The following is a 42,747-nucleotide window of genomic DNA, read 5'->3' on the forward strand; positions in this document are numbered from 1 at the left end:
AATAAATTTGAGACAGCTTCTTGGTATTTTTTATTTTTTGAGTTGTTCCAACCGTGTCAAACCTTCCAGATAATAATAATCTGCATAGGTCAGCGGAACATCGATTTCCGAATGATGGGGTAAGCTACCCACACTATGCTGCAATAAGAAACCGCCATTGCTTGCATATTTAGCAAAATAGGTGGCTCCTGATAGTGTTTGCAGGCTTTCCTGAGCAAATGTCAAATAGGATTTGCTTTCGGTGCCAGTGGTCAATGTTGAGAGTTCAATCAGTGCAGACGCAACAATGGCTGCAGCTGAGGCATCGCGCGGCACAAAATTTAATTTCAAGGAAGAAAAATCAGCATCCGATTTATAACCCGGCTTTCCGGCATTAAAATCCCAATACGGAATTTTATCTTTTGGAAGATTCGGATGGGTCATGTAAAACTTTGCCGCCGCTTTTGCCGTTTTAAGAAATTCTGGTTTTTTGGTCTCCCGGTACATCATGGTAAATCCATAAATAGCCCATGCTTGACCGCGTGCCCAGGTTGAATTGTCGGCATAGCCTTGGTTTGTTTGTTGGTGGATAGCATGGCCATTACCATCGTAATCGACAACATGGTAAGTACTGTGGTCTTTACGAAAATGGTTTTTCATGGTTTGGGTGGCATGACTGATGGCCACATCCTTATATTTGGTATCTCCAGTCAAGTCGGACACATAACACAGCATTTCCAGGTTCATCATGTTGTCGATAATGACTGGATATTTCCATAGGGTCTTGCCGTCCCAAGACTTCTTCTCGTTCCATGATTTGATGACGCCCACCTGCGGATTATAACGTTTAAGCGCAGTATTGGCCGAGTGGATGAGGATATCCTTGTAAGCGGCAACCTTTTTGGGATCTTTAAGGTATTTAATGGCATTGCCATAGGAACAATACATCACAAAACCAATATCATGATGTTGATCAAGGTCTTTGGCTTTTTCAAGCGCCTCTGTCCATTTGATCGCCGCAGCTTCGGTCTCTTTATTATGGGTATGGTTGTAGATATACCATAGTGACCCTGGAAAGAAACCGCCGGTCCAATCCCATTCGTCTGTCCCTACCAGTTTTCCTGCAGGACTCAATGTGCGTGGAAATTTGTGCTGCTTTTCTGCTGCTTGTTCTAAAAATTGATATTGCTTTTCTGCTGCTTTAAAACTTGTGTCAATAAAGCTTGGTTTTTGATCCGTAAAGCTCAATGCGATCAGACTAGAAGCGATAACAAAAAGCGCTTTTAGACCAGGTTTTCTTTTTTTCATAACGGCTTATATTCTTAGTAAGTTACATAATAATCTGATTCTTTTTATTTTATAGCCTCTTGGCGAATCGTAAAGGTATATTTTCCAGCGGATTTGATGCTTTTAGCGGTGAGTTTGATGCGATAGAGTTCCTTACCCCATACCTGACTCAAACGTGGGTCATCTTGAGGAATGACATCGTAGCTCGCCGTGAACTGTCCAGCATCAAAGTGTAGGGTTGCGTGCCCATTATTGAGGAGGATTTCCCCTTTGCCAATTTTTGGTTCCTGAGCAACCAGAAAATGGATGATATTGGCCTGCTTAGGACCTGTGATTTTAAACTCATCCTGAATGTCCAGCCCATTTTGTACGAGGGTGTAACTTCTATTCCAGTGTTCAACATTCGCCGACTTCTCATATGCTTTTCCAATATCAAGTTGGAATCTATTTTGTGCAGGCAGAAATGCCACATTTTCAGCTTTATATTCCTTTCCAAAAGATTGGTCTGCTCCATTGATCATCGGAACATTATGGTAAGCACTCTGCATTGTCCAGATACTGTATCTGTCATCGCTAAATGTTTTCTTTGTATAGGTGCCAACACCGGCATCAATAAACAGTGGTTGTTGGTCCTGGTATAAGATAAAACTCCCGACATCGTTATGGTTGTGACTTTCATTATTGAAACCACCTTTGGCGGCAAAGAAAAACGGGCCCTTTTTTAGATATATAAATTGTGTTTCCGGATACCACTTGGCATTATTTTGAGGGAGTGAAGCGGTAACACGCTCTAATTGTGGATAGCATCTCAGGTCCTCGAAGGCGCGAAAAATATCCCTTGAAGGTTTGAAATTTGCAGTTTTGTCGCCGGTATTTTCCATATATCGGGCAAATTGCATCATCTCGCTACTATTGACATCCTGTCCATAACGGTAGATCAATAGTGGATCGCCGCCACCTTTTGCCGAAGCATCGGCAAAATTAACTACCCATTTATCTCCGCCAATATAGGATTGTGCGATGTACTCACCCATATCGCGAATTACAGGTTTATCAAAAATATTGATCTTGCCCTTGGTGGCCAGCGAAAGTATTTTTAAATAATCGTACAGTTTGCCCGCAGCATGTCCCCAATAGGAGGGTCCCTCTTCGCAGGCACCGTCTGTTTTGACATAATTGATAAAGCGATCCACAGAAGACATTGTCTTATAAATTCCCGCCAGTTGTATATCGGGATTGTCCTCAACCAAAAGTAAGGCCGTAAGAACATTAAAGTTACACCATGGATTCCAGTTATTGACCAACTGTCCTTCCTTGAGTTCAAATGCCTGCCACCACATGTCGTTACGATCCAGATAGGGCTGTATAATGCGTTGTTGGATCTGTTGTTTTAGACGGGTACTGATTTCGGGGTTTATTGTATTGAACGTATCGCGGAAGAAATAATGAACCCAGGAGAGGAGAGAGCCTACATCACCGGCCATCAGATCGACTACTTGTGTGCGCTCTTGCGGCAATGATCGCTTACTGGACTGAAAGGCCCCAAGGTGTGCCGAGAGAGACCATGTTGCCATTTCCGTCAATTGCCAACTGCCGTTTAGGATTTGGTCAACAAAGCGCCCCTGTCCTTCTGCAAGCTCCGCCAACAGTAGGTTGGTCAGCGCAGTACAATTTTCGTTCATTGGCTTTTCCATTATGCTGCGGTTGCCTGAACGCTCATATTCAAGGTAGTCGGTTGCTTTGACGACCTGCCACTGGTAGTTCAGGGCCTCGTTTCCCTTTTTTATAATACGCTCTTTAAAGGGAGCCATCAGCTTATCCCAGGCTAAACGGTCGGAATAAGCCGGGTAGGGAACCCAAGATTTGTCATTGCCTAGGCTGGCTTTCAGGTTCTCTTGTTTAAAAGCTCCTGTTAGCAGGTTCAGATCTTTCCCTAGCAGTCTTTGGAAAGAAAAACTGCTAAGGAAAAATAGTAGGATTAAGTAAATTCTCATAATTACCAATCTTGATTTTGTAGTAGTATTGCCGGATACATCCAACGATTCGTCGAAACGGATGTGTTCTTGATCTTGATCATAGGCTTTTAGATTTAATTGGTCTGAAAAATGAATTTTCTGTGAAGTGAATTTACAGTATTGATAGAGAACAATAAGGACGTTTTCTCGCAATCGTTTTCGTAACAGCCTGCCTAAAAATCGAAAGATTTTTGGTTAATATCTGTTTAGAAAGGTATGCCTGCTGGGAGTATTTGGATCAATAATTCAAAGGTCAGTGTAGCGTCTGTAAGCGATTGTCGTTTAATAAGGAAATTATGTAAACCTATTTCTTTTCGTATGATGAATATCAAAAAAACCGCGTTATTGTTATGTCTGTCACTTGGAGCATATGCAGGCTATGCACAGACAAAATGGAATGTAAAAGCCGGAGTCGCCTTTTCAAATGTGGATGCTAAAAATAAAGCGGGCGATAAGGCCAGCACGGCCGCGGTCGGAGGCCTGTATTTGGGACTCGGTCCCACATTACGCCTCAGCGATAATTTCTCTTTAGAACCGGCATTTGTGTTTGCTAAACGGGGCTTTAAACGAAAAGATGGAAGTTTTATAGGCTGGGGTAAAGATTTTAAAGCGAATACGTCTTATATCGAAATGCCTATCGATGTTGTCTTTAATGCTACGATCGGTACAGGTAAGTTGGAGGTCGGTATAGGCCCTTATATCGGTTATGGATTGGGCGGGAAATGGAAAACTTCAGAATCTGTTTACCTGGACGATATTGCAATTGATAACAAGGGAGATATCAAGTTCAAAAATGATTCGAGTGAAGGTGAGTATGGGGATTATACACTTGGGAGACCTTTTGATTATGGCGCTCGTGCAAAAGTAAACTATCTTTTTAGGGAACATTATCTTGTCGGTATAGAATTTCAGAAAGGAATTGCCAATTTAGAATCCAAATGGGGGGATTATAAATCCGGGAATGCTATACGTAATCGCTCCTTGGGTATTTCAGTTGGCTATCGGTTTTAGTAAATTAAAAACAGTGAATAAATAAGCGTGTTGTTGGAAGCATGAGCTCGTCTCATCAATCCAATCGTTTGTCTTCAGCGCCTAGTGTCTGGAGACAAACGATTGGAAATAAATCTTTCCGTTGTACTTGCTACTATTGGGTATTAGAATTCAATCCGGTAGTTAATAGTCGGAATAATACCAGTCCATTTTTGAGGTTCAATGATACGTTTGCTGAAATTGTAGTGCATACCCACAGTGTTTTCTCTATTAAGGAGATTCTGAATATCCAAAATAAACAGATGGCTTACTTTTTTGCGGTTAACCCGATAGCTCGATGAGAAATCAACACGTACGTAGGGATCGGCAGTCAGGGTATTGATGCGATCTTGGTCAATAACTTCTTCGTCTAAACGAAGCGATTCTTCTTCCAGAACAGGAGAGTACTTTCTTCCACCGGCATAAATTAATTTGCCATTGAGACCAAACAGATTATTTTTACTCTTTCCCACAGTCCATTCTTTCCCCATCAGTATATTTCCTACGTAACGTGTATTGAACGTGGTATTGTATTCTTTGCCATTGCGTGCTTTGAACTTTGAATCAAAGAAGGAGGTCGTTGCCATGAAGTAATACCCCTTACTTAACGACTTCTCAAGCGTTAGCTCAATGCCGTAATTTTTGCCGGTTCCTTTATTGATAAGCTGACGGTAGTTTGATGTACCAATGGCTGCAATATCCGATACATTGAGTAAGGAGAAGTTGATGTCGGAATCTGTAGATACTGGGACATCATAAAGATGCTGATAATAGATTTCTGTCTTAAACCGGAGTGTTCTGCTTAGGTTCTTTTCATAGCCAATAACAGCTTGGGCAGATTTTGTTGGCGAAAGAGGCTTGTTTGGCTCAAGGCTTGTTTGATCGCTACTTTTGGCAAAATAGTAGACCAAGGGCTCCAGTCGGTTATATAGACCAGTCCCAAAGGAGATCGTTTGATCTGTGGTAACACGCCAGTTTAGGCCAAGCCTTGGCTCGATAGACCAACTCTTGCTCAAGGCGAAGTAATTTGCATGTATTCCTGTATTTAGCGTTAGTTTGTCGTTCAAAACTGTTTTTAACTGTGCAAAAGCATCATAAGTACTTGTATTCCCAGTCTCATTAATCCGCTCTTTCAATGCCGCTAGCTCGGTGTCGTAGGACAGCGCATAGAGGTCATAGTGTAATAAACTTGCATTTAAGCCCGCTCTAATCGTGTTTTTACTGTTGGCGCGATAGTTTAGCGTACCCGCATAGCGAAGAGCCGTATTCGTAAATTTGTCCTTGTGATAGAGGCTGGAAATATAGTCCCGTGTTAATGTATCGGTGCTATTGGAATTGCGGCTAAGGGACATGGAAACAATATTGGTGAAATATAATCTTTCGTTTGCAATGTATTGATGTTTTAGTCCAGCACTCCCTGCGTTGAACTTTAAATTTAGATCTTGGGCGTCTGTTCGTTCTTCCCATTTTTCGTAATTACGCTCGGCAGTTTGTTGAAGTTTCCCCAAGCCGCCTATACCGAAAAAGGAAAAGGTTCCGGCTTTTTTTGTGGGAAATACAAAATTAAAAGAAAGGTCCTGATATTTTGGGACGCCAGTGTCTGAAACTTTTACGCCTACTTTTTCCAATAGACTCAATGAAGAATAGCGGTAACTAATCAAATAGGAAGCGTCACTTCCTTTTTTGAAAGGCCCTTCTAACGTTGCTCCTACGCCCAGGACTCCGACGTTGAATGTGTATTCGCGTTTGTCGGTATTGCCTTTACGGAACCTAAGATCAAAAACACCTGCCGTTGCATTGCTGTATTCCGCGGCAAGCCCACCGGTATAGAAATCAGATTTTCCCAATACCATGGTATTGAGCATACTGATTCCGCCACCTGCAGTGCCTTCGGCTCCAAAATGATTGGGATTTACAATTTCGATACCTTCAAGCCGCCACTGCAAGCTTTGGGGGGAATTTCCGCGAACAATAATTTCATTGTCATCGCCGCCGGCAGCAACACCTGGAAAACTCTGTGCCATACGGGCGGGATCAAAAAAGGCGCCAGCATAGCGGTTGGTCTCTTCCGGCGAAAAAGAGCGCCCACTCGTCATTGCCATCTGGTTGAGCGGTTGTTTTCCGGCATTGGCATAGACGACAGCTTCGGTTAATGCATTTATTTGCGGCTCCATTTCCACATTGACCATATTCTCCCGTCCACTGGTGATAAGTAATTCCGTAAATTCTTCTGGTTTATATCCGGCCATGCGAACTTGAAGCTGTTGACGCCCAACTGGAACTTGCTGCAGCCGAAATATGCCCTGTGCGTCTGTACTTACAGACTTTGTTCCATCACTGGATGAAATGACAATTGTGGCACCTGTAAGTGGTAATCTGGTATTTTTATCTATCACGGTTCCTTTGACAGTTTCGGTCACAACCTGATTTTTTTGCTTTGGCGCTGCTGGTTGCTGGGCGAATGTAAACCCTGCTTGAAGCGATAATCCAATAAGTAAGATTGGCGATAGTTTCATAAAAGATTAGTTTTTATCTTTATGACAGCCGACTTTCAATTTACCCTTAGCTTTTACCTAATTTTTTGTTTTTCACGCCGCGAATATGTATGATTCAACTTAAATTCACATGTCATTACATGAAATTTTATAGGTTTTACTGATAAGTAGTTATTAACATAAAGGTTGTTGATTACAAGTTAATTAACATTGTTGTTAACATTTTAGCTGAACTGTTTTTGTCCTAAATGCCTAATTGTAAAAAAATAGGACGTCCGCTACGTTTTTAACAAAAGATCTGCTCTATACTAGAAAGTTAACATGTTTATTAACAATTCCTGGGATGGTTTTTTACAAAGACTAAGCGGAGTGTATTCAAATGGCGCAGTTCATTTGAGTAGCGCAGTTCATTCAAATAATAGAGCGTATTCAAATAAAAGCTTCCCGAAAAATTAACATTTTGATAATCTGACGAACCTATCTTTGTTAGGTGAAAACTACCGAAGCCAATGTAGATAGCCACTATGTGTTGCGTTTTAAAGAAGGTGACCCCATTGCCTTTGCCCATTTATTTGAGCGGTATTGGGAGGATCTATACACCGTCGCTTTTCGTCATCTTCGGGAAGAGGATCAGGCTAAGGATCTTGTGCAGGAAGTATTTATCCATATCTGGGAAAAACGATCGCTCGTGAGTACTGAATACTCCGATATAAAATTCTATTTCCACAAAGCCCTCAAAAACAAAATACTGAATTACTACGCCTCGGAGCGTGTACGAAAACAGGTCTTGGAGAAATCAATGGAACGTATGGACGCTTTTTCCAATTTGGATAGCCAGGCCTTTGCCAGGTATAAGGCGCTGGAGGCTATTGTGGATGATTCGATAGACAAATTACCTAGATTGATGAAAGCAGTCTACTTAATGCGTTCTGACAATTATTCAATAACACAAATTGCCAAGGAACTCAATCTGGCTGAACAGACCGTTAAGAACTACCTGTCAGAGGCCAAAAAGATTATGCGGTACGAATTGACAAGAAGGTTTGCGGACCACGATTCTGTATTTTTATTGCTCGCAGGAAGCTATCTCCTTTATGATTATTTAATATAAAGAACATATTTAATTAAAGTACTTTGCCCGTTTTGATCTGTATTAGTATAAAAATTAATGCAGGTGAATTTAGAACGCTTTAAACTTATCATAACAGATTATCTCGGAGGAAAATTGACTGAGGAGGAAAAAGGTCATGTTGACGACTGGTACGAGTCTATTTCAAACGATGATATTAATCCCTTTAGCGATGCAAATCATCAGGAAAAAATCAAACAAGAATTATTTATTCGTGTAGGAATAGCTGAAGCACCTGCGAGGGCAAAGAAGGTGGCCAACATACCGGTCAGAAAATTCTCTTGGCTTTCAGCAGCAGCGGCTATTTTGGTCCTAGGAGGCATCAGTCTGCTATTTTTACAGCACAACCCGATGTCGCTTTCTCGGAAGCGGACAGAAGCGGTCGCATTACTGACGGAAACGGTTACGAATGCGGGCGAATTGAAAGAAATTCAGTTACCTGATGGCACATCTATTTTTTTAAACGGAAATACACGTATCCGCTACGATCGTAAGAATTTTGCATCAAATAGAAAATTCTTTTTAGATCGAGGGGAAGCATTCTTTCGGGTCAGACGGGATACTTTACATCCATTTAAGATAGAAACAGGCAGCGTCTCTGTTGCAGTTCTAGGAACATCATTCAACGTCAACAATTCGATGTCTACTAAACATGTGACGGTCGAAGTTAAAACTGGGCGGGTGAGTGTTCTAAATGCAAAAAATGGAGCAAACCATATCCTTACAGCAGGTAAGGCCGTCCGGTATAGTGTAGTTAAAAATGATTTTAAAACTTTCGATAGCGATCCAGCTTACATCAGCCTTTGGACACAAGGTGGTATGCAATTGAATAACATCAGCTTCAAGGAACTGAAAGAAATAATCTATAACCGCTTCGGTGTTGTGTTGCTTACCGAAAATCTGAATACAGATCCATTCAATTATTCGCTTATGATACCACATGTACAGTCATTAGACCAGGTGCTGAATATCGTTTGCAATATTCATCAAATCAAATTTAGGAGGGAGAAAAATGAAATAATCTTATACAAATAAGCTGTAGGGGGTAGAACAGCATAATTTATCTGCCCAAGAAAAGTGCTCATCTGGCAAACCGCTAAATCGACCAGTGAGCACCTGAATATTCATGTTTAAAACATTCATACAAATATATGTATAAAATAATTAAGCTTACCGGCCTTGCGACAAAGCTTGCCATCTGCGCTATGGTCTCTTGTGCTGTAACCAATAGCCATGCTGAGGGATTGGAAAAGATCAATCGCACTTACTGGGATAATATCAATATTCATTTGTCTAGTGGTAACGCCGCGCAGGCGGTACTGCAGTTGTCAAAACAAACAGGTCAAGCGATCGGCTACGATCGGAGTATGCTCCAATTAGATCGGATTTTAATTGCCGAAAAAAAATTCCAGAATGCGAGCTTCGAGGAAGTCCTTGCCTATATCCTGAACGGGACCAACATTAAGTCAAAAAGAGTGTCAGGGGGTATTGTCCTTGTAAAAAATACGGGTAAACAAGAGTCTTATGGTTTGAAATTGCAGCTTGTCGATCGTACAAAACAGCCTATTGGGGGAGCTTCTGTACATATTCCACTGACTGGACAGAGCGCCTTGTCAAATGCCAAAGGTGAAGTGACTATTCGATTAGCTGCCGGAGTATATGATGTACTGATAAGCCATGTTGGCTATGAAAAAAAAGAGTTGAACGATCTCAAGCTCGATGCCAACACAGCAGGTATACGTCAGGTGGTCTTAAACGAAGATGACAACGAATTGGATGAAGTGGTCGTGACTGCATTGGGCATCAAACGACAGGATCGTTCCCTTGGTTATGCTGTCGGTAAAATTAAGGGCGAGGATATCAATCGGGTCAATAATGATAACTTTCTGGTTGGTATGGCAGGTAGAGTACCCGGGGTTTCGATTAGTTCTACAGGACCCACCGGTTCCAGCGTGAATATGGTGATTCGGGGGGCATCATCGCTAAGTACAGACAACCAGCCGCTATTTGTCGTAGATGGAGTGCCCTTGATGAATAGTTTAAATAATGTTGGTCAGATCGGTGACGACAACAAAGTGGATTATGGTAATGCAATTGCCAATATCAATCCCGAAGATATTGAAAATATTTCCATCTTGAAGGGGCCAAGTGCAGCTGCGCTTTACGGCTCACGTGCAGGTAATGGTGTAGTGCTGATCACAACCAAAAGTGGTAAGAATGCGGAGAAGATGACCATTGCTGTGACTAGTAACACAGTATTTGATATCCCGTATAAATTTATTGAATTGCATAACAAATTTGCAAGCGGTACCTTGCCATGGCGACCAGGCGACTTGCCTGGCAATTTAGTTATTGAGGAGGAGTCTAGTGTTATGGTAGGCCCTGCACTGGATAAGGGGTATAAAGCTGTTCAATGGAATAGTCCACTTGACGAGAACGGTAAGCCCATTCCTACGGAACTAAAAGCGTACCCAAATAACATTAAAAACTTTGTCCAGACTGGGGTCACAAGTACCAATGGGATTTCCCTGAGCAACAGAAGCGAAAAATTGGACTATCGTTTCTCGTATTCCAATATGGCCAATAAGGGTATTATCCCCAATTCGGATCTGTTCAGAAACACCTTGAATATCAATTCGACCATGCGCCTTCGCAATAGTTTGACATTGGGGCTCTCGCTAGATGCCAGCAGAAATAACTCCAACAATAGACCTGCAGGAAATCGGGGAACCAATCCGATGCAAGCGGCCTATGAAGTTGCACCTCACATCAATATTCTGGACTTGCAGGATTATTGGTTGCCAGGGCAGGAGCAGATCCAACAGCGTTCACAGTCTATTGGCAACCACAATAACCCGTATTTCCTTGCTTATGGAGTGAATAATGCTTTTACAAGAGACCGCGTCTTTGGAAACCTACGGTTAGATTGGACCATCAAAAAAGATTGGACGGCCATGATACGGTACGCAACGGATATTTATTGGGAAAATAGGGAAACAAAAATCCCTTACAGTTATACGAACGAACCCAGAGGTGCTTATGGGATTGTTAATCTGATGAATATGGAACAGAATATCGACTTTCTGACGGCATATACAAAGAAGATGAGTGACTTTCAGATCACAGGATCATTGGGTGGGAATTTACGGTATAATCGTGGTAAATCCGTGCAAAATACCTCAAAGAATGGCGCTGGACTAATCACGCCGGGACTCTATACATTGGCCAATATCAGTCCATTAAATTTGGATTTCTACAGTACAATTTCTGAAAGAGCCATAAACAGTGTTTACGGACTGATCAATCTAAGCTACCGGGATATGGTTTATTTAGATGTGACTGGGCGCAATGACTGGTCCAGCACCTTACCTGTGAACAATCGATCCTATTTCTATCCTTCGGCATCCCTAAGTGTGTTGGCTAACCAGGTGTTTTCTCTGCCTAAAACGATCAATTTGGCAAAACTGAGAGCGGGTATTGCACGCGTGGGAAATGATACTTATCCCTATAATCTCTCCAATGTACTGAGTAATCCCGGTAGCTGGGGTGATGTATTGCGGCTAACACGTTCGGGATCACTCTTGGTTCCTAATCTGAAGCCCGAAATTGCCACATCTTACGAATTTGGTCTGGATCTGGGCATGTGGAATAATCGACTGAAGTTTGAAGGAACCTATTATAAGCTGGAGAACAAAAACCAAATTATTTCAACAACACTTCCCGGATCAAGTGGTTTCAATTCGAAAAATATCAACGCCGGACTGTTAAGCAGCCGCGGTATTGAACTTGCTGTTTCCGGGCGACCTATTGCCAAGGAAAATTGGTCCTGGGACGTTGGTGTCAACTGGCATCGCAATCGTACCCGTATCGATGAGCTTTCTGATGGTGTAGAGTTCTATACCTTTTGGACCGACGGTCGGGGTGGGGCACGTACCTATGTCGGGGAAGAGATCGGGGATCTGTACGATTCCAAGTTAGTGACCGTGGAGGATCAATCGTCGCCGTATTATGGTTTTCCTATTCTCAATAAAAATGGTTCTTGGCAGGCTGTACGGATCAATAATAGTCGCAACAAAATCGGAAATTTTAATCCCGATTTCACGATGGGCCTACAGTCAAGTCTTCGCTATAAAAAATGGACAATGAATATTGCCGCAGATATGCGTTTTGGAGGGAAATTTATGTCGCAGACCTATCGCTATTTCGAATCGAACCTAACCACGCAGCGTTTTCTTGATCAGATGATCAACCCCAATGGGATGACAGGCGAAACGCTACGCAATTATTTGGTCGATAACAATCTTGTTCGCGTGCAAGGCAATAGGTATCCCATTGTTGGAGGACCAGGCGAAGAGTATGGTGGTTATCCGATCAGTGTGGGTGGTCTTGTTGGCAATTTTGGGGTGTTTAATCCAGGTGTTATCGCACAATATGATGATAAAGGTAATATCACAGGTTATACAGAGAATCTTGGTGGTGAAGGAACAAAATATATCGCTTATTCAGACAATTACCCTTGGGATTTTATGAATGCGGCGACATTTGATGCTTCTTTTATCAAGCTTCGGGAATTATCCTTTAGCTATGATTTATCAGGAAAATGGCTGAAACGTCTCGGAATAGAGAATGGCAGTGTGGGAGTCTATACCCGTAACCTGATCTTATGGACCAAAGCAAAAGTAGGTATAGATCCGGAAATGGCCTTCCAGCCAGAAACTGGTGTTGGATTTAAACAGGGGATTGAGCGCTACAACGTTACCCCTTGGTCAATGCCTATTGGATTTAAAGTAAATGTGACATTTTAATATACGACATAAATGAAAAATCAGTTGAAGAGATTCACCATGGCTGTAGTAGGCCTTGGGATGGTATGGAATATTTCAGCTTGTAAAGATCTGACCGAACTTAATATCAATCCGAACGGTGTAAGTGAGGAAGATGCCAACCCCAATCTGTTATTGCCGACGATATTGACAGGAACAGCGAAAAAATACAACGAATTGAGTTTCTCAGATCTTGGCGGAGTTATGCAGCACACCCAATTTGATGCATGGTTCAATTCACATAATGACTACGAATGGACAGGAGGGATTCTGAGCTGGGATGCTTATTATGGCTTTTTACGTGACAATGAGCTTATGCGTAAACGCGCGGAGAAATTAGGCTTGGATTTTCATAAAGGAGTTTCGCTGGTGATGCGCGCTTACTTATTCGGATTGGTGACTGATCTCTGGGGAGACGCTCCTTATACCGATGCCTTAAAAGCGGAACTGGGAGATGCTGTATATAATTTTCCGAAATACGATAGTCAGGAAATAATCTATAAGGGAATTATCGACGAGTTGAAACAAGCCAATGAACTTCTATCCCGCCCCGATGGTTCTTATGAGGTGCTGGCGAATGCGGATGTTTACTTTGGCGGAAAGGCTTCCAAATGGCGTCGTTTTGCCAATTCTTTGGCATTACGGTATTATATGCGCATTTCAGCAAAGTCTGCTGACTTTGCCAAACAGGGGATTGAAAGTATTGTTGCCAATCCCGATAAATTTCCAATTATTACGAGTACTACTGATGATGTATTGATGGATTTTGTTGGAAATAATGCAAATGACTCCTGGCCGTCAAATACAGTGTATGATGCCAGTGGAAGTAATTTTAGACGAATGAAAATGTGTGCAACACTGGTCGACCGGCTACAGGAACTTGGCGACCCTCGTTTGGCGGTTTGGGCAAGAAAGGTAGACATACCCATTGAGATCCGCAGCAACGAGCCCGCAGGTACAGATAAGATCGTTAATGGTGTTCGGATTGTATCGCCAGATGTCGTCAAAGGTGTTCCCGTGGATACCGATAAAGAGTATGTTGGACTGCCGCCAAGTGTATCTAAAAACCCTTCAGCCTACAACCTCAATCCAACACCGGGGCAAACCTCGATCAATCCGCATGTTTCTTACCTGAATGATAGCTATCGTTCGGCGAAGGGAAGTTTGTTAAAAGCACGCTTGCTTTCTGCTGCCGAAGTTAGTTTTATTTTGGCTGAAGCAGCCTGGAAAGGATGGGGGCTGCCTGAGTCAGCCAAGACCTATTATGAGCGTGCTATACAGGAATCGTTGGCAAGCTGGGGAAAGGGCGCAGACTATTCCAACTATATCCGTCAGAAAGGTGTGGCGTTTGAAAATACGCAAGTGCAGATCATTGAACAAAAATGGATCGCCAGTTGGTCAACTGCCGCACAGTCCTGGTTTGATTATCGTCGCACAGGGTACCCCGCTTTAAAGGCCGGCCCCGCAGCCATTCGTACACAGCTTCCTGTTCGTGTACCTTATATGCAAACCGAAATGAGTGTGAATCAAAAAAATGCCGAGGAGGCCTTGAAACGTATTGAAAAGACAGCGTATTCACAGGCAGACAATGAAAATAGTGCCTGGTCAAAACCTTGGTTATTGCAAGGAACAAACAAGCCCTGGTAATTAGTAATTAAAAGTTATTAAATAGAGTTCTCAAATCGCTTATAAAATCAATATCACAATGAAAATCAAACATATTCTTCTTGCTGTAGTACTGTGCTGCACTTTATTGGAAGGGAAAAGCCAGACGGATAATAAAGACAAACAACCTGATCGTATTACGTTGACCTGGTCCGATGAGCCCAGCAGTACGCAGTCTGTTTCTTGGCGGATCAATGCGGATAGGACCAAAATAATTGGTCAGATTGCTGAAGAACAGAGCAATCCAGAACTTGAAAAAAACGCGATCACAATAAATGGAACAGCGCTACCGCTCGAGCGAGGACAGCAAGAGGATGCTTATGGACAGGTAACCTTCCGTGACCTGAAACCCGGTACAGTTTATGCCTATCGCGTTGGAGATGGCAGCAATTGGAGTGCCTGGAACCAATTTAGGACTGCGGAGCGTTCAGGCGCGTTTTCGTTTATCTATTTGGGTGATGCACAGAACGACTTACGTTCACGCTGGGCACGTGCCATTCGGCGTGCTTTCCAGCAGGAAGCGAATGCACGCTTTATTGTTCACGCGGGCGATCTGATCAATCGTTCGAATGCAGACGAGGAGTGGGCAGAATGGCATGAGGCCGCAGGATTTATTCATCAGATGATCCCTGCTGTTCCAACACCGGGTAATCACGAGTACCGTCGCGACTCGCTTGGGAAGCTTGTACTTGACCCGCATTGGAAAGCACAATTCAACTTGCCAAGGAATGGCCCTGAGGGTATGCAAGATGCTGTTTACTACCTCGATTATCAGGATCTACGTATGATTTCCCTAAATTCTCAATTGATTATGCTCGACTCTACTGCAGCAGCGATACAGGAAAAGTGGTTGGAGAAAGTGTTGTCTTCATCACCAAAAAAATGGAATATTGTTGTCATGCACCATCCCGTATACTCTACGGCAAAAAATCGTGACAATACCATCTTGAGAGAACGTTTCAAACCTATTTTCGAGAAATATGGTGTCGATTTGGTCCTTCAGGGCCACGATCATACCTACGCTCGTGGCGGGCTGGGTAAAAAGCGACCTGTCTATCTCCTGTCTGTAGCGGGGCCTAAGATGTATGAATCTGATTCTGAACGCTGGATGGAAGTTGCAACGTCACAGACGCAATTGTATCAGGTGATCAAGCTGACCGAAAATAAACTGTATTTTTCGAGCTACAAGCTGAATGGGCAGTTGTTTGATTCATTCGAGTTGTCGAAAAAGTAGAACGTCATAGACGGAAGGTAATCCATTCAAACCGGATTACTTTCCGTCAATATAATTGCGGGATTCACTCCATGACGCGATTGAGATGTAACTGCAGCGAGATCGCCGGTTTTTAAGGTATAACAAAAAGAGATTGCAAAAAAATAACTATACAGCAATGAAAAAGATTTTATTTTCTACTATTCTGTTGGGTATAATAGTAAGTTCTACAACCCACTTATATGCTCAGTCGATCGATTTAATAAAAAAGTTAGAGCAAAAAAGTTTACACATTGTTGCACACCGGGGAGCTCATCTGGAGCAACCTGAAAACTCAATTGCTGCTATCGAAGAGGCCATTCGGCAGGGAGCTTCCGTGGTAGAGGTCGATGTGCGGGCCACCAAAGATGGTGTACTTGTACTGATGCACGATAAAACAGTCAATCGGACGACAACCGGGCAAGGAGAGGTCGCCAAACAAACCTATGCCGAGCTTCAACAGCTTCACTTACGCAAAAAGGCTAATGGTGAAGGCTCGGATCATGTTATACCAACGCTATCGGAAGCTTTGCGCGTTGCAAAGGGAAAAATCCTTGTTGATCTCGATTTTAAAGAAGATCGCAAAGAGTTTATTAAGAAAACCTATGCGCTTGTTGAACAGGAGGGGATGGAAGACCAGGTACTATTTTTTCTCTATGATTATAAAGACATGCTCAAGATTTACAAACTCAATCCAGCGATCACACTTTTTCCGAGGGCACGCAGCATGAAAGATCTAGAGGTCATACTAAAGATGAAATTAACCTCAATTGTCCATCTTGATGAATCATTTACTGATACCGGAAAACTTAATGCATTGCGCCAACAGGGCATTTATTTTTGGATGAATAGTTTGGGGGAATATGACGACAAAGCAGAACAGGAGGGAAAGAAAGCTTATCGATCTTTTTTGGAGAAATATCCTTTTGTACGTCTTATTCAAACAGATCATCCTAATTTGTGGCGCGAAGTGCTTTCCGGATCTTAGTCTATTTTTATCTGTTTAGTTAAAAATGCTTGATTTTATTGTAGCGATATTGTTAGAACGATCGTTCTCAAGATATAACTAATGGAAACCGTAATGAATAAATTATTTACAGGGAGTTTTGCAATCCTCTTTTTACTGACGAGCTGTAGTAAGGAAAATGAAATGACTGTACCTATGGATGTTCAAAAACAGCTGGAAAGTTTTGAATGGAGCCCCATCGTGTCTGCGAAAGGGACGACAAACGAGCAATTGAAGCACAAACCGAAAGATTGTGAAAAGGATAATGTGTATACATTTACATTTGCTGAATCAGCGAATAAGTTCACTGTCAATCGTGGTAAAGAACTATGTGGGGATGATAAGTTGACATTTGAAAGTTTGATTTTTGCTGAAGGACAGCATCGCGCATTTGCCTATGATAAAGAGAAGAAAAGTATCAAGTTTGCCGACAGTAGCCCATACCAAAGTTATGAGGTACAGCTTGATGGTGATCAGCTCATATTAATTTCGCGCAATAATAATCCTCTAGCATACGCAGCTCCAATTGAATACTATTTTCAAGGTAAGCGAACGGCTGCAACAAAATAAGATAAGTAGTATATTTCCTTTAACATTCAAAATAAAGACGGCTTGCTGTCTTTATTTTTTTGTTCAATTCTGTTTTGATGAAATTGCAATTGAATCTTTCACATTAGTTTTTTCTTTGTCTAACTGTTTTGTTGTTGCCCAACGTGCAAGAATGAATTTCGTGGATATTTGCCATTTGCTCTCCTCTACTTCAATACATAAAGTAAAGCCTGTGTTAGGTTGTTTAGATGAACGCTGTTCAAACCGATGCTGCCGCCCTATGATTATTAAAAGAATTAGGAATCAAAATTTAACTTGATTATTTAGGCAAAATCGTTAATTTAGTGGTTTGGAAACCGGTTGCATAGATAATGTGAAATAATAAAACCGGATCCGATTAATGAAGAAAACTAGATAAATAATAATCCACTTATGAAAGTCCGTATATTACTTATGGCGGCAATGGCGACATTGCTCTGCCCACAACTTCAAGCCCAGCAATTGCCCTATAAGAATAGTACATTACCAATTGAAAAACGGGTAAGTGATCTATTGGGAAGAATGACTGTGGAAGAGAAAGTCGGGCAATTGAGCAAATTGCTGGGCTGGGAAATGTATAGCAAAAACGGAAAGCAGGTTACAATCAGCAATAAATTGCGAAAGGCAGTAAAAGAACAGCATATCGGATTGTTATGGGCAACCTTACGTGCAGATCCTTGGACACAGAAAACCTTACTGAATGGCCTGAGCCCTGTGGAAGCTGCGCGCGCTACAAATGCGATCCAACGTTATATGGTGGATAGTACTCGACTAGGGATTCCATTGTTGTTGTCTGAGGAGGCGCCACATGGACATATGGCGATTGGTGCAACAGTGTTCCCTACCGCGATCGGACAGGCGAGTACATGGAACCCACAGTTGATTCAGGATATGGCATCAACAATCGCCATGGAGACTTATGCTGTGGGTGGTAAAAACGGCTATGGTCCTGTATTAGATTTGGCACGAGATCCACGTTGGTCGCGCACTGAAGAGACCTATGGGGAGGATCCCTATCTGATCGGTCAGATGGGAACTGCAATGATCCGTGGTTTTCAGGGTGAGAAGCTAGGTGAGCGCGATAAAATAATAGGAACTTTAAAGCATTTTGTAGCCTATGCCGCTCCAGATGGCGGTCACAATGGTGAGTCCGTATCGGTTGGAGAACGAAGCCTGAGACAGTATTTTCTGCCGCCTTTTGAGCGTGCTGTAAAATCGGGAGCTGGGTCGGTAATGACAGCATATAATAGCATTGATGGTATTCCTTGTTCTGCCAACCCCTGGTTGCTAAAAGACATTCTACGTAAAGACTGGGGATTTACGGGGTTTGTTGTATCGGATCTACTGAGTATATCAGGGCTCAATGGAGGGCATGCAACAGCAGCGACTGCAGAAGAAGCGGCTTCACAAAGTATACATGCCGGATTGGATGTCGATCTAAGCGGGACTGGTTACGGTTCAAATCTGCTTAAGGCTGTCCAACAGGGGCTCGTTGAATCTGCTGTTCTTGATACAGCAGTAGCCCGTGTACTGCGAATGAAGTTCAATTTGGGGCTTTTTGATCATCCCTATGTGGATGAAAAGTTGGTAGCGCAAAAAGTCGCTACGGCACAAAATAAAACGGTAGCAAGACAGGTGGCCCGCGAGTCGATCGTTTTGCTTAAAAACGATCAGCATATCTTACCCTTAAGTAAATCGTTGAAACGAATAGCCGTTATAGGACCGAATGCCGACAATGCCTATAATCAGCTGGGCGATTATACTGCTCCACAAGCTGAGGGGAAAGTTCAGACCCTCTTGACCGGAATACGGGCGGCAGTTGGTAACAGTACCAAGGTTGATTATGTGAAAGGTTGTGCAATCCGTGATACAAGCAATTCCGATATCGCTGCCGCCGTCGCAGCTGCAAAGCAGGCCGATGCGGTGGTTTTAGTCCTGGGTGGTTCGAGTGCACGTGATTTTAAAACGTCGTATCAAGCAACTGGAGCAGCCAATGTGGATCCCAATACGGTAAGTGATATGGAGAGCGGAGAAGGATTTGATCGCGTTTCTTTGGATATGATGGGCGATCAGATCAAGTTGCTGAAAGCGATACAGGCGACGGGAAAACCAGTTGTACTTGTTACGATTATGGGGAGACCATTGAACTTAAATTGGGCAGCTGAACATGTGCCTGCGATCGTGAATGCCTGGTATCCGGGACAAGAAGGCGGCTTGGCTATTGCCGATGTATTGTTCGGTGACTATAATCCGGCTGGAAGATTACCGATTTCGGTACCTCGTTCGGTCGGCCAGCTTCCTGTACATTACAACCATACAAAACCTAAACATCACGATTATGTGGAAATGTCGGCCAAACCATTGTATGCTTTTGGTTATGGGTTGAGCTACAGTAGTTTTGATTACTCCAATTTACAGGTCTCGCTGAAGGAGAATGGCAATGATTTTGTATGTACAGTGTCGTTCGACGTGGTAAACCAGGGCAAATTGGCGGGCGATGAAGTCGCTCAGTTGTATGTTGTGGATGAAGTAAGTTCGGTGGTGACACCTGTTATGCAGTTGAAGCGGTTTGAGCGTAAAAACATTGCCGCAGGAAAGAAAGAACGTTATTCTTTTCAATTGACCAAGGAGGACCTCAAACTTTGGAATGCAGGTAACGAATGGAAGACGGAAAAAGGCAGGTTTAAACTTTTGGTCGGCGCATCTTCCGATGATATCCGGTTGAAGGGAGAATTGGAATTAACGAAGGATTATTAATTAATCCTTCGTTAATTTATAGATATAGCTATTATGTTGATGGGGAGCTTTTGTTAAAGTTAGATCGTTTCCATTCACTAAATAGGTGTAATTGTGGTTCAATATTAAAGCCCAATCGAAGTCGGCGGTCCATACATTTTTATCTTTGAAAATAATTTGGTCGCCATTAATCTCATATGTTCCTGAGCCACCTGCAGGAAATCTATTTTTGTTTGCTGTACAAAAGAAACTGTCCGCTTTAAACCGTACAGTTACGTCTCCAGTGAAAGTTTGGTCCTGATTTTTATAGCTGACTATAAATTTTCCTGAATAGGTTCCCTCGAGATAGAGGTTGTGATTAGCAGTTTCCTTTGAGCAACCTACGGATACGATATATGCTAATAATGTTAATAATTTTGATATTGATCTCATAACTTGGTTTTTAGCATACAACGAAGTTACTGCCATTTTTGTTACAACTATCATTCTTATTTGAGCACAATATGCTTGATACTTTTCCTATTCCAGGTATAGGTGATGTGGATAAGACCGTTTGTGTCCTGAATAATTGTCGGATAAGAATACTCATCGTTCTTTACCCCATCTTCAAGGGTTAGAACATCTTTCCACTGTAAGCCATCTTTTGATATGGCGACATGCAGTTTTGTGCGTCCTTCCCACCAGTCGTTGCCAGCGATAGCCGGATTGAAGACGATCATCAATAAACCATTATTTAAACGGATGGCGTCGGTGGCAGAATTGGGATTGAGCAGGTTTGTGGATTGCCAGGGGCCCCAGGTAAGGCCTTCATCTGCTGAGAATGCTGCCATCACTTTATTTTCTTTACTTCGACAGAGCACCTGAATGCGTCCATCTGCGTGTTGGATCACACTGGGCTGAATAACCTGGATACTGGTATCTGGGCGTATTGCGCTGACGGACCAAGAGCGGCCATGATCGCGGCTGATTTCCAGGTGTGCTTTCCAGATTTCTGTTTTGGATTCCGTGCTGGAGGGGGAGAGCAGCAGTCCGTTTGTCAAGGTGAGCGGTTTATTCTTGATAGGCCCCAATATACCTTCAGGTAACTGCTGCGGTGCTGACCAGCTGGTTCCCTTATCAATCGAATGTTTGACATAGCCTTTCCATTCTCTGGGGTTGGGGCCTATTTTATAATACAAAGATAGGGTGTCACTGTGCGGGTATTGATAGAAGACAGGATTCCATGTTGGAAAGCGGTTGTCACCAAGGATACCGTCTGCAATCTGTACAGGACGCTGCCATTGTCCATGGCTATACAGTGAACTCCATATGACAACATCGGGGTTAGATTCATGTGTACCACCAAACCAGGCTGCCAATAAACTGTCTTTTCCGATGACTTGAATCGTGGAGGCATGGCATTGCTGGAATGGAACCTGACCTGTTTTAAAGATTTGCTCCGATACCAGGATCTGAGGTTTATACGTTGCACATGAGGATACAAAAAGAAGGATAAATAATGGAAATAGGTTGATTTTTTTCATTGGAATTTAAGGTTCTAAAACCCCTATAGTTTGTTGATGACTTATTTTCTTATTCCTGAGCAGCTTTGGGGATGTTAAATGTTCAGGCGATCATCGGTAAACAATGACCTTGTTAAATGATAAAATTCCGTTGGATCGTATCCAACGGAATTTTATGTTATTTGCTTTGCAATTGAATTGCCGTAGCATAGTTAAATCGTGTACTAGGACTTCTCAAGGTAATTTGGTTACCACGTTGCGACCAGTCCAATTTACCTTTATGACCTAAAATAGCGATCTTTTTTACGCTAAAGTTATCAGGTACTTCAAACACGTATTCATTGGGCTGCTGGTAAGTGTCACCTTCAGAAAGATGGAATACATTGACCACTTTACTGTCTTTGCTTCTGGTGTAGTAATAGTCACCTTGGTGATACGGAGCAATGGTACGTGTTGCAAACACTGCAGTTTGATTGATTTTCATCCAGGCTGCCAGCTCGTTCAAGCGATCGTATGCAGCCTGATCGTAATCTCCTGTAGGGCCAGGGGCTATGTTCAATAAGTAGTTTCCGCCGCGGGAAATAATTTTTACCAATGTTTCAACAATCTTTTTGGTTGGTTTGTATTGGTCGTTGGGCACATAGCTGAACGAATTACCCATGGTGATGCAGCTTTCCCATGGAATATCCAACGGATGTTCAGGAATCGCTTGTTCGGGAGTGACATAATTTTCCCAGTTTCCAGGTACCGTACGGTCAACGACGATAATGCCAGGTTGATTTTTCCTTGCCATGCCACCGATGCGGTCCATGTCAATATTTTGATCCATTTTGATCGTCTGTTGCCAGTCAACAGATTTGTCAACCGTTTCTAAGGGGCGGACCTGGCCACCATCCAGCCAAAGGATATCGACTTTGCCATATTCGGAAGTCAGCTCGTTGATTTGATTGTAGGTAAAGTCTTTGAATTTTTGCCAGCGATCCGGATATTTTTTAGGATCGTAATTTACATTTCTGTCTTTTGGCGGAAAGTAGGACCACCAGTAGTAATCGGAGTGCCAGTCCGGTTTGGAGAAATAGGCGCCAATTTTGAAGCCGTCATTGCGGAATGTGTTGAAGATTTCTTTGGTTACATTGGCCTTTGGATTTGTCGAAAATGGCGTTTTTGCGGAGGTGATTTTATAATCCGATTCTTTGGTATCGAACATGGCGAATCCATCGTGATGTTTGGTCGTAAAAACAACGTATTTCATGCCAGCAGCTTTAGCGGCATCGGCCCATTTCTGTGGATTGAAATCCGTAGGATTAAAGGTAGTCTGTAGATTTTCGTAGTTCTTGAGGTATTCAAAATAAGTTTTACCATGTTCGGGTTTGCGTTGGGTCCAGCCTTCATCTTCAGGACAGATACTCCAGCTTTCAACGATTCCCCATTGACTATAGGTACCCCAGTGCATGAAAAGACCAAACTTCATATCTTGCCATTGTTCGAGATTCTCAATCACTAGAGGATCTGTCGGTTTTTGATAGCCATTAGATACGTTATGTGCCTGGCCAAACGCTAGTGTTGCGCTTGAAGCGATCAGCGCAGTGGATATAATGGTTTTTAGTTTTTGCATGGATAAAGATAGTGAAAATGATAAAAAGAAGGCCACCTTAGGTGGCCTTCTTACAGATAGATGTAGCTTATACGTTAATTAACGTCCCAGAAGAGTTTAGTATTGACGTTATCTTGCGCTTTTACAGCATTGTAATTTTCTGAATTGTAAACGCTTTCTGAAGGTGGTAAGTTGAATTTGACCGGTACTGTCTTTTGTATGTCTGCGTTTTGAACAACAAATTCAAATTTAGGCAGATCCAAACGACGTTGCTCGGACCAAGCTTGTACAGTTTGTAAAACATTAAAATGTATCCATTTTTGCGTCGCAATTAGTTCAAGTTTATTAGATGCGCCTGCCCAGTTTACATTATTTATATAGGTAGTGATCGCTTCAGTCGTTGGAGCAGCGGGCGCAACAACGGTATTGTCGTTGGATCTGCTTCTAATAATACGATATAAATCAACAGATTCTTTAATGCTGTTTTCAAATGCTGTTTTTGCAGCCGATGCATTTCCAGCTTTATTGTAGTACTCTGCCAGCAGTAAATTTGTTTCAGTTGCTGAAAATAATATACCTGGAAAAAATTGATTTCTAGAATATGTTGAGCGGTTGTAGATCGCCAATGTTCCTCCTGTAGCTAAAGCAGTTTGATCGGCACTTACTTTACTTTGATCTAGCCCAATATATTTCCCCGCAGCTTTTTCGCCTGGTTCAAACATGAACGGCAATCTTGGATCGACCTTCTCTAGCATATGATCAATCATTTTTTTGCTTCCTAGATTAGCATACCAACCACTTGCCTCAAACGCATCTCGGATATTTTTTGTTTGAATACTGTTGTCATCAAGGTTATAAATATCCAGTTGCGCATTTTCTGCGTTCGTTAAAATCAGTGGATTAGTAGCTTGATTATTAACAATTTCTGCAATTTCCTGATTTGCTTGTGTGGCAAACTTTGAGCTCGCTGAAACTCGGGTTAGTATTCTTAGCCTAAGTGAGTTACAATATTTTTTCCACAATGCGATATCACCATTATTGATGATGTCTTGCGTCTTAAATTTGTTGGCGGTGGCACTACTTACTGTAATTGAATTTAATTCAGCGCTGATACTTTTTAAATCAGTCATCATTGCCGCATAGATGTCCTCGGGTTGGTCATAGGCCGGATACGAATTTTGATAATCACTATTGTTCGTACTCAACATACCTGCCTTAGACCAAGGAATAGCGCCATGAAGATCTACAGTTTGTTGTGTTTCATCATAGAAAAGAACTTTTGCAGTTAAATAGTAAATCCTATTTTCTTTTTTCTCAACATCGGCAGATTTATTATAAATAGTTTCTAGCTCTCTATATTGTGCAAGTCCCTCGTAAAATCTTGACCAACGGTCCTCGATAGCAGCGGCTCCTGGCAATAACTGGTTTGTCTCATTAATCCAGCCTGTGATATGTAAATATCTAAATATGGTTGGTCTAAGGGTAACAAATAAATTTCTATATTCAGGGACAATTAATTGTCTGTAACTGTAAATCATACCTGCAAACTGTTTTTCAACGGTCGTCTCGGTTACTTTTCCTGGGTCACGGTAGTTTTCATCAAATGAACTCTTACTGCAAGAATTTGTGAAAGCTAATGTGGCTGCGCACAGCCCCATATATAATATATATTTTTTCATGTCTTTAATAATTAGAAGCTAGCACGTAGCATTAAACCATATGTTCTTGTTGCCGGACTTGTTCCTGCATTGGAAACTTGATCAACCCAATTTGACCCACCAGTCATTTGTTCAGGATCTAGATCCTTTATACTTCTGTAGATAAAGAATAAATTACGTCCAAATGCAGAGATTTGAAGGTTTTTAGCTCTTAATTTCTGTGCAACTGATTTTGGAAGACGATAAGCTATTGAAAGCTCGCGCATCTTGATATAATTATTCTTTTGTACATATAGTTCGTAACGTGAGTTAGAATATTGTGGTCCGCCCCAATTGTATGTGTTGTTGTAATAAACGGCCTGTGAAATAATATTGTCGTTTTGCGATCCGTCAGCTTTAACTCCAGACATCAGCATCCCATCATGATAAACAGTCTCTCCATTTGGACCTGTACTTCCAGTTGTTGCGATCCCTTTTCCATTGGCGATATAGTAGCTAAGCCCACCATGTTCTGTATCCATGTTGTTTAAACTTTCCTCTAAGAGGCCTCTACTGATCATCCAGTTTATACCGGTAGGCATGACATGACCACCCCAGCGAAAATCAAGTAAGGCATCCAAGGTGAAATTTTTATACGTGAATGTATTTGTTAAACCACCAACAGCTTTAGGCATTGCATTTCCTGCTTTGATCCAAGAATTGGCATCCACTTGGTATAAGCCGTTATCTTGGACAATTTTATTTCCATTTGCATCAGTTGCTACTGGATGTACCATGATATCGCCCATAGGTTGGCCTACTTTTGATACTAATTGTGCAGCTGCACCATCATAATCTTTATGCAAAAGTTCGGAAACGCCACCTGGCAACTCTTCTACGATATTTTTATTCATCGAGAAGTTCAGTACTGTATTCCATTTAAAATTCTCATGCTGTATTGGTGTACCCGTTATTCCGAATTCCCATCCTTTGTTGCGTAAAGTTCCCACATTTGCAACGATTGAACTCGATCCCATGGAAATAGGTAAGGTGTAATTCAGGATTTGATCTTGGATTAAGCCGTTATAATAGGTGATATCAAACCCTAAGCGATTGTTAAGTAATCGGGTTTCCAAACCAAATTCATACTCTTTTTTTCGTTCCGATTTAATTTTCTCATTTCCAAAGGCACTCGTTGGCACATTTGTGTAAATTACAGCTTGGCCACCTTGAGTCTGTACCCCCATTGTGTTTTGCGTGTAACTTAATGGGCTTTGATAGATCTGTGGATAGTTACCAACGATACCAAATGACCCTCTTAATTTAGCATAACTGAATATTTCAGGTAAATGGAATGCTTCAGATAATACCAAACTTGAGTTTACGGAAGGGTAGAAAGTTACATTGTTGTCTGGGTGCATTGTTGAGATAATTTCTCTTCTCAATGTTCCTTCAAGAAACCAGTAATTTTTATAGTTAAAGTTTAAGGTTCCAAACAAGGCATCTCTTAATTGATTTCTTCGGTAATTATATTTGGAATTTCCACCAATAGTGTTCACAGAAGCATTGATATCATACCAATTTCGAACACTTAGTCCCCCTGCAGTTTCACGTTGTACATAGGTATCCTGACTCTTGGTTGCAGTATAGCCGAGCATCGCGCCTACTTTGATATCCTGATTGATCTGTTTGCTATATGAAGCCAAAAAGTCTGCATAATAGATGTTTGCATTTTGTTGACCTAAACCAAAATACCCTGTGTTTTCATAAGCTAGTGGTTTCTCATTTGGCTGCTTATCCTCGGTGCGAAGTGAGGTCATATCTGCCGAGAAACGTGCTCTTAAAGAGAAATCACTTGTTACTTGCCAGGTATTTGTTACTGATCCTAAAACGCGATTGGAATATTCATCATATTGTCTTGCTTTTGAGTTCCAGATAAAATCCAATACGTCTGTTTTATAGCCATTATATATCAAATTTTCTGATGGTGTTAAGCTTTGGTCTGTGCCCGTAACATATTTATAGCCTAAGCTTGTTTTATATTTGTTTAGATACCACTCCGGATTGTCAAATGTTGAAATCATCCCGGTGAAGTTATTGATTAAACGATCCGTAAGGAATGGTCTGTTATGTGTATGTTGGTTCACATAATTAACGACCACGTCTGTTGTTAATTTATCCCAAAGTTTGAACGAGGAATTTAAATTGGCAATATTCTTCTTGTTTGAAGATTCAAGCGCGGTCATCTGATTATCCTGACGTGTGACCGAGAATCTTGTATTTGAATTTTCAGTAGTATGACCAAGGGCTAAATTGAATGAAGTATTATTTGGGTTGTTGAATAGTTTGTTGTACGAATTTTGAGCTGAATATGGACGTACAACACCGTCCCAAGAAATAATGTCTTTACCGTCAAATTTAGGTCCAAAGTTTACAGTAGCCGGAAGTACGCCACGCGTTACGCCGTTGATAGCTCGGCTATTATCATAATAGAAAAACATATCATCAGCCTGTCCATCATTCTGATAGGCTTTTGTATAACCAGGGCCTCTGACATCTTGAAATCTTGGTAGATAAGCAATTTTATCATGCGTGTAGGTGGCATTAAAATCTATAGAAAAACCCTTTCCACCTTTCCCTGATTTTGTCGTTACCAATACTACCCCGTTCATTGCTTCTGATCCATACAAAGCTGCGGCAGAAGCACCTTTTAGAATGCTGATATTCTCAATATCTTCCGGGTTGAGATCTTCTAAACCATTTCCTCTAGCGCGTTGGTCACCCCAGTAATCAGAATTGTTAAAAGAGGTTTGTCGCATTGGTACCCCATCGATAATAACCAATGGCTGTGAGTTTCCTGTGATTGAGTTAGTACCACGGATATTGATGTTAATACCCGATGTTGCTCCTCCAGGTGCTGCTGAAATACGAACTCCAGGTGCTTTACCATACAATGCCCCCGCAAAGTTCGGTGAACCGGTTTTTGTTAACTCTTTAGAGTCGACCGTGCTCATGGCATAACCAAGCTCCTTTGGAGCACGTTTAATACCCATAGCAGTAACAACAACTTCCTCCAGGTTGGAAGCATCCTCTGTTAATTTAATGTTTATCGTTTTTGAGGAACCAACGACTATTTCTTGGGATTTGTATCCGACAATGGATACACGTAAGACTTCACCCTGTGAAGCTTGAATTGTAAAAGCCCCATTGGCGCCCGTTTGAGTACCTCTGGTTGTTCCCTTAACAGAAACTGTTGCGCCAGAGACAGGTCCATTAGCATCTGAAACTATTCCAGAAATGCTTTGCTGCGCATAAAGCGATGTAGCACTGAAAAGTGTACATAACGCCAATCCTGCAGTTTTTTTGTAAAATAGACTCATGTTTTAGGTATTTGTGTAAAACGTTAGTTAATAATGTTTGTGATGTATTTTTCTATGACTAATGCTGTTGTGCCGAGTTGCTGCGCTCTTTTGTGCAGGTCGGAGATCTCAATGCTTGTTTTCTTCGATATTTTAGGAATGCTGTATTCATTTACTGCAACTTGGATATGAGGCGCAAGGATATAACCGATTTCCGCTCCACGACCACTGATGATAATTTTGTTCGGATTGAGAATATGTATCAACGTTGATATTCCTTTACCTAATAAGTACCCAATTTTTCCAATATTATTGATTGCGATCTGATCACCAATTTGAACGGATTCAATAAGAGCTTCAGCTTTGTTGTCATATTCTTCTACGAGTTTTTCATATATAGAGTATTCGCCGTTTTTTATATCCTTTTCAATATTTCGGATGGCAGCGCTCACAGAGGCTTCCACTTCTAAACACCCTCTCTTTCCGCAAGAGCATAGTGTTAATTCATCGGAAAGGGGGATGTGGCTAAACTCACCAGCAAAACCAGAAGTTCCTTTAAAGATGTCGTCATTAATAAGAATACCCAAACCTACCCCCCAATTAAGATTAATGACAAGGGAGTGCGAGGAATCTTGTGCATTCCCGAATTTTTTTTCAGCCCAGGCGACACAACGTGAATCGTTGTCAATTACTGCAGGCACGTTAAACTTTTGTTCGATGAGTTCCTTTATATTATATAAAGCGGAATCACTGTTGTAGGATTCATTTAGCCCTGTTTCTGAATTGACAAAACCTGGCATGCTAATCCCTATGCCGATAACCTGTTTTAAATCAATATTATTTAAAGAAAAAAAGCGATCTACAGTTTTTAATAGTACGTTTGCTGCATCAGAATCTCTAAGATCGACTGGAAGATTTTCTAACGATGAGATAATATCCCCTTTAAGGTTTGATAAGGTAATTGCTGTATAGAATTGATCGATAGATAGGCTGACGATTGTATAGCTTAAATCTTCATTAATCATATACTGCATAGCCTTTCTTCCACCTGTCGATGCAGCATAACCTTTCTCAACTACGATATTCTTTGAAAGAAGTTCGTTGATTTGTTTGGTGACAGAAGGTATACTTCGTGAAAGTGAGTTCGCAATATCTGCAATCGGTTGCATAGGCCGATAATACAAATTCCTTAAAATCTCTACGACCATTTCTATTTAAGCTTCATTAATGAGTAATTATTTGGTTTTTAATGTTTTTCAATAATGATATTATACTTTTTAATATCATTGGTAGTTGGTTTTTAGCTCAATTGCTCTACTTAATTTAGGTGTGTGGCAGTTGAGTTTTTCTGTGTTTGTTTTTAGTTTATAAATAAAGATATAGATACTTTCTTTTAAGTTCCAAATTCTTTTTAAAAAATTTAAAAAGAATTTGATAGATTCTTTATTTTTAAGGGAATGGAGTGCTTCTTTTGAATTAATAATAAGTGTTATTGTAACAAATATACTGATCAATATTGTTGTAAACTAGAAAAGCCGGCTCAAGGCCGGCTTTTCTGGTGTTATAAAGAAATTATTTTTGTTTGGCCCACCATAGGGGTGTAAATACACCATCTGATCCACCTAATAAGGATACCGCTTTATCATAATTTGCCTGATCAGCATTTCTAAATGATGAAGGATAGCTCGTTCTTTGCGGAAAGAAATCTACTTGGTTTTTTGTGTAATTTGCACTTGTCAATTGTGGCATTGTTGCGATGGCCGTTTCGACAGCAGGATTTTCAAAGAAAGGAAGACCCAAACGGCGTTGGTCGTTCCATGCCTCAAGGCATAAGTATGGAAATGAGGCAATATATTTTTGAGTAATAATTTTTGTCAACTTATCATTCTTGATTGACCCATTTTTATAGATCGTATTTTCAGGATACTTGATTGTGGCAGTTCCTGTAGCATTCGTATAACCGTCTTTGTATTTGACAGTGAATGTCGCAGCAGGCTCCGCTGTATGATCATATTTTACTGAAGTTCCCACGCGGTTGTAGTTTTCTGATGCCAAGTATTGACCGAGGTAAGACGATACTTCCCAGTAGTTAAAGTTTTCTGAAATACCTTTTTCATAGGCGACTTTGTCAGATATAGGGGTGTTCCAGCCCCTCAAAGCTGCTTCAGCAATCAAAAAATAACTTTCCCATGAAGCGAAGAACAAACGTTTCTGCGTGCTTGTTCTGAACTTTTTGATCATGCCTGGAATACGACCATTTTGTGCTCTAAGCACGATGTTTGACGATTTAGCCCCCCATGTACCTGAAGTAAACGCATTCCATGTGTATGAAGTTTTGAAATTTAGGGTTGTGCCATCTGGTTTTTTGATTTGAGCATCCTGATTGCTAGCATCGGTCCAATATTGTGGGTCGGATGTATGACCTGGAATAAAGAAAGCTTTATACGCTCTTGGATCCATTTTATTTGGAATCCCATCTAAGTAATAACCTTGGCTTGGGTCATTTGACATCGTGGAGAAGTTATCCAGGTAACGGATACCAAAATCGTCTTCGTTCTTGATTTTGCTTACAACTTCGGTTTCCGTAAATTGATCCGCAGTTTTGATACCACCCAATCCGATAAATATATTGTTTAATGTAGCAGATAGTAGTTGTGTATTCCAAGAACGGCTCATTACACCTGTCAGTGGATCCCAACCGTCTTTTTCCTGTACGCCGAAATTTTGTGCAGCTGTTTCAATGTATTTATTCGTTTTAACAGCATCTTCAAATTCAGTCTTTGCTTTCGTTGCATCAACCTCTGATAAGCGCATTGCTAAACGCATACGCATTGAATTCGCATAGCGGATCCAATTGTCCCATTTGAAACCGTAAGCGGCATCATAGTTTTCAATACCCGAATTGCTGACAGCTGGATCGATTTTCGATTGAGCATCTTTTAATTCAGTCAATAGATAATAATAAACGTCTTTTACAGAATCAAACTGTGGATTGACTCCTTGAAACCCCTTAGTCGGTATTGGTCCAAAATTGTCACTTAATTCACTTAATAAGTATGCCCTCCAAATTCTGGCCACTTGGATCATGTTTTGATTGTAAACTGCAGCAGTACCATTTTGTGTTTTCTTATCTGCAATTTCGATGGTTGCATTGGCATTATTCAGCCAACCGGAAATACTCGACCAATAGAGTGAATTAAAGTCATCACTTTGTTGTCCTATATTGATGAAATTAAAGTATTGCTGGTGTGCAGCGGTTTTCCAGGAATAAATAAATAAACGTTCAGCTAATCCAGGATCTTGTTGCGCTCCGATAATGGAGTTGTTCAAAAAATATTCTGGTTTGACTTGCTGATCATTTGCAGCAGTTTGATCTATATTAATATCCTCAAGCTTTGTACAAGAGGTAGCTGCGCTTCCTAATAATATTGCTAGCGCTATTTTTGATAGTGTATTTTTCATGATAATTCAGATTAGAAGCCAATAGATAGGTTTAAGAAATAAGAACGTGAGGTTGGAAATGATAAATTTTCAAATCCAACAGCGTTTGAACTCATCGCATAAGTGGATTCTGGATCTACCCCATTTGCGTAACTTTTTAGCATGGCTAAGTTATTGACTGATACACCTACTTTTGCATTTTTAACGATAGATGATTTCAATAGGTTTTTAGGGATAGAGTAATTTAATTGCAAATTTCTAATCCTAACATTGGTTGCATTATATAAATTTTGTTCAGTAATACCTAAGTTGCCACTAGCTCCAGATACAGTTGTCCAGTAATCTTGCGGCGTAACTGCGACAGTACTTTTTTCGTATGCACCATTTTTTAGGATAACTCCATCAACAACAAATTTATCCCGACTTCCGTTAACAACTGTTTCGGCAGAAGAACCGCTAGCTTGTAGTGCACGCTGTGTTCCTGAGAAGAATTTTCCGCCAAATCTGCCATCGATTTGAAAACTTAGTCCGAAGTTTTTATAAGTGAAAGAGTTGGTGATACCAGCGAGGGCACGTGCAGTCTGATCACCCAGAAGCTCTGCTTCGTTAGATTTCGCTTGTGGTAAACCTGTACCGCTTAGGATAAGTTGTCCGTTATAAGGGCTGTTTGCATCTTCAACACGTAGGAACTTTGTTCCGAAAATAGCGCCATATCTTTGGTTTTCAGCTGCATATATTGCGAAATTGTCATAGCCGCCCAATGTCATACGTTTGGATTCAGGGTGTAATTCAAGGATTTTATTGAAATTGCGAGAAACATTGGCATTCAGATTCCATCTAAAGTTCTCTTTTCTGATTACATCGGCGTTTAATGTGATTTCAAATCCCTCGTTAAGAATATTACCTGCATTGGCTTTGAAAGCTCTATATCCAGATAGGTTGTTCATTGGGATGTCAATCAATTGATTTGTTGAGTTGTTTTTATAATATGTTAAATCCAAGCCAATTCGGTTGTTGAAAAATTTAGTCTCTAAACCTACTTCAATTGATTTTTGCAGTTCATTAACCACGTTCTCATCATACAGAACATCTCGTTTGGATGCAGTTGTATTATTATTAGGGTCATTACCAATAATATAAGTATTATATAATTGGTACGCGTCCATGTCGCGACCTGTTCTTGCATAAGATGCTCTCACCTTTGCAAAGTTGAACCAAGAAGGCATGCTTCCAGATTTATTGATCAGGTCGGAGATGACAAATGATGTGCTTACAGAAGGGTAAAAATAACTGTTATGATTTGGGTGTAAAGTGGATGTCCAGTCATTTCTTCCAGTGAAACTAACATACCAAATATTATCATAATTGATGTCAATGTTACCATAAATGGAATTAATCTGTTTTCTATTTATACTTTCAGTAATACCGGGATTGCCAATATTGTTGCCAATAGTAAATAAATTAGGTACCCTTAAATTGCCCGCACTTGCACTTAAAGAAGTACGGCTACGGTCCATGATCTGTCCATAGATTGCGGCACTACCACCCCATTTACCGAATAGATTGTCTTTTCTTGCCTGTAAACTTGCGATATAATTGTTCTCATAAAACTTGTCTGTACCTGTGCCATACGAATTGTTTATATGAGATCCTGTATATGTTTTATCTTCGTATTTCGTCGAATAGTTATCAGAACCCACACGTACATCTGCACTTAACCAGTCATTAAAATCGTACTTTACAGTAGCGTTCATCAAATAACGATCACGGGTATCACGACTTAACTTGTTGTTAGCAGCCCAATAAGGGTTAATTCCTGAATCTTCCAAATACCAACTTTGTTTCACACCCAATTCATCCATTCCAGGTTTAAATTGCGTAATGTCCAAACTTCTTGGGAAAGTTAACAACTGTGAATAATAATTACCTCCATTCACACCGCCAACTGCACGATTATAGGCCATATTACGCATGTATTGTACCTTTACGTCAGTAGTCCACTGATTACGCTGACCAAATTTGGCGTTTACTCTATTAATTAAATTCAGGCGGTTTAATTTTTGGCCGGGAGATTTGCTGTTATCATGCAAATAAGTCGCTGACGAATATACATTGACTTTTTCGGAAACTGCCTGTTGAAAATTGATGTTCTGGGTGGTATTGAATCCTGTTTTGAAGAAATTACCGATATTATCGTAGGCTTTTAAATTTGTTTTCGTACCATTCCATAACTCAACTTCCTGCCCTGTTATCTTTTCACCCCAAGATCCTGTAGCTAATTTACCGTATACTCCACCATCGCCTTGAGAGAAGTCACTCTGTAGCTTTGGCGTCATAAAGATGTTTTCAATACCGGTAATGGTCGAATAAGAAATTCCAACACCGTCTTTTGCTTTACCACTTTTGGTTGTAATCAAAATAACACCGTTTGAAGCGCGTGATCCATAAAGCGCAGAAGCAGCACCACCTTTTAAGACAGACATGCTCTCGATATCTTCCGGATTTAAGTCTCCTAATCCACTTCCCATATCGGCTGATGGATTCCAGAAATCATTGTTTTTGGCTCCCGCAAAATTATCCATAGGTACACCATCAACAACGATTAATGGTTGGTTGTCTCCAGTAATGGAATTGAATCCGCGAAGAATAATTTTCGAAGATGATGAAGGTCCGTTTGAACCTTTAACAACCTGAAGACTGGAAACCTTGCCCGCTAGTGCATTGGCTATGTTGTTTTCTCTGGCATCCGTCAATGCAGTACCTTGTATATCTTGAAATGAATAACCAAGACTTCTTTTTTCACGTTTAACTCCCATTGCTGTAACGACCACTTCTCCCAAAGTCGATTCATCGCTTGTTAAGGATACATTAATCGTTTTAGTTGTTCCCACCACAATTTCCTGAGGTTTATAGCCTATTAGTGAAATACGTAATGTTTCGCCTTGTGCAGCTTGTATATTAAATGCCCCACTTGCAGTCGACTGGGTAGCTCTATTTGTTCCCTTTACGGAAATAGTAGCACCTGCAATTGGCCCCTTGGCATCTGAAACTGTTCCAGAAATGCCTTGCTGTGCAAATAGCGATGTTGCACTGAAGAGTGTGCACAAAGCTAATCCAGCTGTTTTTTTGTAGAATAGACTCATCTTTAAGTGTTTAATTTATAAATAATTATTTAGTTAGGATTCTGTTGATATGGTTTTCCACGACGATAGCTGCAGTACCCTTTATTTGAGCATGTTTGTTCAATTCTGACATTTGAATCTGTGTTGTTTTTGCAATTTCAGGGATGCAAAATTCATTAATGGCAATTTGTATTTGAGGATTCAGAATTCTCCCGAGTTCTGCACCTCTTCCGCTGACAATGATTTGTTTTGGATTAAGAATATGGATGAGCGTTGATATGCCTTTGCCGAGCATGTAACCTATTTTTCCGATATTGTTAATCGCAATTTGGTCTCCAACATGAGTCGCTTCGATCAGTGCATCGATTTTGTTTAGATTACTCTTTACAAACGTACTATAAATCGAATACTCATTGTTTTGAATATCGTTCTCCGTACTTCGAATGGCGGCATCCAATGATGCTTCAACTTCAAGGCATCCCCGTTTACCACAGGAGCATAAGGTGTTGTTGTCGGAAAGAGGGATATGGCTAAATTCTCCAGCAAAACCTGATTCGCCCTTAAAAACAGTTCCATTAATGATAATTCCTAATCCAACTCCCCAGTTTAGATTAATAATAAGTGAGTGCTCGATGTATTTCGCAGCCCCAAATTCTTTCTCTGCAATGGCTATGCAGCGAGAATCATTCTCTATGATTGTTGTCAGTTTATATTTTTTTTCAATCCTGCTTTTTATTTCATACAAAGGATGCGTATTGATATAGGATTCATTGACGCCCAATTCTGAATTAACAAAACCAGGCATACTAATTCCAATACCTATAATCCGATCTAATGAAATCGTTGAAGATGCTAAAATTCGGTCAATTTCGGATAAAAGGAGCTCTGAAGACTCTTCGGAATTTAAGTCTAACGGTATATCCCTATGCTCTAATATTGTCTTTTGAGTTAAATCGGTAATTGTGCATGTCGAAAAATGCTGATCACAAGAGATCGTCAATATATGGAAATCCAGGGACGGGTTGAGTGCAAATTGAATAGGTCGTCTTCCGCCAGTAGATTCTGCAAACCCACATTCAACAATGATCTTTTCTTCCAAAAGACGATTGATCACCTTGGTAATGGATGGCGTACTTTTCGAAAGCTTTTTTACCAACTCTGCTATGGACAGCGTTGAATCAAAATATAGGTTCTTCAGTATATCTTTTTCCATTGGTATTTGGTACAATTCATAAAGTTGGTTAAACTTTTGTTAAAGATATATTAAAAAGAAAGTAAGTTCCAAATACTTTTTAAACAATTTTAAAAAGTATCCCTTTTTTGACTAATAAGCCCATGCAAACGTTTGTTATTGTAACAAGGTTGTCGCTAAGTTTTCCTGTTTATGCCATTAAATTGTGGATTACGCATAAAAATGAAGGGCAAATACGTTATATTTACCTTTTAATTATACAATCTGATTATGAAACAACGCTATTACTCCTTGGATGTATTTCGTGGAGCTACTGTGGCACTGATGATTATGGTTAATAATCCGGGGACATGGGCTCATATGTTTGCACCGCTAAAACATGCAGAATGGCATGGATGTTCACCTACAGACCTCGTTTTTCCTTTTTTTCTTTTCGCAGTAGGTAATGCCATGTCTTTTGTTATACCTCGTTTACAGGAGGCAGGACCTGCAGTATTTTGGCAAAAAGTAATTAAACGGACGATCTTGATTTTTGCGATTGGACTTTTCATCAATTGGTGGCCTTTTGTGAAATGGGATGGTGCGGAGCTGGTTTTTAAACAATGGGTGGACGGAACGGATCCGAGCCGGGGAATTCGGATTTTCGGTGTGCTCCAACGCATCGCAGTCGCTTATTGTTTTGCTTCGATTTTAGCTTATTATTTTAAAGAAAAAACGATTATCTGGATCTCGGCAATCATACTGTTGTTATATTGGGCAATCTGTTCAATAGCCGGAGGAGCAGATCCCTATAGCTTGGAGGGCTGGTTCGGTACAAAGTATGATATAGCAATCCTAGGTTTGCCGCATGTTTACAAAGGGGAGGGGGTGCCATTTGATCCTGAAGGGCTGATGAGTACCTTGCCGACAATTGTTCAAGTTGTCTTTGGCTATTTAGTTGGTGTATTTATTAAAAAGCAAGGTCAGGTGGATTGGCTGTGGACGAAAGTGCCGGCCTCTAGTGAGCCTCATTTTAAATTGCTGGCGGGAATGTTTGTGACCGGATTTATTTTGGTCGTATTGGCTTGGATATGGGCCTTGGGTTTTCCGATCAATAAAAAAATATGGACGAGTTCCTATGTGCTCTATACAACAGGTTTGGCAACCATGACACTAGGTGGTATGATCTGGTTTATTGAAGTGCAGGGGGTGAAAAATAAATTGACACAGTTTTTTGATGTTTTTGGTAAAAATCCGTTATTCATCTTTGTATTGAGCGGTATTCTACCACGCTTTTTGGGATTGTTCCGTATTCCTGATGGCGTAAAAGAGGATGGTACACAAAAATACCTCGACGCTTTTGCCTGGTTTTATAAATATGTTTGTGCGAAAGTGCCTGGGATACCAGAAGTTGGTTCTTTTGTTTATTCGCTATGTTTCTTAACGTTGATGTGGGTAATCTGCTATTGGTTGGACAAGAAGAAAATCTACATAAAGGTTTAGTAGTAGCTGAACCTTTGCTTATTAAATTATTTTGGAAACCGAAGATTTTTGCTATCTTTGCAGCCAATTAATAAAATTTTTAACGCTTTAATATTATTCAGGAAATGTATTTAAGTAAAGAGTACAAAGCTGATATCTTCGCAGAATTTGCTGGATCAGCTACAAACACAGGATCTACTGAAGGTCAAGTTGCTTTATTCACTAAGAGAATTGCTCACTTAACTGAGCACTTGAAAAAAAACAGAAAAGATTTCGGTACACAACGTGCCCTACAAATGTTAGTAGGTAAACGTCGTTCATTATTAGCTTATCTTTACAAAAAAGATATCAACCGTTACCGTGCGATCATTAAAGGTCTAGGTTTACGTGATATTATCAAATAAGCTTTAATACAAAGGTGTTAAGAAAGCCATCCAATTTTTGGATGGCTTTTTTTGTTTATAAAAATAACACGTTTGATTTGGAGACAAATTCGTTTACTTTTTAATACTATCCGAAAATTATCTACGGGACTTTTTTCGTCAAATATGGATAGATAGGGAGGTGTCAATTCAATTGATCTTAATAAATAAATGTATTTTTCACACTTTAATTTTGAAAGTTTTTTTATCTTTAAAAAGATAATTATTTTTCAAGTTGTCGAACAAAGAGAATCATTGAAAATACTTGTTTCTTTTTGTTTAAAAGCCAAAATTAACCATGAAAAGAAACACTTTGAATATGAAAAGAGGTATGTTAAAAAATTTTTTCACTTTTACCGTAGCTATATTATGTTTTTTTAATAGAGGATGGTCGCAAAATATTATTGTGCCGCCTTCTCCAACATCGGAAAAATTCATTCAGTACCATAGTCTGCCTGCTTCTAACAGTTATGGTAATGTAGATATTTCTATTCCCTTCACCGATTTAAAGAATGGCGATATTAAACTAAGTGTAGGACTAAATTATAAAACTGACGGAATAAAATACGATGAATCGATCGGTGAGATTGGTCTGGGATGGATTCTTTCCAGTAATTATAGGGTTAGCCGCGAAATAAATGGGTTTCCTGATGAGTCTACTACATTTTTCTCGTCATTTCAAGATTCTTTAAATGTTCTATATACCAATAACCTTTTGCGAGATAGATTTTTGGCAAATTTTGTCAATAGCAATCAGGTTTACCCATCAAAATTTGGTAGAAAGAACTGGGATGCTGATTACGATATCTTTTCTTATATTACTCCTGAGGGTAGCGGACAATTTATCCTTGACCCAGTTAGCCGTCAGCCCATTGTAATGAGCGGTAGCCGCTTATATAAGATAGAGATTGATATAGTTGCGAATGATATTAAAGGCTTTAAAGTGATAAGTGATACTGGTATCAAATATTTTTTTGGAACAGACAATTCTACAGGAGACAGATATATCGAAGAAGTAAATGGGACTGAGATGTTTGGTATGTCGAAATCCTCGTGGATGATCTATCGAATTGAAGATTTAAATAATAATTTTATTAGATTCAGTTATGATAAATATAATGTTTATCCGAAAAATATTAGGAGCAACTATGTTTCATACAGATCCATGAGTTATAATCAATCTTCCTCAATATCGGCAGGCTTTAGTAATAGCCCGTATTATGGTACATATTATTTGAAAGAAATAAATACATCGAATAATATCAAGATTGAGCTGAAGAGAATAAGTTCTAGCGATTATAAACTGGACTATATTAGCTTATTTCAAAGAAGCAGTCTTTTGCGTAAAATGATATTGGGACGAAATGGATCATTTTTAAAAACGGCTAAAATATTTGATGGTAACTCAGTTCAGCAAGGTCAAGGTTATATTCTCAGTTATAATAGAGAAAGCGAATATGCGAGCATAATAGCTTCATCTATTCCTGATTATTGGGGCTATTATAAGTTATTATATGGAAGTGTACCTCCTTCAACAAATATTCCACGATTTTGGTATAGCCTGTATTGCGATTTTTCAGGCTCATTTACAAATATGTTTACCAACAGCCTGGATGCTTTATTGACTGACTATAATAGAGATAGAACCGTTACTGACGATTCCGCAATCGCATTTTCGTTGAATACTGTCCAGTTTCCAACAGGAGGTGTTTTGAGGATGGGATACGAAAGTTCCCTCCACGATAATAAGAGGATAGGTATTCGCTTAAAATATCTATCTAATGGAGAAGGTAATTTACGGGATTCCATCGTATATTCCTATGAAGGTTCCCATATAGAATATGACATTGCTAACCAACAATATTATGTCAAAGAATCTGTTTATGGATTTGTACGCCCTCCTTATACGCAAAGATGGTTAGGTAGGTCAATGCAATTTAATGATAAACTTTCTTCAGATCTTCAAAAGGTTTACAATGAGGAATCTCCTGTTAGATATTCCAAGGTCACCGAAAATTATTATGTCAATCAATCCTACAAAGGTGCCGCACAATTTGAGTACAGCACATTTCAGCGGTATTCGTTTTCTACTTTTGGGGGTGGGGCTCCTTATAAATCGGTGGGAAGGATATTTTTTTCCTCAAATTACATGGGCTCTAATGGGCTGATGTGTTCAACGATGGAGCTGGAAACGTCTCCACGTCAATTCCCGGATTTTTTTGTAAGTACAAACTATTTAGGAAAGGAGATTAATTTGCTTAAGAAAACAGATTTTAAGTATGAAAATTCAATTCTTACTCCTGTTAAACGGGAAACATATAATTATCAACAGATATTAACACCTGCATACAACAGTTTAAAAGTTAGACTATTTCTTGAGGGAGAGTCAACTGAATATGATGAAGTTTATTCTTTTAGTGGTTTAGATTCCTATTTCAGTTATGGAACCTCCAGCCTCTATGGCTGTAGCAGTACATTGGTGAGTAAGAAAACCGAAACGTTTGATGGTACGGCGCCCCTGGAAGAAAGCGCGATCTATAGTTATAATAATGATCAGCAATTGATGAGTCAAACCTTGTCAACCAGTGATGGAAGAAATCGGAAGGATATATTTGTTTATCCCGCTAATTATTTATCGGGTGTTGCATGGATTGATAATCTGATTAGTAGAAATGTAAGATCACCTTTTCTTGAGAAAGTGTCTACGATTGATGGAAAAGTAGTTGCAGGAATTATCAATATATATAATTCAAATAGTTTACTTCAAACGGTATCAAAACTTAAGCTTAGCCAGCCTGTTGCATTGTCATTGTTTAAATTTAGTAATCGTGTTTTAGGAGTTGAACCGCCAACCGGAACATTATCTACTTTCTCCTCAGATAGTCGTTATGCGAAAGATTATGAAATTATATCCTATAACAATTATAGTAAGCCCCAGGAGCTAAAAAAGTTAGATGATGCTATCACGGTTTATCTTTGGGGTTACGGTGGCCAATATCCAATTATTGAAATCAAGAATGCGACCTATGCTGAAGTTGTGTCTGTGCTTACCCAAGCTACAATTGACAACCTGAACAGCATTAGTCAGACTGAAGCGACAATGGAGAGCCTGATCAAGGCAGCATCAGATAAGCTCCGCAGTGATTCCAGACTGGCTAAAGCGATGGTGACAACGTATACCTATAAACCCTTGGTTGGTATGACCAGTAAGACTGATGGCCGTGGAATAAAGGAAACCTATACCTACGACGGTATGCAGCGTCTGCAGGCGGTCCTTGACCACCTGAACCATGTAAACAGGTCTTTTGATTACCATTACCGTTCCAACTAAGCCTAATTGATTATGAAAAAGAACTTTTTAACACTGATATCCTTATTCGGGTTTGTTGCAGTACAGGGACAGCGGCTCCCGCAGGATACCTCGCTGAGTTCCTATAGCAACCAGATCAATATCCAGGCTCTCAGGAGCATTACGCTTACCAATGGCTTTTATATTCCTGCCCCCGCGGCAGGCAAAACTGTTACGATCAGTATTGTGGGCTTTCAGAATCTTGTGAGTACTCCTACAGCCGGACAGAATTATATAATGACCAAAACGTTCCGTAGTCCAGGTGTTACACTTGCTACATTGAATGCGCAGCGTACAATCGGAGATGAGAATCAGAGTATCCAGTACTTTGATGGTCTAGGAAGGCCTAGCCAAACGGTGCAGCTGATGGCCAGTCCAACGTATAAGGATATCGTCCAGCATATTGAATATGACGGATTTGGTCGTGAGTCGACGAAATATCTGCCCTATGGCGAGAAGTCAGGCAATGGTAGTTTCCGGGCTTCAGCAAAATCGACACAGTCGGATTTTTACAAAGATGGGGTAGGCTGGGATGCGGCAGCGGTGAAGACGCCGAATCCCTATGCGGTTACCGTTTTTGAAAACAGTCCGCTGAACCGCGTACTGGAACAGGGTGCTCCGGGTGCAGCCTGGCAGCCATTGGCAGTCTTGGGTACCGGACATACAGTAAAAACAGGTTATGGTACCAATACGGCTACGGGACTTGATGTTGTAAAGCTATGGACGGTAACGGCGAGCGGAGCCAGCGGTACGACGAACTACTCAGCGGGAAAACTCTACCGTACCACCACCCGGGATGAGAATACTGTCAATACGACCGATCGCAGTGGATCGGTGGACGAGTATAAAGATTTTGAGGGACGTGTTGTTCTCAAGCGGGTGTGGGAGAACGAGAGCAAAGCGCTGAATACCTATTATGTTTACGATGACTTTGGAGACCTGCGTTATGTAATCCCTCCTGCAGTGACGGGAACGAGTGTTAGTGAGCTTTCTACTGATGCGACATTTGCAAATTTTGACAACTATGTTTATGCCTATAAATACGACGGACGTCGGCGAGTGATCAAGAAGAAGATTCCCGGCAAAGGCTGGGAATACCTTGTTTACAACAAGAATGACCAGGTGGTATTCACACGTGATGCCGAGCAGCTCAAGCGTGAGGAGTGGAGCTTTACGAAATATGATGCATTCGGCCGTGTGGTGATGACCGGTGTTGAGAGAGGCCACGTCGGCGATAATCATGATTATCTGCAGCAGGCTTTGGCCGACTTTACAGGGCCTATGTGGGAAGATCGGGGCAGTGTGATGGAAGGGTATACGAACAATACCATCCCGCAGAATACGGATAATTTGACCATATTACAGGTCAATTACTACGATGACTATACCTTTGCCGGAGCGACTACACTTCCTGCGAGCGGGATCACAAAGAGTACTAAGATCAAGTCACTGCAGACGGGTACTAAAGTCTATCGGACAGACGGTGCCCAGCCGCTGCTGACGGTAATGTATTACGATGATTACGGGCGGGTGATCCAGAGTGCCTCAAAGAACCATCTCGATGGGACGGATTATGTGACCAATATCTATACTTTTCCTGGAGAGCTGGAGTTGCTACATTTGACCGGAGACTTTTTTAAAGGAAAAATTTACAACTAAAAGAG

At 40.7% G+C, this 42,747-nt stretch carries 25 protein-coding genes; 13 read left to right on the forward strand and 12 right to left on the reverse strand.

Going from position 1 to position 42,747, the window contains the following annotated elements; translation table 11 throughout:
* Positions 1-30: 30 nt before the first annotated feature.
* Both B2O97_RS01620 and B2O97_RS01625 read right to left on the reverse strand, forming a co-directional pair.
* Complete coding sequence (locus tag B2O97_RS01620; RefSeq protein WP_286709387.1) at positions 31-1,287, reverse strand: glycoside hydrolase family 88 protein; 1,257 nt, start codon at positions 1,285-1,287, stop codon at positions 31-33.
* Positions 1,288-1,331: 44 nt separating this feature from the next.
* Positions 1,332-3,260 (reverse strand): heparinase II/III family protein, encoded by a 1,929-nt coding sequence (locus tag B2O97_RS01625; protein WP_286709388.1) that lies wholly within the window; start codon positions 3,258-3,260, stop codon positions 1,332-1,334.
* A gap of 339 nt (positions 3,261-3,599) precedes the next feature.
* Here B2O97_RS01625 and B2O97_RS01630 point away from each other — a divergent pair, with 339 nt between their 5' ends.
* On the forward strand, positions 3,600-4,292 hold the full coding sequence (locus B2O97_RS01630) for an outer membrane beta-barrel protein (protein WP_158638906.1): 693 nt from the start codon (positions 3,600-3,602) through the stop codon (positions 4,290-4,292).
* 143 nt (positions 4,293-4,435) lie between these two features.
* On the opposite strand, the gene B2O97_RS01635 is transcribed toward B2O97_RS01630, so the two are convergent.
* A complete protein-coding gene (locus B2O97_RS01635; protein WP_286709389.1) occupies positions 4,436-6,826 on the reverse strand; it encodes a TonB-dependent receptor in 2,391 nt (796 codons plus the stop codon).
* 469 nt (positions 6,827-7,295) lie between these two features.
* On the opposite strand from B2O97_RS01635, the gene B2O97_RS01640 reads away from it, so the two are divergent.
* From B2O97_RS01640 to B2O97_RS01675, 8 genes are all read left to right on the forward strand, one after another.
* Entirely contained in the window at positions 7,296-7,916 is a 621-nt protein-coding gene (locus B2O97_RS01640) for an RNA polymerase sigma factor (protein WP_286709390.1), read from the forward strand.
* Between the two features lie 63 nt (positions 7,917-7,979).
* Complete coding sequence (locus B2O97_RS01645; protein ID WP_286709391.1) at positions 7,980-8,969, forward strand: FecR family protein; 990 nt, start codon at positions 7,980-7,982, stop codon at positions 8,967-8,969.
* 116 nt (positions 8,970-9,085) lie between these two features.
* A complete protein-coding gene (locus B2O97_RS01650) occupies positions 9,086-12,739 on the forward strand; it encodes a SusC/RagA family TonB-linked outer membrane protein (RefSeq protein ID WP_286709392.1) in 3,654 nt (1,217 codons plus the stop codon).
* A gap of 12 nt (positions 12,740-12,751) precedes the next feature.
* On the forward strand, positions 12,752-14,404 hold the full coding sequence (locus B2O97_RS01655) for a SusD/RagB family nutrient-binding outer membrane lipoprotein (protein ID WP_286709393.1): 1,653 nt from the start codon (positions 12,752-12,754) through the stop codon (positions 14,402-14,404).
* A gap of 58 nt (positions 14,405-14,462) precedes the next feature.
* Entirely contained in the window at positions 14,463-15,656 is a 1,194-nt protein-coding gene (locus tag B2O97_RS01660; protein ID WP_286709394.1) for a purple acid phosphatase family protein, read from the forward strand.
* 157 nt (positions 15,657-15,813) lie between these two features.
* The gene (locus B2O97_RS01665; protein ID WP_286709395.1) at positions 15,814-16,662 is read left to right on the forward strand and encodes a glycerophosphodiester phosphodiesterase family protein; all 849 of its coding nucleotides are present in this window, start codon (positions 15,814-15,816) and stop codon (positions 16,660-16,662) included.
* 93 nt (positions 16,663-16,755) lie between these two features.
* The gene (locus B2O97_RS01670; RefSeq protein WP_145328867.1) at positions 16,756-17,250 is read left to right on the forward strand and encodes a hypothetical protein; all 495 of its coding nucleotides are present in this window, start codon (positions 16,756-16,758) and stop codon (positions 17,248-17,250) included.
* A 411-nt stretch (positions 17,251-17,661) separates the two neighbouring features.
* Positions 17,662-20,025, forward strand: a complete 2,364-nt coding sequence (locus B2O97_RS01675) for a glycoside hydrolase family 3 N-terminal domain-containing protein (protein WP_286709396.1) — start codon at positions 17,662-17,664, stop codon at positions 20,023-20,025.
* On the opposite strand, the gene B2O97_RS01680 is transcribed toward B2O97_RS01675, so the two are convergent.
* The 9 genes from B2O97_RS01680 to B2O97_RS01720 all read right to left on the reverse strand — a co-directional run bounded on the left by B2O97_RS01680 (position 20,026) and on the right by B2O97_RS01720 (position 35,872).
* Positions 20,026-20,436, reverse strand: coding sequence for a hypothetical protein (locus B2O97_RS01680; protein WP_145328865.1), 411 nt, complete (start codon positions 20,434-20,436; stop codon positions 20,026-20,028).
* A gap of 56 nt (positions 20,437-20,492) precedes the next feature.
* A complete protein-coding gene (locus B2O97_RS01685) occupies positions 20,493-21,527 on the reverse strand; it encodes a sialidase family protein (protein ID WP_286709397.1) in 1,035 nt (344 codons plus the stop codon).
* Positions 21,528-21,684: 157 nt separating this feature from the next.
* Entirely contained in the window at positions 21,685-23,121 is a 1,437-nt protein-coding gene (locus tag B2O97_RS01690; RefSeq protein WP_286709398.1) for an alpha-L-fucosidase, read from the reverse strand.
* A gap of 74 nt (positions 23,122-23,195) precedes the next feature.
* A complete protein-coding gene (locus B2O97_RS01695; RefSeq protein WP_286766820.1) occupies positions 23,196-24,779 on the reverse strand; it encodes a SusD/RagB family nutrient-binding outer membrane lipoprotein in 1,584 nt (527 codons plus the stop codon).
* A gap of 11 nt (positions 24,780-24,790) precedes the next feature.
* The gene (locus B2O97_RS01700; RefSeq protein ID WP_286766821.1) at positions 24,791-28,117 is read right to left on the reverse strand and encodes a SusC/RagA family TonB-linked outer membrane protein; all 3,327 of its coding nucleotides are present in this window, start codon (positions 28,115-28,117) and stop codon (positions 24,791-24,793) included.
* A gap of 23 nt (positions 28,118-28,140) precedes the next feature.
* On the reverse strand, positions 28,141-29,265 hold the full coding sequence (locus tag B2O97_RS01705; RefSeq protein WP_159332730.1) for an ROK family protein: 1,125 nt from the start codon (positions 29,263-29,265) through the stop codon (positions 28,141-28,143).
* Between the two features lie 403 nt (positions 29,266-29,668).
* Positions 29,669-31,558 (reverse strand): SusD/RagB family nutrient-binding outer membrane lipoprotein, encoded by a 1,890-nt coding sequence (locus tag B2O97_RS01710; protein ID WP_139144928.1) that lies wholly within the window; start codon positions 31,556-31,558, stop codon positions 29,669-29,671.
* Between the two features lie 11 nt (positions 31,559-31,569).
* A complete protein-coding gene (locus B2O97_RS01715; RefSeq protein WP_286709401.1) occupies positions 31,570-34,680 on the reverse strand; it encodes a SusC/RagA family TonB-linked outer membrane protein in 3,111 nt (1,036 codons plus the stop codon).
* Between the two features lie 25 nt (positions 34,681-34,705).
* Positions 34,706-35,872: an ROK family protein gene (locus B2O97_RS01720; protein ID WP_286709402.1), complete on the reverse strand. Its 1,167-nt coding sequence runs from the start codon at positions 35,870-35,872 to the stop codon at positions 34,706-34,708.
* A gap of 249 nt (positions 35,873-36,121) precedes the next feature.
* Between B2O97_RS01720 and B2O97_RS01725 the strand changes: the two genes are divergently transcribed.
* The 4 genes from B2O97_RS01725 (at position 36,122) to B2O97_RS01740 (ending at position 42,742) form a co-directional block, all read left to right on the forward strand.
* Complete coding sequence (locus tag B2O97_RS01725) at positions 36,122-37,333, forward strand: acyltransferase family protein (RefSeq protein ID WP_286709403.1); 1,212 nt, start codon at positions 36,122-36,124, stop codon at positions 37,331-37,333.
* A 104-nt stretch (positions 37,334-37,437) separates the two neighbouring features.
* On the forward strand, positions 37,438-37,716 hold the full coding sequence (rpsO, locus tag B2O97_RS01730) for a 30S ribosomal protein S15 (RefSeq protein ID WP_046674145.1): 279 nt from the start codon (positions 37,438-37,440) through the stop codon (positions 37,714-37,716).
* Positions 37,717-38,032: 316 nt separating this feature from the next.
* Positions 38,033-41,065: a hypothetical protein gene (locus tag B2O97_RS01735; RefSeq protein WP_286766822.1), complete on the forward strand. Its 3,033-nt coding sequence runs from the start codon at positions 38,033-38,035 to the stop codon at positions 41,063-41,065.
* Positions 41,066-41,077: 12 nt separating this feature from the next.
* Complete coding sequence (locus B2O97_RS01740) at positions 41,078-42,742, forward strand: DUF6443 domain-containing protein (protein WP_286709405.1); 1,665 nt, start codon at positions 41,078-41,080, stop codon at positions 42,740-42,742.
* The last annotated feature ends 5 nt before the right edge of the window (positions 42,743-42,747 follow it).

The sequence above is a fragment of the Sphingobacterium sp. UBA865 genome (assembly GCF_002295765.1).
Lineage (GTDB): Bacteria > Bacteroidota > Bacteroidia > Sphingobacteriales > Sphingobacteriaceae > Sphingobacterium > Sphingobacterium multivorum.

Excerpts from the sequence above, each read along its gene's own strand:
- B2O97_RS01620 (WP_286709387.1), bottom strand. The coding sequence starts at position 1,287 with ATGAAAAAAAGAAAACCTGGTCTAAAAGCGCTTTTTGTTATCGCTTCT.
- B2O97_RS01625 (WP_286709388.1), bottom strand. The coding sequence starts at position 3,260 with ATGAGAATTTACTTAATCCTACTATTTTTCCTTAGCAGTTTTTCTTTC.
- B2O97_RS01630 (WP_158638906.1), top strand. The coding sequence starts at position 3,600 with ATGATGAATATCAAAAAAACCGCGTTATTGTTATGTCTGTCACTTGGA.
- B2O97_RS01635 (WP_286709389.1), bottom strand. The coding sequence starts at position 6,826 with ATGAAACTATCGCCAATCTTACTTATTGGATTATCGCTTCAAGCAGGG.
- B2O97_RS01650 (WP_286709392.1), top strand. The coding sequence starts at position 9,086 with ATGTATAAAATAATTAAGCTTACCGGCCTTGCGACAAAGCTTGCCATC.
- B2O97_RS01655 (WP_286709393.1), top strand. The coding sequence starts at position 12,752 with ATGAAAAATCAGTTGAAGAGATTCACCATGGCTGTAGTAGGCCTTGGG.
- B2O97_RS01660 (WP_286709394.1), top strand. The coding sequence starts at position 14,463 with ATGAAAATCAAACATATTCTTCTTGCTGTAGTACTGTGCTGCACTTTA.
- B2O97_RS01665 (WP_286709395.1), top strand. The coding sequence starts at position 15,814 with ATGAAAAAGATTTTATTTTCTACTATTCTGTTGGGTATAATAGTAAGT.
- B2O97_RS01670 (WP_145328867.1), top strand. The coding sequence starts at position 16,756 with ATGAATAAATTATTTACAGGGAGTTTTGCAATCCTCTTTTTACTGACG.
- B2O97_RS01675 (WP_286709396.1), top strand. The coding sequence starts at position 17,662 with ATGAAAGTCCGTATATTACTTATGGCGGCAATGGCGACATTGCTCTGC.
- B2O97_RS01680 (WP_145328865.1), bottom strand. The coding sequence starts at position 20,436 with ATGAGATCAATATCAAAATTATTAACATTATTAGCATATATCGTATCC.
- B2O97_RS01685 (WP_286709397.1), bottom strand. The coding sequence starts at position 21,527 with ATGAAAAAAATCAACCTATTTCCATTATTTATCCTTCTTTTTGTATCC.
- B2O97_RS01690 (WP_286709398.1), bottom strand. The coding sequence starts at position 23,121 with ATGCAAAAACTAAAAACCATTATATCCACTGCGCTGATCGCTTCAAGC.
- B2O97_RS01695 (WP_286766820.1), bottom strand. The coding sequence starts at position 24,779 with ATGAAAAAATATATATTATATATGGGGCTGTGCGCAGCCACATTAGCT.
- B2O97_RS01700 (WP_286766821.1), bottom strand. The coding sequence starts at position 28,117 with ATGAGTCTATTTTACAAAAAAACTGCAGGATTGGCGTTATGTACACTT.
- B2O97_RS01705 (WP_159332730.1), bottom strand. The coding sequence starts at position 29,265 with ATGCAACCGATTGCAGATATTGCGAACTCACTTTCACGAAGTATACCT.
- B2O97_RS01710 (WP_139144928.1), bottom strand. The coding sequence starts at position 31,558 with ATGAAAAATACACTATCAAAAATAGCGCTAGCAATATTATTAGGAAGC.
- B2O97_RS01715 (WP_286709401.1), bottom strand. The coding sequence starts at position 34,680 with ATGAGTCTATTCTACAAAAAAACAGCTGGATTAGCTTTGTGCACACTC.
- B2O97_RS01720 (WP_286709402.1), bottom strand. The coding sequence starts at position 35,872 with ATGGAAAAAGATATACTGAAGAACCTATATTTTGATTCAACGCTGTCC.
- B2O97_RS01725 (WP_286709403.1), top strand. The coding sequence starts at position 36,122 with ATGAAACAACGCTATTACTCCTTGGATGTATTTCGTGGAGCTACTGTG.
- rpsO (WP_046674145.1), top strand. The coding sequence starts at position 37,438 with ATGTATTTAAGTAAAGAGTACAAAGCTGATATCTTCGCAGAATTTGCT.
- B2O97_RS01735 (WP_286766822.1), top strand. The coding sequence starts at position 38,033 with ATGAAAAGAAACACTTTGAATATGAAAAGAGGTATGTTAAAAAATTTT.
- B2O97_RS01740 (WP_286709405.1), top strand. The coding sequence starts at position 41,078 with ATGAAAAAGAACTTTTTAACACTGATATCCTTATTCGGGTTTGTTGCA.